The sequence below is a fragment of the Myxococcus guangdongensis genome (assembly GCF_024198255.1).
Classification (GTDB): domain Bacteria; phylum Myxococcota; class Myxococcia; order Myxococcales; family Myxococcaceae; genus Myxococcus; species Myxococcus guangdongensis.
Genome location: NZ_JAJVKW010000001.1, coordinates 285,284 through 340,336 on the forward strand (window position 1 = coordinate 285,284; position 55,053 = coordinate 340,336).

57 protein-coding genes and 1 tRNA gene (2 of these 58 only partly in view) are annotated in these 55,053 nt (G+C 69.3%); 21 read left to right on the forward strand and 37 right to left on the reverse strand.

Going from position 1 to position 55,053, the window contains the following annotated elements:
* Positions 1–104 carry the final stretch of a Vgb family protein gene (locus LXT21_RS01140; RefSeq protein ID WP_254036230.1) on the forward strand. It extends 565 nt beyond the left edge of the window, so only the last 104 of its 669 coding nucleotides appear in the window; its start codon lies beyond the left edge, outside the window; the stop codon is at positions 102–104.
* 9 nt (positions 105–113) lie between these two features.
* On the opposite strand, the gene LXT21_RS01145 is transcribed toward LXT21_RS01140, so the two are convergent.
* The 3 genes from LXT21_RS01145 to LXT21_RS01155 form a co-directional block, all read right to left on the reverse strand.
* Positions 114–989, reverse strand: coding sequence for a hypothetical protein (locus LXT21_RS01145; RefSeq protein WP_254036231.1), 876 nt, complete (start codon positions 987–989; stop codon positions 114–116).
* A 157-nt stretch (positions 990–1,146) separates the two neighbouring features.
* Positions 1,147–1,995 carry an MBL fold metallo-hydrolase gene (locus LXT21_RS01150; protein WP_254036232.1) on the reverse strand — a complete coding sequence of 283 codons (849 nt, stop codon included), beginning with the start codon at positions 1,993–1,995 and terminating at the stop codon, positions 1,147–1,149.
* The gene (locus LXT21_RS01155) at positions 1,992–2,345 is read right to left on the reverse strand and encodes a cupin domain-containing protein (protein ID WP_254036233.1); all 354 of its coding nucleotides are present in this window, start codon (positions 2,343–2,345) and stop codon (positions 1,992–1,994) included. Before LXT21_RS01155 ends, LXT21_RS01150 begins: the two co-directional genes overlap by 4 nt.
* Before the next feature lie 111 nt (positions 2,346–2,456).
* Here LXT21_RS01155 and LXT21_RS01160 point away from each other — a divergent pair, with 111 nt between their 5' ends.
* Complete coding sequence (locus LXT21_RS01160) at positions 2,457–3,428, forward strand: LysR substrate-binding domain-containing protein (RefSeq protein ID WP_254036234.1); 972 nt, start codon at positions 2,457–2,459, stop codon at positions 3,426–3,428.
* Position 3,429: 1 nt separating this feature from the next.
* Here LXT21_RS01160 and LXT21_RS01165 read toward each other — a convergent pair whose 3' ends face one another.
* On the reverse strand, positions 3,430–3,753 hold the full coding sequence (locus LXT21_RS01165; protein WP_254036235.1) for a hypothetical protein: 324 nt from the start codon (positions 3,751–3,753) through the stop codon (positions 3,430–3,432).
* Between the two features lie 368 nt (positions 3,754–4,121).
* Between LXT21_RS01165 and LXT21_RS01170 the strand changes: the two genes are divergently transcribed.
* A complete protein-coding gene (locus tag LXT21_RS01170) occupies positions 4,122–4,916 on the forward strand; it encodes a tetratricopeptide repeat protein (protein WP_254036910.1) in 795 nt (264 codons plus the stop codon).
* Here the strand turns inward: LXT21_RS01170 and LXT21_RS01175 are convergent.
* Together LXT21_RS01175 and LXT21_RS01180 are read right to left on the reverse strand one after the other, a co-directional pair.
* Complete coding sequence (locus LXT21_RS01175) at positions 4,821–5,594, reverse strand: hypothetical protein (RefSeq protein WP_254036236.1); 774 nt, start codon at positions 5,592–5,594, stop codon at positions 4,821–4,823. The two genes, LXT21_RS01170 and LXT21_RS01175, sit on opposite strands and share 96 nt — an antisense overlap.
* Positions 5,543–5,890 carry a hypothetical protein gene (locus LXT21_RS01180; RefSeq protein WP_254036237.1) on the reverse strand — a complete coding sequence of 116 codons (348 nt, stop codon included), beginning with the start codon at positions 5,888–5,890 and terminating at the stop codon, positions 5,543–5,545. Before LXT21_RS01180 ends, LXT21_RS01175 begins: the two co-directional genes overlap by 52 nt.
* 254 nt (positions 5,891–6,144) lie before the next feature.
* Here LXT21_RS01180 and LXT21_RS01185 point away from each other — a divergent pair, with 254 nt between their 5' ends.
* A complete protein-coding gene (locus LXT21_RS01185) occupies positions 6,145–6,492 on the forward strand; it encodes a hypothetical protein (protein ID WP_254036238.1) in 348 nt (115 codons plus the stop codon).
* 29 nt (positions 6,493–6,521) lie between these two features.
* On the forward strand, positions 6,522–6,797 hold the full coding sequence (locus tag LXT21_RS01190; protein WP_254036239.1) for a hypothetical protein: 276 nt from the start codon (positions 6,522–6,524) through the stop codon (positions 6,795–6,797).
* A gap of 327 nt (positions 6,798–7,124) precedes the next feature.
* Here the strand turns inward: LXT21_RS01190 and LXT21_RS01195 are convergent.
* A tRNA-Gly gene (locus LXT21_RS01195) sits at positions 7,125–7,197 on the reverse strand.
* A gap of 342 nt (positions 7,198–7,539) precedes the next feature.
* Between LXT21_RS01195 and LXT21_RS01200 the strand changes: the two genes are divergently transcribed.
* Positions 7,540–9,606 carry a M36 family metallopeptidase gene (locus LXT21_RS01200; protein ID WP_254036240.1) on the forward strand — a complete coding sequence of 689 codons (2,067 nt, stop codon included), beginning with the start codon at positions 7,540–7,542 and terminating at the stop codon, positions 9,604–9,606.
* Between the two features lie 96 nt (positions 9,607–9,702).
* On the opposite strand, the gene LXT21_RS01205 is transcribed toward LXT21_RS01200, so the two are convergent.
* From LXT21_RS01205 to LXT21_RS01215, 3 genes are all read right to left on the reverse strand, one after another.
* Positions 9,703–11,127: a hypothetical protein gene (locus LXT21_RS01205; protein WP_254036241.1), complete on the reverse strand. Its 1,425-nt coding sequence runs from the start codon at positions 11,125–11,127 to the stop codon at positions 9,703–9,705.
* A 9-nt stretch (positions 11,128–11,136) separates the two neighbouring features.
* Positions 11,137–12,798: a hypothetical protein gene (locus LXT21_RS01210; RefSeq protein ID WP_254036242.1), complete on the reverse strand. Its 1,662-nt coding sequence runs from the start codon at positions 12,796–12,798 to the stop codon at positions 11,137–11,139.
* A 158-nt stretch (positions 12,799–12,956) separates the two neighbouring features.
* On the reverse strand, positions 12,957–13,481 hold the full coding sequence (locus LXT21_RS01215) for a hypothetical protein (RefSeq protein WP_254036243.1): 525 nt from the start codon (positions 13,479–13,481) through the stop codon (positions 12,957–12,959).
* 155 nt (positions 13,482–13,636) lie between these two features.
* Here LXT21_RS01215 and LXT21_RS01220 point away from each other — a divergent pair, with 155 nt between their 5' ends.
* Together LXT21_RS01220 and LXT21_RS01225 are read left to right on the forward strand one after the other, a co-directional pair.
* Entirely contained in the window at positions 13,637–14,107 is a 471-nt protein-coding gene (locus LXT21_RS01220) for a hypothetical protein (RefSeq protein ID WP_254036244.1), read from the forward strand.
* A gap of 72 nt (positions 14,108–14,179) precedes the next feature.
* On the forward strand, positions 14,180–15,217 hold the full coding sequence (locus tag LXT21_RS01225) for a PA0069 family radical SAM protein (protein ID WP_254036245.1): 1,038 nt from the start codon (positions 14,180–14,182) through the stop codon (positions 15,215–15,217).
* A gap of 6 nt (positions 15,218–15,223) precedes the next feature.
* Here the strand turns inward: LXT21_RS01225 and LXT21_RS01230 are convergent, their stop codons facing one another.
* The 3 genes from LXT21_RS01230 to serC all read right to left on the reverse strand — a co-directional run bounded on the left by LXT21_RS01230 (position 15,224) and on the right by serC (position 17,350).
* Positions 15,224–15,472 (reverse strand): GlsB/YeaQ/YmgE family stress response membrane protein, encoded by a 249-nt coding sequence (locus LXT21_RS01230; RefSeq protein ID WP_254036246.1) that lies wholly within the window; start codon positions 15,470–15,472, stop codon positions 15,224–15,226.
* 172 nt (positions 15,473–15,644) lie between these two features.
* Positions 15,645–16,220 (reverse strand): chalcone isomerase family protein, encoded by a 576-nt coding sequence (locus LXT21_RS01235; RefSeq protein ID WP_254036247.1) that lies wholly within the window; start codon positions 16,218–16,220, stop codon positions 15,645–15,647.
* Between the two features lie 41 nt (positions 16,221–16,261).
* The gene (gene serC / locus LXT21_RS01240; RefSeq protein WP_254036248.1) at positions 16,262–17,350 is read right to left on the reverse strand and encodes a 3-phosphoserine/phosphohydroxythreonine transaminase; all 1,089 of its coding nucleotides are present in this window, start codon (positions 17,348–17,350) and stop codon (positions 16,262–16,264) included.
* A gap of 171 nt (positions 17,351–17,521) precedes the next feature.
* On the opposite strand from serC, the gene LXT21_RS01245 reads away from it, so the two are divergent.
* Genes LXT21_RS01245 through LXT21_RS01260 form a run of 4 tightly spaced genes read left to right on the forward strand, consistent with a single transcriptional unit; the run spans position 17,522 to position 21,673 of the window.
* Positions 17,522–18,097 carry an RNA polymerase sigma factor gene (locus tag LXT21_RS01245; protein WP_254036249.1) on the forward strand — a complete coding sequence of 192 codons (576 nt, stop codon included), beginning with the start codon at positions 17,522–17,524 and terminating at the stop codon, positions 18,095–18,097.
* A 6-nt stretch (positions 18,098–18,103) separates the two neighbouring features.
* The gene (locus LXT21_RS01250) at positions 18,104–18,919 is read left to right on the forward strand and encodes a hypothetical protein (protein ID WP_254036250.1); all 816 of its coding nucleotides are present in this window, start codon (positions 18,104–18,106) and stop codon (positions 18,917–18,919) included.
* Between the two features lie 10 nt (positions 18,920–18,929).
* Complete coding sequence (locus LXT21_RS01255) at positions 18,930–20,576, forward strand: caspase family protein (RefSeq protein WP_254036251.1); 1,647 nt, start codon at positions 18,930–18,932, stop codon at positions 20,574–20,576.
* Complete coding sequence (locus LXT21_RS01260) at positions 20,576–21,673, forward strand: carboxypeptidase regulatory-like domain-containing protein (protein WP_254036252.1); 1,098 nt, start codon at positions 20,576–20,578, stop codon at positions 21,671–21,673. The genes LXT21_RS01255 and LXT21_RS01260 overlap by 1 nt, the downstream gene beginning before the upstream one ends.
* A gap of 15 nt (positions 21,674–21,688) precedes the next feature.
* On the opposite strand, the gene LXT21_RS01265 is transcribed toward LXT21_RS01260, so the two are convergent.
* From LXT21_RS01265 to LXT21_RS01280, 4 genes are all read right to left on the reverse strand, one after another.
* A complete protein-coding gene (locus LXT21_RS01265; protein ID WP_254036253.1) occupies positions 21,689–22,414 on the reverse strand; it encodes an HvfC/BufC N-terminal domain-containing protein in 726 nt (241 codons plus the stop codon).
* Entirely contained in the window at positions 22,411–23,259 is an 849-nt protein-coding gene (gene bufB / locus LXT21_RS01270) for an MNIO family bufferin maturase (protein ID WP_407666960.1), read from the reverse strand. Before bufB ends, LXT21_RS01265 begins: the two co-directional genes overlap by 4 nt.
* Positions 23,260–23,351: 92 nt before the next feature.
* Positions 23,352–23,618, reverse strand: a complete 267-nt coding sequence (locus LXT21_RS01275; protein WP_254036255.1) for a hypothetical protein — start codon at positions 23,616–23,618, stop codon at positions 23,352–23,354.
* Positions 23,619–23,725: 107 nt separating this feature from the next.
* Positions 23,726–25,186 (reverse strand): M61 metallopeptidase family protein, encoded by a 1,461-nt coding sequence (locus LXT21_RS01280; protein WP_254036911.1) that lies wholly within the window; start codon positions 25,184–25,186, stop codon positions 23,726–23,728.
* A 74-nt stretch (positions 25,187–25,260) separates the two neighbouring features.
* On the opposite strand from LXT21_RS01280, the gene LXT21_RS01285 reads away from it, so the two are divergent.
* From LXT21_RS01285 to LXT21_RS01295, 3 genes are all read left to right on the forward strand, one after another.
* A complete protein-coding gene (locus LXT21_RS01285) occupies positions 25,261–26,550 on the forward strand; it encodes a hypothetical protein (protein ID WP_254036256.1) in 1,290 nt (429 codons plus the stop codon).
* A gap of 159 nt (positions 26,551–26,709) precedes the next feature.
* Positions 26,710–27,528 carry a hypothetical protein gene (locus tag LXT21_RS01290; RefSeq protein WP_407666961.1) on the forward strand — a complete coding sequence of 273 codons (819 nt, stop codon included), beginning with the start codon at positions 26,710–26,712 and terminating at the stop codon, positions 27,526–27,528.
* Positions 27,525–28,448, forward strand: a complete 924-nt coding sequence (locus LXT21_RS01295; protein WP_323393921.1) for a type VI immunity family protein — start codon at positions 27,525–27,527, stop codon at positions 28,446–28,448. Before LXT21_RS01290 ends, LXT21_RS01295 begins: the two co-directional genes overlap by 4 nt.
* A 43-nt stretch (positions 28,449–28,491) precedes the next feature.
* Here the strand turns inward: LXT21_RS01295 and LXT21_RS01300 are convergent, their stop codons facing one another.
* The 5 genes from LXT21_RS01300 to LXT21_RS01320 form a co-directional block, all read right to left on the reverse strand.
* Entirely contained in the window at positions 28,492–28,914 is a 423-nt protein-coding gene (locus LXT21_RS01300; protein ID WP_254036259.1) for a DUF1036 domain-containing protein, read from the reverse strand.
* Between the two features lie 274 nt (positions 28,915–29,188).
* Entirely contained in the window at positions 29,189–30,046 is an 858-nt protein-coding gene (locus LXT21_RS01305; protein ID WP_254036260.1) for a hypothetical protein, read from the reverse strand.
* Positions 30,047–30,240: 194 nt separating this feature from the next.
* A complete protein-coding gene (locus LXT21_RS01310; protein ID WP_254036261.1) occupies positions 30,241–30,393 on the reverse strand; it encodes a hypothetical protein in 153 nt (50 codons plus the stop codon).
* Positions 30,394–30,661: 268 nt separating this feature from the next.
* The gene (locus LXT21_RS01315; RefSeq protein WP_254036262.1) at positions 30,662–31,270 is read right to left on the reverse strand and encodes a TetR/AcrR family transcriptional regulator; all 609 of its coding nucleotides are present in this window, start codon (positions 31,268–31,270) and stop codon (positions 30,662–30,664) included.
* Between the two features lie 7 nt (positions 31,271–31,277).
* Complete coding sequence (locus LXT21_RS01320; RefSeq protein WP_046715025.1) at positions 31,278–31,802, reverse strand: PaaI family thioesterase; 525 nt, start codon at positions 31,800–31,802, stop codon at positions 31,278–31,280.
* Between the two features lie 192 nt (positions 31,803–31,994).
* On the opposite strand from LXT21_RS01320, the gene fabF reads away from it, so the two are divergent.
* The 3 genes from fabF (at position 31,995) to LXT21_RS01335 (ending at position 36,091) form a co-directional block, all read left to right on the forward strand.
* Complete coding sequence (gene fabF, locus LXT21_RS01325; protein ID WP_254036263.1) at positions 31,995–33,239, forward strand: beta-ketoacyl-ACP synthase II; 1,245 nt, start codon at positions 31,995–31,997, stop codon at positions 33,237–33,239.
* A 333-nt stretch (positions 33,240–33,572) separates the two neighbouring features.
* Positions 33,573–35,216: a helix-turn-helix domain-containing protein gene (locus LXT21_RS01330; protein WP_254036264.1), complete on the forward strand. Its 1,644-nt coding sequence runs from the start codon at positions 33,573–33,575 to the stop codon at positions 35,214–35,216.
* 2 nt (positions 35,217–35,218) lie between these two features.
* On the forward strand, positions 35,219–36,091 hold the full coding sequence (locus tag LXT21_RS01335) for a tetratricopeptide repeat protein (RefSeq protein WP_254036265.1): 873 nt from the start codon (positions 35,219–35,221) through the stop codon (positions 36,089–36,091).
* Positions 36,092–36,118: 27 nt separating this feature from the next.
* On the opposite strand, the gene LXT21_RS01340 is transcribed toward LXT21_RS01335, so the two are convergent.
* From LXT21_RS01340 to LXT21_RS01350, 3 genes are all read right to left on the reverse strand, one after another.
* Positions 36,119–36,559, reverse strand: coding sequence for a hypothetical protein (locus tag LXT21_RS01340; RefSeq protein WP_254036266.1), 441 nt, complete (start codon positions 36,557–36,559; stop codon positions 36,119–36,121).
* A 47-nt stretch (positions 36,560–36,606) separates the two neighbouring features.
* Positions 36,607–37,389, reverse strand: a complete 783-nt coding sequence (locus LXT21_RS01345) for a sulfite exporter TauE/SafE family protein (protein ID WP_254036267.1) — start codon at positions 37,387–37,389, stop codon at positions 36,607–36,609.
* Between the two features lie 126 nt (positions 37,390–37,515).
* Positions 37,516–38,409 carry a zinc dependent phospholipase C family protein gene (locus LXT21_RS01350; protein WP_254036268.1) on the reverse strand — a complete coding sequence of 298 codons (894 nt, stop codon included), beginning with the start codon at positions 38,407–38,409 and terminating at the stop codon, positions 37,516–37,518.
* A gap of 132 nt (positions 38,410–38,541) precedes the next feature.
* Between LXT21_RS01350 and LXT21_RS01355 the strand changes: the two genes are divergently transcribed.
* Positions 38,542–40,134 (forward strand): leucyl aminopeptidase, encoded by a 1,593-nt coding sequence (locus LXT21_RS01355; RefSeq protein ID WP_254036269.1) that lies wholly within the window; start codon positions 38,542–38,544, stop codon positions 40,132–40,134.
* A 158-nt stretch (positions 40,135–40,292) separates the two neighbouring features.
* On the opposite strand, the gene LXT21_RS01360 is transcribed toward LXT21_RS01355, so the two are convergent.
* From LXT21_RS01360 to ruvB, 6 genes are all read right to left on the reverse strand, one after another.
* Positions 40,293–40,925 (reverse strand): hypothetical protein, encoded by a 633-nt coding sequence (locus LXT21_RS01360; RefSeq protein WP_254036270.1) that lies wholly within the window; start codon positions 40,923–40,925, stop codon positions 40,293–40,295.
* A gap of 57 nt (positions 40,926–40,982) precedes the next feature.
* Entirely contained in the window at positions 40,983–42,218 is a 1,236-nt protein-coding gene (locus tag LXT21_RS01365) for a DUF4388 domain-containing protein (protein WP_254036271.1), read from the reverse strand.
* Positions 42,219–42,243: 25 nt separating this feature from the next.
* Positions 42,244–43,332, reverse strand: coding sequence for a thioredoxin domain-containing protein (locus LXT21_RS01370; protein ID WP_407666948.1), 1,089 nt, complete (start codon positions 43,330–43,332; stop codon positions 42,244–42,246).
* Between the two features lie 62 nt (positions 43,333–43,394).
* A complete protein-coding gene (lpxC, locus tag LXT21_RS01375; RefSeq protein WP_254036273.1) occupies positions 43,395–44,339 on the reverse strand; it encodes a UDP-3-O-acyl-N-acetylglucosamine deacetylase in 945 nt (314 codons plus the stop codon).
* Between the two features lie 484 nt (positions 44,340–44,823).
* The gene (locus LXT21_RS01380; RefSeq protein WP_254036274.1) at positions 44,824–46,320 is read right to left on the reverse strand and encodes a hypothetical protein; all 1,497 of its coding nucleotides are present in this window, start codon (positions 46,318–46,320) and stop codon (positions 44,824–44,826) included.
* 13 nt (positions 46,321–46,333) lie between these two features.
* Positions 46,334–47,371, reverse strand: coding sequence for a Holliday junction branch migration DNA helicase RuvB (ruvB, locus tag LXT21_RS01385; RefSeq protein ID WP_254036275.1), 1,038 nt, complete (start codon positions 47,369–47,371; stop codon positions 46,334–46,336).
* A gap of 295 nt (positions 47,372–47,666) precedes the next feature.
* Between ruvB and LXT21_RS01390 the strand changes: the two genes are divergently transcribed.
* The gene (locus LXT21_RS01390; RefSeq protein WP_254036276.1) at positions 47,667–48,746 is read left to right on the forward strand and encodes an MBL fold metallo-hydrolase; all 1,080 of its coding nucleotides are present in this window, start codon (positions 47,667–47,669) and stop codon (positions 48,744–48,746) included.
* 6 nt (positions 48,747–48,752) lie between these two features.
* Here LXT21_RS01390 and LXT21_RS01395 read toward each other — a convergent pair whose 3' ends face one another.
* The 5 genes from LXT21_RS01395 to LXT21_RS01415 all read right to left on the reverse strand — a co-directional run bounded on the left by LXT21_RS01395 (position 48,753) and on the right by LXT21_RS01415 (position 53,623).
* A complete protein-coding gene (locus LXT21_RS01395) occupies positions 48,753–50,219 on the reverse strand; it encodes an ELWxxDGT repeat protein (RefSeq protein ID WP_254036277.1) in 1,467 nt (488 codons plus the stop codon).
* Between the two features lie 276 nt (positions 50,220–50,495).
* Positions 50,496–51,104, reverse strand: a complete 609-nt coding sequence (ruvA, locus tag LXT21_RS01400) for a Holliday junction branch migration protein RuvA (RefSeq protein WP_254036278.1) — start codon at positions 51,102–51,104, stop codon at positions 50,496–50,498.
* Positions 51,101–51,676 carry a crossover junction endodeoxyribonuclease RuvC gene (ruvC, locus tag LXT21_RS01405; protein ID WP_254036279.1) on the reverse strand — a complete coding sequence of 192 codons (576 nt, stop codon included), beginning with the start codon at positions 51,674–51,676 and terminating at the stop codon, positions 51,101–51,103. The genes ruvA and ruvC overlap by 4 nt, the downstream gene beginning before the upstream one ends.
* A gap of 23 nt (positions 51,677–51,699) precedes the next feature.
* The gene (locus LXT21_RS01410; protein ID WP_254036280.1) at positions 51,700–52,449 is read right to left on the reverse strand and encodes a YebC/PmpR family DNA-binding transcriptional regulator; all 750 of its coding nucleotides are present in this window, start codon (positions 52,447–52,449) and stop codon (positions 51,700–51,702) included.
* Between the two features lie 49 nt (positions 52,450–52,498).
* Positions 52,499–53,623: a response regulator gene (locus LXT21_RS01415; protein WP_254036281.1), complete on the reverse strand. Its 1,125-nt coding sequence runs from the start codon at positions 53,621–53,623 to the stop codon at positions 52,499–52,501.
* Positions 53,624–53,728: 105 nt separating this feature from the next.
* On the opposite strand from LXT21_RS01415, the gene LXT21_RS01420 reads away from it, so the two are divergent.
* On the forward strand, positions 53,729–54,442 hold the full coding sequence (locus LXT21_RS01420) for a hypothetical protein (protein WP_254036282.1): 714 nt from the start codon (positions 53,729–53,731) through the stop codon (positions 54,440–54,442).
* A 1-nt stretch (position 54,443) separates the two neighbouring features.
* Here the strand turns inward: LXT21_RS01420 and LXT21_RS01425 are convergent, their stop codons facing one another.
* On the reverse strand, positions 54,444–55,053 hold the 3' portion of the coding sequence (locus LXT21_RS01425; RefSeq protein ID WP_254036283.1) for a sigma-54-dependent transcriptional regulator. Its footprint extends 764 nt past the window's final position; the window shows 610 of its 1,374 coding nt (coding positions 765–1,374); its start codon lies off the right edge, out of view; it ends in the stop codon at positions 54,444–54,446.

Consider the following 55,053-nt stretch of genomic DNA (forward strand, 5'->3'; position numbering starts at 1 on the left):
GCATCACCGGGTTGGAGTCCGACGGCGGCGACGTGCTCTATGCCGGCGGCGGCACGAGCGGCAAGGTGCGCGCCGTACGGCGGCCCCGACGTTCGCGCCGCTGAGTCACCGGCTCAGAACTCCAGGTCGTAGGCCGCGGCCACCTGCCGTGCGAAGGCCATGACATCGGCCGGCGCATCCTCGTCCAGCGTGACGCTCTCGAGCCCTCGCTCCACGGGGAAGGAGACGGACAGCGTCTGTGCGTCGTGAGCGAAGCCCAGCGGCTTCGGAAACGCTTGGATGGGCGCAATCCGGCTCGCGGCGATGAGCAGCGTCGTGAGCCGATGGACATCAGCGCCGGACTGCTCACCTTCCAAGGTGGAGCGACGGAGGAAGCGGCCGCTCCGGAAGACGGTGAGCGAGAAGCTCCTCGTGTTGGGGAGACCGGGTGACTTCGACAACTCGAGGACGCGGTCATCCGCGGAGCGCGCGGGCGCGGCTTCCGGATGCGCGAGCCACGGGAGCCCTTCGTGCAGACGCAACTGGACCAGCGGGGAGAAGCGGAGGAAGTCCTCGAACCGACCTTCGACGACGTCCGTGCACGCCCCTGGGGCCCAGCCAGGCAGCCCCTCGAGACGGTAGAAGACCTCGTCGACGTACCACCGTGCCTCACCGCGCCTCACGACGAGGAGGTCCCTGAACGGGGATTGGGGCTCGACGAGCGTGCGGAACTCGCGGCGCTCCGAGGCCGGGTGGCGCAGATAGCCTTCCAGGTTCGAGGGGAACGGCGCCCGCTCGGCACTCCCTGCATGTGCCTCCTGCTCCTCCAGGAACGCGCCCAGCGTGGTGTCGGGCTTCGTCTCGCCGAAGTACGGCAGGAAGAGGAGCTTCAAGGACAGCGGGTCGACGCCCTGGGGCGGCACCAGCTCGCACCGCTCGATGACGGTGCGGGCATCCCCACGATGGACCTCGCGATAGCGTTCGAAACGGAGTGTCTGAGCTGCGGTCACGGGCGCCTTTCCTGGAGGTCCTGAGCGGGTGACGTCCACCCGCCTGGCCTCATGAATACCCACGCCTCGAATCTCGCGCGTCGAGCCAGACGGGTCCAGCACGACGCTCGTCCATCACCGCCTCGCTCCGCCCGATATCGCGCGAGACAGGTCCGCATCAGGCACGGGGTCGCCAGGTCAGCCACTCGCCGGGGCGCGCGAGCTCCACGTCCACCTTTCGTGCTCGGGCGGCGGTGAGGAGCAGCGCTTCCGCGTCGGGGACCTCCCGGTAGTCCTCGGAGGGCGCGACGCCGTAGTGAATGGGCACCAGGAGCTTCGCGCCCAACACCTTCGCCGCGGCCACCGCCTGCTCGGGCGTCAGGACGCCGTGCACGTCACTGACGGGCTTGCGCCAACCGAAGCGCGCGCCGTTGATGGGCAGGAAGGCCGCATCGAAGGGGCCGAACTGACGGCCGATGCTCCACCAGGAGCCATGCCACAGCGTGTCCCCACAGTGGATGATGCGGCGCCCGCCCCCGGAGACAATCCACGACACCTGGGGGTCGCCATAGCCATCCACCGCGGGGACAGCCGTCGCGGTGAACTCGTTGAGCAGCACCGGCTCATGGAGCGGCGCGGGCCGCACCCGGAAGCCCGAGGCAGCGGCCGTCGCCGCCATGTCCGGGCCGCACACCAGCGTCCCCGTGTCCCCCAACGCCTGCCGGACGGCCTGGCGGTCGAAGTGGTCGGGGTGACGATGCGTCACCAGGACGTAGCGATTGCCCGCCCCCACCTCCATCGGGACCAGCGGGTCCTTCAGCGCCGCACCCCACACGGTGGAGTCAATCAGCGGGTCCAGGAAGAGCGTGTCCTTCCCCAGTCGCAACCGCACTCCGGCCCACGCCAGGCGCTGGGCGCGAAGCGACTCGGGCTCCACGGGCTTCGCCGCCCGGCCCAGGCCGGGAGGAAGCAGGACCGCCCCCGCCGAGAGCGAGGCCGCCGCTCGCAAGAAGCCTCGCCGGTTCATCGCGCCTCCGGAGCACGCACGGGGTTGATGCCGAAGAGACGCACCCCTGTCTCCGTCCTCGGCTGATGACAGCTCGCCGGAGGGAAGAACAGGTACGAACCCGGACCCAGGCGCTGCGCTCCCTCGATGAGCTCACCGCTCAGCACGAAGACCTCCTCCCCCGTGTCGTGGACGTCCACGAAGGGCCACTGACTCCCCGGGGCCATGTCCACGACCCAGACCCTCACGTCGGGGGTGCTCGGCAGGTCCCTGCGCAGGCAGCCGGGACCCACGATGACGGGTTCGACGTCGTCGATCCCCACGGGGACGAAGGGGCCCTGCGCTCTCGGAAAGCTGTCTGTTCGCGGCATCCATCCGCTCCTCTGGCTGTGGTGCCCCACGTTAAGGAGCGCGGCCTGCTGAGCGCAGCGAAACGATTTCACCCAGATGCTGAACCCCATTCATGTGAAGCTGACCGGGCCATGCTCGAGCTTCGTCACTTCAAGTTGATCGCCGCGGTCGCCGACACCGGAAGCCTGGCCGCCGCGAGCCGGCAGCTCCACCTCACGTCCTCGGCCCTGAGCCACCAGCTCCGTGATGCGGAGGAGCGCCTGGGCGTGCGGCTCTTCCAGCGCCGCCAACGCCGTCTGCTGCTGACCGGCGCGGGCGAGAAGCTCCTGGTCTCCGCGCGGCGGGTCTTGAGTGAAGTGGCCCAGGCCGAGGCGCTGTGCCGCGCGCATCCCCAGGACGACCTCTTGAGGCTCAGCACCGGCTGCTACACCGCCTATGGCTGGCTGCCGCCCATCCTGGGGCAGTGGCAGTCGGAGCACCCGCGCGTCGAGCTGCGCATCGTCCTGGAGGCCACGCGGCAGCCGCTCGGGGCACTGCTCGAGGGACAGCTGGACCTCGCCCTGACTCCCGATGTCCCGAAGCAGGCACGGCTCGCGCGAACAGCGCTCTTCGAGGACGAACTCATGCTGGTGGTCCCCGAAACCCACGCCTTCGCGCGACGAGGGCATGTCACGGCGCAGGACCTGGTGCGCGAGCACCTGCTCACCTACGCCGCGCCCCGGGAGCAGCTCGATGTCTTCACGCGGGTGCTATGGCCCGCGGGACTCGAGCCACAGCGGGTCTCCCCCGTGCCCCTCACCGAGGCGCTGATAGAGCTGGTGCGCGGCGGCATCGGCGTCACGGCGCTCCCCGAGTGGATGCTGCCGCCCCAACGCCAGGGATTGCGGACCGTCCGACTCACGCCTCGGGGAATCCGGCGACGCTGGAGCGCCGTCACCCGCGCCTCGCGCCAACGCTCGGCTCCACTGGCGCGATTCATCGAGCTGCTCGGTGAGCGATTCTCCGAAGGAACGCCCGGGCCGGTGCGACGAGCCACGGCGCGCCCAGGTGCAGCGCGCCGCGTGCTCAGGAAGGGCGACACACCCGACCACCCCTCGCTTTGAATCAGTTGCGGACGATGATGTAGACGAGCGGCCCGGCCTGCCAACTGCCGTCGCTGTTCTGATAGCGGTACTTGAATGCCCCGAACGACCGCCACTGGTGGGTGTTCGCCACCTCAAAAGCGCTGTCGAAGCCCAGCAGGGCATTGTCACCCTCGCTGCCCGGCTCCTCGTTGCCCACGCTCGAGGGAATCACGAGCACCGACCAGTCGCTCACGGAGGTGTTGCCCTGCGCCATGAAGTTCTGGCCATGCAGGGTGGAGCCGATGAAGCTCACGTCGCGAGAGACCAGCAGGTAGCTCGCCTGGCCCGAGTGGACGAGCGACACGCCCTGGGTACTTGAAACGGGCCGAGACCAACCACGCCGTGCTGCTGAGAGGAGAGGCCGATGCTTCGAAGCGCAGGAGGGCATTGTCGCCCTCGGAGCCAAGCTCCTGGAAACCCATTCCCCTCGGGACGACCAGGACATTCCAATCGCTGACGCGCGTCCCCGTTGGGACAGAGATATTGACTCGCCGTGAAGACCAGTCACTCAAAACGTATCATTCGAATCTGGCTGCGCCAGCCAGAACATGCATTCGGTCCGACGGCTGTGAATCAGCGCCGGGTCATCTTCGGCGTCTGGAGAGCCAAGCCCACAGGTCTCACCATGGCGCATTCCAGCCCACACGGACTGTGCTAGAAGCCGTGGGCGTGATGCCCACGTCCCTGTCCAAGCCCACCCGAGGTTCGCTGCTCCTGATGCTCTGTCTGGGACTCACCCAGCCCGCGCTCGCCAAGGCTCCCGAGGCCAATGCCCAGGGCTTCGCGGCCTATGGAAAGGGGGACTACAAGAAGGCTCACGCGCTCTTCGAGAAAGCGCTGAAGCAGGACCCCTCCAACGTCTACGCACGACTCAACCGGGCCAGGACGACCACCCTGCTCAACCAAGGCAAGGAGGACGCGGACGACTTCGACTACTGCGCCTTCGAGCGCAATTGGATCTACCTGGCGCTGGCCGACCTGTCGAAGGCGGTGGAGCACGACGCCAAGGCCATCCTACCGAAGATTGATGAAGACACCCAGGGACTGAAGGCACTCAAGGCGCGTGACGAATACAAGAAGTGGCGTCAGGCCATCTCGGTGCTGGTGGAGGAGAAGGGCATCCGGGAGAAGGTGCTGAGCACTGCGTCGGACTGGTGGTTCCTCCGACCGGGACAACTGCCGAAGAGCATCACCCTCGCGGCGGACAAGCGCGTCATGGAGACCCTCCAGGACATGACCGAGCAGCCCGCGGGCCAGTGGCGTCCCTTGGGAGGCGGCGTGGAAATCAAGGCGGGGAAGGAGCCGGCGCGCCCGTGGAAGCTGCTGGCCGGCAAGTACGCCTTCGACCAGGGCAATCGCTTCTTCTTCGAGCTACAGCTCGTCCCGGGCGAAGGGCCACAGCCCGCGGAGTACGGCTGGAGCACGGGGCCCCTGAGCATCGGCCCATTGAGCGGGGACTGTCTCTGACGCTCGGCCCTCGCGCCAGGAACGGAGCGGCGTCGCCGGAGCGCCTTCATGCAGATCAGCGTTGAGCAGGTCCGGGATGCTGGACATGAACCCCGGCCCCTTCCCCGCCGGAAGGACACTCACCACGAGCGCCGGATGACGCCCGGGAGTCTGCTCGGGCCGCGGGTGCGCCTGCGTGACAACGGGCAGGAAGTCCGCCGCGTGGAAGACATACGAGAGCCGCTTTGTCTGGGGCACCGGCGTGAAGCCGCCCTGCAGGACGGTGCGCTGCCCCTCCAGCGTGGTGAAGGGAGGCGGGATGAAGACCTCCGTCAGGGAGCGCGAGTCCCCCGTCGCGGAGGTCGTCAGGTGGGTCACCATCGCCGTGTCACCCCGGGCCGCGGCCACCAGCTTGTTCAGGGACGACCAGGCGAGGTTGAACGAAGACTGCGCGAGCTGCGTGTCGCCGCCCGTCGGCTCCCCTCCGTCGAAGTGGGAGTGCAGGTCGATGACGACCATCCCCGCGTTGGCGGAGGTGAGCTGTAGCAGGTCCCTCGGGAGCCATGCGTGCATGGGCGCCACGTCGAACACGAGGGGCGTGGAGACTTCCGGCGTCCGCTGGTCAGTCCGACCGAGCACGTGCTCGCTCAGGTCCAACCGGCGCTCGGTGCTGGAGAAGCGTGGCAGTTGCTCGCCCACGCGGAGAAGATACGTGGCGCCTGGGGGATGTCCGGGACGACGAAGGACCCGTCGGAGTCTCCCCGCCCGGGGTCGGAGGTGAAGACGCCATCGGGGCCTCGGGCCCACGCATCGATGGGCGTCACGGAGAGGTCCACCGGCACCACCTGCCGGCCCTCGGCCGAATGGTGGATGAGATGGCGCTGCCCCCGAATGCCTGGCGGCTCCTCCGCGGACGCCTCCATCGAGGCGAGCAAGAACGAGACGAGCAGGAGCAGACGGGTGGTCAGGAGCGGCAACGAGCGAAGAGGAATCAAGCATTCCTCTGGGTGCGCAGGCCGGCCCCTGTGGGCGTCATGAACGACATCGACAGGATGCCCTGACAGCAAGGCTTTCCACCAGCGTGGTGCTCAATCGCTGACACCACCGCCGAGTTACATTGTCTCTACATCTCTTCATCCGGATTGGCCATGCCACGCCGGCCCGAGCTGACGGGTTTGATGACGTCAGACCCGGCTGGTAGAGGCTCCGGACGCCCGCCGCTTTGGCGGGTCTGACACGGAGAGCCTGGATGAACACCCTTGGACGTCTCGCCGCGATGTGCGGCCTGTTGGCGCTGGTTGGTTGCGGTCCGGAAGCACCTGTCGCGGAGACCTCGGAAGAGAGCGTCGCGAGCATGGCGGATGACCGCAAGCCGCCTCCCCTCTGCCCGCCCGTGATGCCTCCGCCGTGCGAGGGCGGTTCCCTCTTCCCCATCTACTCGGGCACCTGCCTCATCGGCTTCGAGTGTGTCCCGCCCGTGACCGCCAAAGCCAACTGTCCCCAGATCGTCTACCCGGGCCCTGGCTTCTGCGAAAACGGCACCATCACGCCGGTGTACTCGGGCGGCTGCCTCGTCCGCTACACCTGCACGATGTAACCCCCTCCACACCCCGAACGGAGAAACACATGCGCGCACGAATCATGATGGGACTGCTGGCGATGGGATGGATGGCGGGCTGTGGCGGAGTCGACGGCGACGCCACCGTCGAATCCGAGACGGAGGCCCAGGCCATTCCGTGTCGTGACATCACGGGCCGCGACTACGTCATCACCTACTACGCGGAGCCCGCGAAGCTCACCAAGGTCGGCGAGCTCCAGTGCGGGTGCAGCGAACCCGAGCGCGTGCTCACCGGCACCCAGACCACCCACTACGAGAAGGTCTACGGCTGCATCGCGATGTAGCCCTCCGGCGCATCGTCACCACCCGACGACACGGCACGCGAGCCATGGAACACGCATGGCTCGCGTGAGCGAGACGCGCCGCATGCACCCACGCAAACCCAGTCTCTTCAAGGACGTCGAGATACCGGCACTACGGACGGGATTCGAACCCGCGACCCCGAGAAGCTCGGGTCCATGGCCAACCCAAAGCAACGGGTACCCATCCGCGCAGTGACCGCAAACCGAACATGTGGAGAACGTGGCCCAAGTCCATGCCGCAGTCGCGCAGCCTCCGGAAATACAGAAGGCCGGCAGTCCCGAGTTTCCTCCAGGACTACCGGCCTTCAGAGCGGCGGAAGGGATTCGAACCCTCGACCCCGAGCTTGGGAAGCTCGTGCTCTACCAACTGAGCTACCACCGCGAGCGACTGGGCCGGTGTACCGCAGCCCCCCGGGAGCGTCAAGGACGTTGGCGATACCTCCGTCCCCTCCAGCGCCACCTGAACAGCGCCAAATTGCTGGGGAAGTTGCCACCCTGACGCGCGCCGCCGTCCCCTCCCCGCCCCCACGCCAAGCCCACCCGCCGGGCCCGTCCCGCTCCACGGTCCGCGTGCGACGCGTGGCGGCGCCATTACCACATCTACAATTTAAGCGTATTTTTCAGGTATTTCAGTTGATTTGCATTAAACGCGAAATACGTGTCTCCTCATACACCCAGTGCCGCCCCGCACGGGGCGGTTTCACCCGCAGCGCAGGAGCACGACATGTCCGTAGGTGCATACCGAAGGCGGCTGTTCCAGGCGGTGGTCTTCACGGCGACCCTCTCCGGGTCCACGGCGTTCGCAGTGGCGCCGGAGCATGCCCATGGGGGCGAGCGTCACTTCGACGCGCGCACCAGCTACAACGCGCAGGCGCGGTTCGGCTTCTCGACGGCGCAGAAGGCCCACGTCGAGTCCCTGCGCCGCAGCGTGCCGGACCTGATGGTGGAGACGGACGAGTCGACGGGCGCGGTGCGCTCGCTGGTCAACCCGGTGGGCGCGCTGACGGGCCCCAGCAGCGGTGACCCGATGGCCATCGCGCTGGACTTCGTCCAGAAGCACCACGAGGCGCTCGGGCTGAGCATCTCCGACGTGTCGACCTTCGAGGTCACCGACCGCGTCTATTCCGAGGTCAGCGGGGCCACGCACCTGTATCTGCGCCAGACCTTCAAGGGCCTGCCCGTCTACAACGCGCAGCTCCAGGTCAACGTCGCCAAGGACGGCAGCGTGCTGGGCGTGCACAGCGACTTCCTGCCCTCCATCGAGAAGGCGCTCGCCGGCACCGAGCCGCGCATCAACGCGGGTCAGGCCGTCGCGGGTCTCGCCCGGCACCTGGGCGTGGAGCTGGCGGCCCAGCCCCGCGCGCTGAAGGCCGAGGCGGGCGTGCAGCGCCGCACGGGCGTCGAGGTGGACGGCCTGTCGCGCGAGCCCATCACCGCGCAGCTGGCCATCCTCCCCATGCGCCGCGGCGAGGCGCGCCTGGTGTGGCACTTCCAGGTGTTCACGCTGGACTCGCAGCACGACTACGACGTGACGGTGGACGCCAACACGGGCGAGGTGCTCACGCGCTTCGACTGGGTGGCCGCGGACTCCTACCAGGTCTACCCCGTGCCCGTGGAGAGCCCCAACCACGCCACGCCGCTGCCTCCCGCGGACGGTCGCACCACGGTGACCAACCCCGCCAACGCCCTCGCCTCGCCCTACGGCTGGCATGACACCAACGGCGTCGCCGGCGCCGAGTACACCATCCCCCGCGGCAACAACGTCCACGCCTACGAGGACCGCGACGCCAACAACGCGCCGCCCACCACCGGCCAGCCGGACTGCGGCGCGGCCATCAACTGCGTCTTCCCCATCAACCTCTCCGGCGCGCCCTCCACGTACATCCCGGCGGCCGTCACCAACCTGTTCTACTGGAACAACATCATCCACGACGTGCAGTACCAGTACGGCTTCAACGAGGTGGCCGGTAACTTCCAGCAGAACAACTACGGCCGCGGCGGCGCGGGCAACGACTACGTCCAGGCCGAGGCGCAGGACGGCAGCGGCACCAACAACGCCAACTTCTCCACGCCCGCGGACGGCAGCCGCCCGCGCATGCAGATGTACATCTGGACGGCGCCCAACCCGGACAAGGACGGCGACCTCGACAGCGGCATCATCGTGCACGAGTACGGCCACGGCATCTCCAACCGCCTCGTCGGCGGTCCGAGCAACGTGTCCTGCCTCTCCAACCGCCAGCAGCCGGGCGAGGGCATCAGCGACTTCCTCTCGCTCTTCTACACGGCGCGCACGGGTGACACGGCGAACAAGATTCGCGGCGTGGGCACGTACGCGCTGAACCAGGCGACCAACGGCAACGGCATCCGCACCCAGCCGTACACGCTCGACTCCACGCGCAACACGTGGACGTACGCGAGCATCAACGGCATGGCCGTGCCGCACGGCGTGGGCTCCGTGTTCACCCAGGGCATGTGGGAGGCCTACTGGGCGCTCGTCAACCAGTGGGGCTTCGACGCGAACCTGTACAACGCCCAGGGCAACGCGGGTAACCAGCGCATGATGCTGTACTTCACCGAGGGCCTGAAGCGCACGCCCTGCAGCCCGACGTTCACCCAGGTGCGCGACGGCATCATCAGCGCCGCCACCACCCTGCACAACGGCGAGGACGTGTGCCGCCTGTGGACGGCGTTCGCCGCCTTCGGTCTGGGCAGCAACGCGGTCTCCGGTGGCTCGGCCAGCACCACGCCGACCAACGGCTTCCAGGTGCCCTCCACCTGCGCGGCGCTCTGAGTCGACATGATTGGTAGCGGCGCACCCGCGCTGCCACCGTCATGAGTGACACACCGGACCGGGAGGCTTCTGACGAGGCCTCCCGGTTCGTCTTCTTCAGCAAAGGGTGCGCGTCAGCTCGTCGCGGCTGAAGTCCCGGGAGAGGTTGCTCGGCTCCAGGAACTCGGCGAGCTCGGTGATGAGGGGCAGCAGCGTCTGGATGCGGTCCTTGAGCCGCGCGCGCACGTGCTCCTTGAACCCCTGGTTCTCCATCCGCGCCAGCTCGCGCACCTGCTCCGGGACACGGCCGACCAGGTCGTCCAGTGGCCGCAGCCCCTGCTCGACGGCCCTGTCCGCCTCGCTCTGCAGACGCCCGGGCAGCGCCTTGAGCGTGCTGGCCGCGCCCCTGCGGGTGACCTCCTCCAGGTGCTTGCTGAAGAGATACGACTCCGCGAGCTGCTCGATGGTCTCGCTGCCCAGCGACTGGATGAAGATGCCCTTGAACTTGTCGCGGAACTTGCCGTCGAGCTCCTCGGTGAGCTTCCAGTCGGTGTCGAGCGCCGCGGAGACCTTGTCCCGGAAGCCCGAGGCCTCGTTGCGCTGCGCGGAGGTGGCCACGCGGGAGGCCCAGTCGGAGAGGTACCCCTTGGCCTGGTCGAGCAGGACGCGCGCTTTTCCCAGGTCGTTCTTGTCGTAGTAGGTGAGCACCTCCGCCCGCGTCGAGTTGAAGAGCAGCAGGACGCTGCCCTTCTCCGCCTGCACCAGGCTCTGGTAGGTCGCCACCAGCGAGCGGTAGTGGCCCTTCTGCGTTTGATAGACATCCGAGCCGCCCTGCACCGCGTCGAGCAGGTCGCGGTCGATGCCGTCGGGGATGTCGATATCGAACAGCGAGGTGACGAGCTTGGCCAGGTCGATGCCCTTGCCGCCCAGGTGCTTGTCATCGAGCTGGCGGGCCTTGTCGAGCGACTTCGACGTGGCGCGCGCGATGCCCTCGGAGAGGCGCTTGACGGCGCCGGGGGCCAGGTCGTCGACGATCTTCTGCGCCATCTGCGCGACCTGCTGCACCACCTGCCGCTGGTCGTTCTCGAAGCTCACGTCCTTGGACAGGAGGAAGGTCCACTTGTCCCACAGCTCCCCGAGCAGCTTGTTGAGCACGTCCTGATGCACGAGCAGCTCGTCGTGCCGCTGCGGCGTCTGGACCTTGGAGAGCGCGTCGAAGAAGGCCATCTCGTGCTCGAGCGCCTGGTACCAGAACAGCTGGAGGGCGGGCGTGAGCAGGTGGTCCTTGGCCGCGTCACCGAAGGCGCGGCTGATGTCCGCCCGGGCCGTGGCGCAGCGGTCCTGCCACTTGCGCTGGGTGCCCAGGTTGCTGGCGCTGGCGCGCTCGCTGACATCCAACAGGGACGACAGGGCGTCCTCCGCCGCGCGCCCCGCCCGCTTGATGCCTTCCTCCAAGGCGCGCTTCACCGTGTCCGGGGCCCCCTCGGCGGCACGGGTCATCTGGTCCTGCAGCTCGGAGACTCGGCTCGAATACCCACCCATGGGTGCTCCTCACAGACTCTGCTGGCTGGTGATGCGCCAGGGGCCACCGGCGCGACGCTGCAGCTCCCAGCGCCGGTGCACCTCGACCGAGTTGAACGTGCGCGTCTCACCCTCGAAGAGGCCGACGTGGTCGAGCTCCAGTTCGACCTGCTCGATGCGCGGCAGCCCCGGGGCCTCGTCACCGCGGATGACGGTGCGCGCGTCACCGCACCAGTGCACCCGCGCGTCCAGGACCTTGTCGAGCAGCAGGCGCCGGGAGCGCACCCACTCGCTGTCGCGGCCGTTCCAGGTGTAGACCGGGTAGTAGATGGGGCGCTGCTCATCGGGCACGGCGCGCCAATCGGCGAAGAGGCCGTTCCAGGTCTCCTGGTCTCCGCGCTTCACGGCGGCGACCATCGCCTCCAGCACCTCGCGAGGGCTCGCGTCGTCGGACAGCGGGCCGACGGTCTCCTGGCTCAGCGACGCCTCCCCCGCGAAGAAGGGCCCACCCTCGCGAGCGTCGGTGACGTCGACGCAGACCGCGCCGCCGATGAGCGCCGCGACGGGCTCCACCTCCAGGCCCGCGGCGGTGCGCCCCGAGCCGGCGAGCAGCCGAGGGTCCGGGAGGATGCGACCGAGCAGGGCGATGTCCACGCGCACCGACGGAGAGACGTGCCGCTGGTAGCGCTGCATGGCGGAGAAGATTCGGGCCATGGCCGGCGTGTCGACAGGACAGAAGACCCACGCCCCCGACTGGTTCCAGGCCAGGTAGGCCTTGCCCATGTCGACAATCCACTCACGCTGGGTCACCTGCGGCAGCGCGACCAGCTTGCCCGTCACCACCGAGCGGTCCCCTCGGAAGGGGTCGACGACAGGAAACGCGCCGAGGGTCTCCGCGGCGCGTGACTCCAGCAGGGCCTTCCAGGCCGCGGTGGCCTGGAGGCCGATGGCCTTGACCTGCTCCTCGCCCCGGTTGCGGAAGTCGAGGGCGCCCTCGGCAAGCGCAACGAGGTCGCCGTCGAGACAGTCACGCACCCGCTCCCAGTCGTCGCGCATCGCCGTCGCCAGGGGACCGGGGAAGTGCTCGACCAGGTGGTCCACGCGCGCCTTGTGCGCGAGGTGATTGGCGAGCTCCATCCGCGTCCCGCGCGAGGTGCGCCAGATGCCGAAGCTCCCGTCGAGCAGGCGCTCCCATTCGAAGACACGCTTGTCGACCCAGCCCGACCAGGACTCGTCGAAGCCGTCACGGCCCAGCTGCTCGGGCCCGCCCGGCCCGAGGATTCGCTTCGTCGTCTCGCCGATGCTCCAGAGGCGCTCGTGGCGCAGCGTGCCGCTGATGTCGAGCGTCTCCCAGCCGTCCCCTGGCGCGCGCCTGCGCAGGACTCGCAAGCGGACCGGGTCCCCTTCCTTGCGCCCCTGACGCGCCCAGGTCTGGTTCTCGGCGTGCTGGCCAATCAGCGTGGGAATGGTGCGCTGCCGGGTGGCCAGGTCCGGCGGATTGACGACGGGCTCACCCTCGATTGCGACGATGCGGTCCCCCACGCGGAGGCCCGAGCCACGAAAGCCACTGTCCCAGGCAATCCACCCCACCCCGAGATGCGGCGTCACGCCATCCAGGCGCGTGTCGGTCTTCAAGCCGCTGCGCAGGTCCTCATGAAGGTACTCCCGCTCGGCGCCACGCTGGCTCAACACGAAGACATCCCCCTCTCCTGCTGGCCGCCGGAGTGCCGGCCTCGACGACAGGATCTACCTCGCGAGCCCCTTTTCGAGAAGGTCCCCCGCGGTGACGTACAACGTCAGGCGGGGGTTTGCTTCGAGAGCCCCCGTGGCGCGAGCGGGGGTGATGGACGTCAGTTCTTGACGACGGTGGTGATGGTCAGCGGCGTCGCATTGCCGACGAAGACGCCCGCGGTGGTCGTGCACGGCATGGGCACCTGCGAGAAGTCCGCGGCGTAGTAGCCGTAGGTGGAGCCGTTGCCCTTCTCGTAGAACTCGCTCCCGTCCGGGAGGACCACCTTCCAGACGTAGTTGATGCTCGTGTACTGCGTGGACGAGCGCGACCGGATGACCCCCGTCACCGTGGTGCCCCAGTGCCAGGGAGCCACGGCGGGGACCTCGACGGTCTGCGGCGCCGGAGCCCAGTCGAACGGGTTCGACGGACCCGCGCTGCCGCCCCAGCCGTAGATGAGGAACACGCTGGTGCCCCAGGGCAGATCATCGTTGCGGTACGTCAGGGTGATCTCCGCCTGGGAGGTGCTGAAGTAACCACACGTGTTGAGCACCGTGCGCGCCTGCACCCACTGCGAGCCCGCGAGCGCCGAGGTGGAGGTGAGCAACAGGGAGAGTACGAGCGCGTGGCGCGAGAACCGGGACATGCGGAGACTCCAGGAGAGGGTTGACAGCGTCGCCCCTCTACCAGAGCCCGGGATTCTGAGGGAGCCCGGATACAAACGTCGCGGGCGAGACAGGCCGTGATGTGTTCGAATGTCTGTCCGACACGAGCCGTGTTGCTCGTCGAGCCCGTCCGCGCATGCCTCGCGAGCCGCCCATCGTCCTGCCCGTCCTGTTGCCGCTGCTGCGGCACGCGAACCCGTGGGCGCTGTTGCTGGTGAAGCAAGAGGGCCATCCGCTCTCCACCGCCGCCCTGCTCTCCGAGCGCTATGCCTTGAAGAGCAACGAGAAGCCGTTCGTGAAGGAGCTGCTCGAGCGCAAGCGGAACCTGTGGGTCTTCCGCTGCGACCAGCGCCGGTTCGCGGGGGACTTCGTCGTCGTGGACATGGCGGAGCCGCGCCCCGCCCGGCGACAAGTGGTGGTGCTGGACCTGAAGATGGGCGCGCCGCTCGTGCTCGGCGGAGGCGGCGCGGGCGTGCAGCTCGTGCATGCCGGGGACGCGGTGGAGGGCGTCGCGGCCCGCCAGGACGTCATCGCTCCGGGCACGCCGTATGTGCTGGCGACGGGAGATAAAGACGTGATGCTCGCCTACCTGGGCGCGTGCAGCTGAAAAGACAGACATGATGAGCGCCCGGGCATCCTGGCACTTGACTGAACGGAATTTCAGCCCCACTCTGGGACGGTGAAAGCCCGCCCCGTCGACAATCCGCCCAACCCGTGGGCGAGCACCGAGGTGGAGTACCTGGACGAGATTCCTCCCGCGAAGCTGGAGGTCTGGGAGGACCACAGCCGCCAGGTCCTCTCCCACAACGACAGCCCCGACGTGGGCTTCGACTGGAGCGTCAATCCCTACCGGGGCTGTCTTCACGCCTGCGCCTACTGCTACGCGCGCCCCACCCACCAGTACCTCGACTTCGGCGCCGGCACCGACTTCGAGACGAAGCTCGTGATGAAGCCGCGCGCGGCGGAGCTGCTCCGCGACGCCTTCGAGCGCCCCTCCTGGAAGGGCGACACCGTCGTCTTCAGCGGCGTCACCGACTGCTACCAGCCGCTCGAGGCCTCCATGCGACTGACGCGCGCGTGCCTGGAGGTCTGCGCCGAGTACAAGAACCCCGTCGGCATCGTCACCAAGGGCGTGCTCATCGAGAGAGACATCGACGTGCTCCAGCGCCTGTCCCGCGACGCCCGGCTGTGGGTCAGCATCAGCCTGCCCTTCCACCACGCGGACATCGCCCGCGCCATGGAGCCCTACGCGGCCTCGCCCCAACGGCGGCTGCTCGCCATCCGCCGCCTCGCCGAGGCGGGCATCGACGTGGCCATCTCCTTCGCGCCCATCATCCCGGGCCTCAACGACGAGGACATCCACCGCGTCCTCACCGCCGCGAAGGAGGCCGGCGCCAGCCGCGCCCACTACACCCTGGTGCGCCTGCCCGGCCCCGTGAAGGAGGTCTTCGAGGAGCGGCTGCGCGCCAAGCTCCCCCTGCGCGCCGAGCGCGTGCTCCATCGCATCCGCGAGACCCGCGGCGGGGAGCTCAGCGACTCACGCTTCAAGCACCGCATGCGAGGCGAGGGGCTCTACGCCCAGACCATCCACGGCCTCTTCCAGACGACGGCGCGCAGGGTGGGCCTGCGCACCTCGTCCATCACCGAGCCGGCACCGGACACCTTCCGGCGCCCGCCACGAAAGCCACCGCCCTCGCCCCAGCTCAGCCTCTTCTGAGCGCGCCTATTTGCGGATCGCCTGGACGATGCTGATGAGGATGACGGCCCCCACCGTGGCCACGGCCAACGAGTAGAGGTTGAACCCCGTCACGCCGCGCCCACCCAGCAGGCTGAACAGGAAGCCGCCAATCATCGAGCCGACGATACCCGTCGCAATGTTGGCGAAGATTCCCATCCTCGCGTTCGTTCCCTTGATCATGCTCGCGATCCACCCCGCGAGCCCTCCCAGCACCAGCCACGAGCAGATTCCCATGTCATCCTCCTGACCGGCGGGTTGCTATCAGACCCGGCGTCGCCGTGCACCCAGGCCCACACAGGGCACTACGGCCCACGTGCCCACGTATTTCAAGGCCCCACGCCCGCGGACGAAAACGCCCCACGCCTCCCGAGGGAGACATGGGGCGCGTGTACGACACGGACGCGGCTCAGTCCTTGCCGAGCATCCCGTCCTTCAGGCCGCCATCCACCGGCGACTTGCCCAGCCACACGGAGAACAGCGCGTCGGCGAAGTCCTTGCCCTCGACCGAGATGGGCTCCGCCACCTTGGTGCTCTGCACGCGGGTGCCGACGCCCGGGACGTAGGTGAGGATGATCTCCTCGCCCTTCTTCACGTCCGGAATCGCGTTGGCGAAGGTGTCCAGCCGCGCCTGGAGCGCCGGCAGCTTGTCACCCGCGTTCTTCTTGAAGCCCTCCACGATGGCGTCGGTGATGCTCTTCTTGTCCAGGTCCCGCAGCATGTACATGCGAACGCGCTTGGGCTCGTCCGCGGCGATGAGCGCGGCGGCATCCTGGCTCGGCGTCTCCACGTAGAGGCCCACCGCGTAGACCTTGAAGACCATCTTCTTGCGCAGGCCCACGCCGTTGAGCTTCAGCTCCTTGCCCTCCACCTTGGCGGTTCCGGGGAACTTCACCCCCGCGACTTCCTGGGCCTCTCCCGGAGCGGCGGAAGCAGGCAGGGCGAACAGCAGGCAGAGCGCGACAGCAGACAGGGTGGCTTTCATGAATCCCTCCAAGTGGGTTGTTTCACGTGCTCCGACGCACACTAGCCACGCGTCTTCACGAAATGCTCCATGAAGGTGACGAGGGTGCGCACATTCTCCACAGTCACCGCGTTGTACGTGGAAACCCGGATTCCTCCCGCCGTCCTGTGGCCCTTGAGCCCCACCATTCCTTGCCGCTTCGCGTCAGCGACGAAGGCCGCGTCGAGCTCTGGCGTGGGCAGGTGGAACACGACGTTCATCACTGAACGCGACGCGCGCTCCACGGGGGCCCGGTAGAAGCCCGCGTGCGTGTCCAGCGCGCCGTAGAGCAGGTCCGCCTTCTGGCGGTTCCACGCCTCCAGCTGGCCCAGCCCGCCCACGTCCTTCATCCACGCGAGCACGTTGCGCACCAGGTAGATGGCCAGCGTGGGGGGCGTGTTGTAGAGCGAGTTGTTCTCCGCGTGGACGGCGTACCGGAAGATCTTCGGGATGTCCTTGCGGCCCTTGGCGATGAAGTCCTTGGCCGCCACCACCAGCGTGACCCCCGACGGTCCCAGGTTCTTCTGCGCGCCCGCGTAGACGAGCCCGAAGCGCGACAGGTCCATCTTCTTCCACAGGAAGTCGGAGCTCATGTCCGCCACCAGCGGCACCTGCCCCGTCTCGGGCACCGTGTGCCACTGCGTGCCGTAGATGGTGTTGTTGGTGGTGACGTGGACGTACGCGGCCTTCGCGTCGAGCGACAGCTCGTCCTGGCGCGGCACGCGGGTGTAGTGCTTGTCGGGCTGCGCCGTCGTCGCGGCGACGCGGGGCGTGCCGTAGTACTTCGCCTCGTCGAGCGCCTTCTCGCTCCACACGCCCGTCATGAGGTAGTCCGCGCTCGCGCCGGGGGTGAGGAAGTTCATCGGCACCTGGGCGAACTGCTGCGACGCGCCGCCGGTGAGGAAGAGGACCTGGTGCGAGGACGGCAGGCCCGTCAGCTCCGTCAAGAGGGCGATGGCCTCGTCGTGGACGGCCTCGTACTCCTTGCCCCGGTGGCTGTGCTCCATGACGGACATGCCGGAGCCCTGGAAGTCGAGCAGCTCGTCCCGGGCGCGCTCCAGGGCGGGAAGGGGCAGGCCGGCGGGACCGGGGTTGAAGTTGATGACGCGCATGGCGGGCAGGGCTCCTCTTCGAAATGAAACGGCGGGCCCCATTCTTCCTCCCGACGCCCCCCCGGGAGCCAGTAGGAAGCGGCCCGCCCTCGTCCGCCTCCCCCAGGAGCGGCCACCAGGGCCTGGAAATGCAGCGTGGCCGCCGGGCCGTCCCGGGGGTCTGGAGGTCAGGTGGGTTCCACGGAGGGACTGGCGGAGTGGGTACGGCGCGCGGCGAGTGGGGAGACCTCCGCCTTCAGTGAACTGTATCGGCGCACCCGCCCCCTCGTGGCGAGGTTGGTGACGGGGTTCGCCCCGCTGGACTCGGACGAGGTGGACGACGTCATCCAGGAGTCCTTCGTCCGGGCGTTCCGGGCGCTGCCCCGGCTGAAGGAGCCGGGGGCCTTCGAGGCGTGGCTGTTGTCCATCGCTCGCAACCGGGCGCGCACCCGGCTGGAGCGCAAGGCCCACCTGAGGAGGCTGGAGGACGACATCGCAGACCCGGAGCCGGAGGCGGTGCCGCCCATGCCGGAGTCCCTCCAGCTCGAGCGCGACATCGAGGTGGTCCGTCAGCTCATCGCCGAGCTGCCCGAGGGCGAGGAGAAGCGGACAGTGCACCTTTTCTATATCGAAGGGGAGCTGTCCGCGCGTGAGATTGCGGAGCAGCTGGGCGTGGGCAAAAGCGCCGTGACGATGAGACTCGAGCGCTTCCGGGGCCGTATCAAGAGAGAGTTGCTGCGGCGAGTGCTCGCCGGTCGGTGGGAGTGAGAGGTCATGAGACACCTGGATGACGAGGCGCTCGGCGCCCTTGCCCGTCGTGAGCCGGACGCGGTGACGTACTTCCGCGAGCACCTGGCCACCGCGTGTGAGGCGTGTGAGGGCTACCTCGCCACCCACTCCGGCCCCGACCTGCTGGACGGACGGGTGGACGCGGCGCTGCTGGCCCTCTCGCCCCCGCGCCCCGAGGCGCCGCTGGACGAGGTGGGCCTGGCGCGGGTGAAGAAGCAGCTCCGCGCACCGCCCCGGTGGGACGCGCGGCGCTGGGGCGTGGTGGCGGGCGCGGTGGCCGCGGCGCTCGTCGCGGTGGTGGTGGTGCCCCGGGTGCGGCAGTCGGGCTCGGGGGTAGAGGTGGGGACGGACTCCCTGGCGCCCGGCGTGAAGGGCCAGGTGGGGAGGATTGCCCTGGAGCTGGCGGTGGTGGCGCGCGGCGCGGACGGGAGCCTGCGCCGCCTGGACCCGGACACGCAGGTCCCCCCGGGCGACGTGCTGCTCTTGCGCTACCACGCGACGGAGGCCGGCACGGGGCTGCTCTTCCAGCAGCGGGCCGAGCAGGAGCCGGAGCTCCTGGGCACCTTCGTGCTGGAGGCGGGGACCCATGACCTGCGTGGCCCACAGGGGCTGTCCGGGGTCAGCCTGGAGGGCGAGTCGGGGCCGTTGACGCTGTGGTTGGCCGCCACGCCCTCCGGCCTGGAGCCCTCGCCCGACGAGGTGAAGCGGGTCCTGGTGGGCGGAGGTGAGCGATGGGAACACGGCACGCTCGCCGTGACCCGGTTCGACGTGCGCGTGGGAAGCGGCGAGAATCCGCGCTGACCGAGTGATTGTGAGGCCCCTCCTCTTCATCCTGCTGGCGGCGCTGACCGCGTGCGCGACGCCTTCGTCCCTGGGGACGGAGAAGGGCGGGCTCGTGCCGCTGCGGCTCGACGAGGAGGCGCTCTCCAGCGCCTACACGCCCCGGCGGATGGCGCTGCTGGTGGGCATCTCCGAGTTCGATGATCCCCATTGGCGGGGGCTGCGCTACCCGTCCAAGGACGCCAAGGACCTGGCCGCGGCGATGCTGGACCCGACGAAGGGCCGCTTCGACCAGGTGCGCGTGCTCACGCGTCCGGAGGAGACGACGCGCTCGGCCATCCTCGCCGCGCTCAGGCAACTGCGGCAGGAGGCGCACCGTCCGGATGACGTGGTGGTGGTCTACTTCTCCGCGCACGGCACCCTGGCGCGCGACGCCACCGGGGAGCTGCGCCGCTTCCTGGTGACGCGGGATGCGTCCTATCGCGCCATCGCGCAGACGGCGCTGTCCATGGACGCGCTGAAGGCGGAGTTCGACGCGCTCTCCAGCCGGCGGCGCCTGCTGGTGCTGGCCTCGTGTCACAGCGGCAACGGCAAGTCGCTGTTGCCCAAGGAGCTGGAGAAGGAGCTGTCGGGCATCAAGTCCGGCTTCTACGCACGGCCGCTGGAGGAGTCCTCGCGAGCGTCCATGGTGTTCGCCGCCTGCGACTGGGGCGAGACGGCGCGCGAGGACGAGGGCCTGCAGAACGACATCTACACGCACTTCCTCGTCGAGGGGTTGGGCGGCGGCGCGGACCGCAACGCGGACGGGGCCGTCACGGCGACGGAGGCGCACGACTACGCGCGCCGACGCACGTTCGCCTTCACGGAAGGACGGCAGCGGCCGTCGGCGGAAATCCTGGAGGTGGGCGCGGACCCCGTGGTGCTGTCGGGCAGCATCGCCCGCACGGGCCGGCCGGAGCTGTTCTCGTACAACCCCCGGCTGGATGGCTTCACGCTCAAGGTGGACGGAGAGCCGCGCACGGAGCTGCCGGGTGGCGCGGCGGTGGTGCCGGGCAAGCGCACGGTGGAGCTGACCAAGGGTGACGCGGTGCTGGTGCGCCGCGAGGTGGACGTGGCGGACGGGGAGCGGCTGCCCTTGGAGCAGCTGTTGTCGGAGGCCTTCCCCCGGCGGGCGCTGTCGCTCCTGGGTGGCATGTTCACCTTCGCGGACGCGCGGAGCCGCGAGGAGCTGTTGCCCATGGCGCCAGAGGTGGCGGTGTCGCTGCGGCTGGAGGACCGTCCACTGCGCGACTTCGGGCTGTTGTTCGATGTCAGCTTCAGCACGGGACGGCGCACGTTGCAGCTGCTCCCGGAGGACGCGGTCCCCTTCCGCTACACGACGTTCTCCGCGGGGGTGGCGCTGCCCTACCTGTGGCGCTGGGAGCGGCTGACGCTCTTCGCCGGCCCGCGTGTGGCCACCTTGTACCTGGGGCGGTCTTTCGATGTGGAGACGTACGCCGGCGGGCAGAGCTACTTCACGGTCAGCCCCGGCGTGGTGGGAGGCGTGGTGCTGAGGGTGGGAGAACGCCTGGAGTTGGTGAGCCAGGCGCAACTCATGCTGACGTACGTGGTGTTGGACGGGAAGGGACAGGCCGTGGGCTTCACCGGCGGCTGGGCCGGTGTGGGGTACCGCTTTTGATGCGCTCGAAACTGCACATCGCGTTGGGAGTCCTCCTGGCCCTGGGCGCGGGAGCGTGCGGCAACCTGGAGAACGCGCCCCTGCGGCTGGGCACCATCGAAGGGGAGCTGTCGGAGTTCGACCCGGCGCACGCCCTGGTGTCGGTGGTGGGCGCGCCGGAGCTGCGCTCGGCGGTGGATGACCAGGGGCGCTTCAAGCTGGAGCGCGTCCCTTCCGGAGACGTGGAGCTGTTCATCGTCGCCACGCAGGAGAAGGCGACGCGGGTGAAGGTGAAGGTCTCCGGTGGCAAGGCGCTCGACGTCGAGCGCGTCGAGCCGAAGGCCGCGAGCTTCCTGGAGATGCGCGCCAAGTCCACCCACGGCGAGCGGGTGGCGGGCGTGGAGGTGACGGTGCTGGGCACGCACCTGGACCAGCTGCCACTGGATGGCAAGGGGCGCCTGAGGGTGGGTCCCCTGCCGGATGGGTGCTACGAGCTGTCCATCGTCGGCATGGGCTTCCCGGAGGTGCGCTCCTCGGCGTGTGTCGGCGCGGCGGAGAAGAAGGAGCTGCGCATCCAGCTGCAGCCCCGGGCGGACCTGGTGAACCGGTGCGCCGCGACGGGCTGCGAGGACGGCCTGGTGTGCGGCCCGGGTGGCCGGTGCGTGGAGTGCGTGGCGGATGAGCAGTGCGGCGCGGACATGATGTGCAAGGGCTTCCGCTGCAACGCGAATGGCCCCCAGTGCGGCGCGTGCGTGAATGGCCGGAGCTGTGGAGACGGCTCCGCGTGCATGCTGCTCATCGGCGGCGGACCGACGTGCGTGAAGTCGTGCTCGGAGGCGGTGGATGAGGACGACCTCGCCGCGAGCCGCTGCGAGGCGGGCTTCACCTGCCAGGCGGGGAACTGCCGGCCGGACTCGCAGCGCTTCCTGAGCTGCAGCGCGCTGCTGCAGTTTGGCGCCGAGTGCGCGGACGACGAGCGCTGCCAGGGGCTGGGCATGGCGACGGGCCTGTGCGTGGAGCGCCAGTGCACCGTGTCGTGCGTCGAGGACCTGGACTGCCCGGGGGCCTCGCGCTGCGAGGACTCCATCGCCGGGCGCGTGTGCTCGGTCCGCGACTGAGCGCGGGCGCCCGCGTCACCCGCCCGGCGTGAGCACGAGCCCGTCGCGCGCGAGCCGAGACACCGCGGCGAGGACGTCGGCCTCGGGCATCCCGGTGGCCGCCGTCACGGCGGACGCGGACAGGCCCTCCACCGCCATCTTCAGCACGAGCAGCGTGGGCGGCGTGGCCTCCTGGTAGTACGTCACCAGGTCCACCGGGTGGCGCCACAGGAGCGCCAGCTCCTCGCCCGTCTCGGGCGCCCCACCCTCGCCCCGACTCCGCACGTGCGCGCAGAGGCGGAAGCGGTGCTCCAGCACGGCCAGCGTGGGGTTCGGCGTCAGCGTCTCCACGCGTGCCGGTGACGGCGCCTGGGACGAGAACACCGCGAAGTCCGTCCACTCGAAGCGCGCGAGCTCGGCCGCGTGGGGCGGCAGGCCGTGGGACACGAGCGAGTCCGCGATGAACGCGGGGAAGCCTTCGCCCAGGCGGTTCACCTCGTGGTGCCGCGCGGGACGCGTCAGCGTGTAGCCCTCCACCAGCGAGGCCCACGCGTCCGGCCCCACCGCGCGGCGCAGGAGGGGATAGAGCTTCTCCACCGCGCCTCGCACGTGGCCTCGCACGAAGTCGCCATAGAGGGACACCCGCCGCGCGGGCGCATCCCAGCCCGGGTTGCTCGCGTAGAGCTGCTCCAGCGACTCCGCGCCCGGCTTCGCGAGGTACGCGCCCATGCCGTCGAAGAAGTGCTTCAGCGCGGGCTTCATCGTCGCTCCGTGTTGCCGCCGAGCACGGCGCGCGCCTGGTCCGCCTCGTCCAGCACGGCCGTCATCGACGGGATGTCCTGGTCCCACTCGATGAGTGTCGACACGGGGCCGGTGCGCTCGAGCACGTAGCGGTACAGCAACCACACGTCGTCGCAGACGCGGTCTCCGTGCGTGTCGATGATGACGTCGGGGTAGCGCGTGTGGCCGGCGAGGTGCACCTGCACCACGCGCTCGAGCGGCAGCGCGTCCACGAAGGCGCGCGCGTCGTAGCCGTGATTGAGCGCGTTGACGTAGACGTTGTTCACGTCCAACAGGAGGCCACAGTCCGCCTCCTCCACCACGTGCCGCAGGAAGTCCGCTTCGCTCAGCGTGCCCCCGGGCATGTTCGCGTAGTAGCTCGGGTTCTCCAGCAGGAAGGGGCGGCCCACGCGGGCCATCACCTCGCGCACGCGCGGCACGACGTGCTCCACCACGGCCTCACTGAAGGGCAGTGGCAGGAGGTCATGCAGGTACACGCCGCCCAGCCGCGAGTAGCACAGGTGGTCGGAGAAGAACGGCGCGTCCACGCGCTTCACCAACTCGGCGAGGGCCGTGACGTAGTCCACGTCCAGCGCGTCCGGTCCGCCGATGTCCAGGCCCACGCCATGCGGCAACACGGGCCAGCGCTCCACGCACGCATCCAGCGCGCGCTGGGGACGACCGCCGAGCGACAGGAAGTTCTCCGGGATGATCTCCACCCAGTCGAGCGTGCGCTCCGTGCGCGGCAGCTCCTCGTAGAAGCTCCTGCGAAGGCCGATGCCCGCGCCCAGGGGCTTCAGTCCGTGTCTTCGCGCATACGTCGCCACCACGGCGGGATACCTCCGGAGTCGATGCGAAACCGGGCGGTGGGAGCTGTTGTTCCCACCGCCCGGAGGGGCCTGGATGCGGCCCGTGACGACTACTTCTTGCCGCAGCCGCCCGCGCCGCAGGCGTGCTCGGTGCCCTTCTCCGGCGTCGCGGCGGGGGTGGCGCCGTCGGTCTTCTGCGCGCCGCAGCCCGCCTCGGCGCCCTTGTCGCCCTCGGCCTTCTGCGCGCCGCAGCTGCCCTCGGCGCCCTTCTCCGCGGCGGCCGGCTGGGCCTCGGCGGACTTGGTGGAGGCACAGCCGGTGGCGAGGGAGGCCAGGGACAGGGTGCCGACAATCGCCGCAAGAGCCTTCGCGTTCATGGGGGTTCTTTCCTTTCGGTACTGCGTTGAGGGGATGACTGCTCGCGCGCGCGAGCCATCTGGAGCGCGAGGAGCGCCAGCGTCGTTCTGGACATGGCGGACCTCATCTACGGATGCCGCTGAATCGCGGATGCATCCGATACGCAATTCCCTGCGGGTGGGTTACACCCTGGATTTTCCAGCGCCTCGCGCAACGCGCTGTCACGGGCCGGCACCAGGTGGATGCCGTCAGCGCCCGTCGTCACGCCCAGCGTTTGTAGCAAACCTTCCTGCTCCACAAAAGCTGGCCGCTCGAGGTGGCGGGCGAGCAACGCATCGAACAGCGGCCGCCCCGCGACCTCGTCCACCGCCACGCCAAAAGCACCGAAGGTGGACGTGCTCCCCCGCGCCGCCAGCAACTCCAACACATCCTCCAGGTGACGGCGGTTTCCAGTGACACGGCGGATTTCCACATCGAGGTGCAGTGCGAAGAGCGCGCCCGTCCAATAGGTGCCTGGGGAGAAGTCGCTGTCGGCGACGACCTCCTTCATGGTGCGGGCTTTGGCCACGTCGCGACCGCGCGCGAAGCCGTCCACCAGTTCGCCCCAGGCGCGCTGGGCGCTCTGCCTTCCCGAGCGGACCTGCGCCATCTCCGTGAGGTAGGTGGCGAGCCCCTCCGACAACCACGGCACGCGCGGGAGAATCGCCGGGTGCGCGAGGTGGAGCATCTCGTGGAGGGCCACCCAGTCCCGCTCGAACGACGACTCGGTCGCGTCCTGCCCCACGAGCAGCGAGATGCTGGGAGGCGAGCTCCACAGCACCATGCCGAAGAGCCCGGGGCCCTTTCTCCCGGGGACGGGGATGACGCGCACGGTGACTCGGGGATACGGGAAGGCGCGGCGCACGGTGAGCACCTCCTCCGCCGTCCGCCTCAGCCAGAGACACACCCGCGCATCGTCGAGGTGGGTGAAGCGGCCGAGCACCGCCACGTCCAGCACCGCGCCCTGGAGGCCCACCTGACAACGCCGTCCGCCGAAGGCGTGGAACCCCGAGTCGACGAGGTCCTCTGCGCGCAGGTGGTACAGGCCGGTGTCATCCGGTTGCCAGGGCAACAGGGCGTCGATGCCCTCGACGACGAGCTCCACGCGGAGGTCTGGAGGCGCCAGGTTGGGGCGGATGAGGTACGTGCGTCCGGTGAGATGCCACGCGTCGTCCTCGGCGCTCCCCGCGAAGAGGTCCGCGCCGTGTCCGCGACGACGGGGTTCGAGCGCGTACCGGTAGCGCAGGAAGCGGATGTCGCGCGGCAGTTGCACCAGGCCTTCGCGGACCGGGAGGTCGAGACGCTCGCCGTCCTCGCGGTAGGCGCTGATGGAGTCCACGCCGCCGGGGCGGGTGAAGCGGAAGGTGCGCGGCGTGCCTCGGACGAGGACGACCTCCACATCGAGCGCGGGCGTGGGTTCGCGGACGTAGGTGATGTTGTAGCGCAGCGAGGCCGGGTCGTTCGCCGGACGAGGGCGGCCACCGCCGAGGCAGGACAACGCCACGAGGCAGAGCAGCGGGAGCATCGAACGGATGCGCGCGTGGGACATCACGGGCGCAACCCTAGCCTGGAGCGCAGCGTGCGCGGGAGCGGCCACCGGCGCTTCCATGCGAGAGTGGGGGCATGACCCTCCGCGGCATCTCTCCCGCCCCGGTCTCCGCCGGTGACTGGAGTGAGCTGGACCACTCGCTCGTGACGGCCTGGAGTCTGGAGACGCTCGCGGTTCAAGCGGACCTCCTCCAGCAACGCGGAGATCCCCGCGGCGAATTGATGGCGCTGGATTTGAACCCGAAGCCCGAGGACCGTGGCTGGCGGCATCGGCGACAGGAGGTGCTCACCACGTGGCTGGGCGCGCCGCTCGCGGCCCGCGCGGGTCACCTGGTCCAACATGGCTTCATCCACGCGCTCCGCGAGGACCGCTTCCATCCTCCGGGCCTGCTCGACGGCCCGCTGGGCACCTTCGTCAGGCAATACACGGTGCGCGGCGATGAACAAGCATGGGTACGACTCGCGAGCCGTCCACGGCCCTGGCTGGTTCAGCTCACCTTCATTCCCAGCGGTCCCGGAGTGCGCGTCTGCGACGCGGTGCGAGACGCGCTCATCGCAGCGACGCCTCATCTCCAGGAGCTGCACCTTCTGGGGTCACGCCCTTCGTTCGACACCTTCCTCCATCCCACCGTGCGCCGCGTGTACGTGGGCCAGGGACCGCTCACGGTTCCAGCCGGAGTCGAGGTGCTCGGCACGACTGACGCGGAAGGTCGTCGCGGTCCCTGGGTGGAGGACGCGGAGTTGGAGTTCGCGCTCGAGGCGGTGCAGGAGCAGCCCGACTGTGGCCAGCTCGAGGCGTCGTATGGCGCGGACTTCGTCACGGTGGGCTCGCTGCCCGCGCTGCTCGCGCGACTGCGCTCCGCGGGGCTCGTCACGATGGACGGTCCGTGCGTCCGGCTGACGACCGCGGGGCGCGTGCTGCGAAACCTGGAGCCCCTCCGCGCGCCGAGGATGCCATCGGTGCCGAGTGACCTCGGCCGTTGGGTTCTCTGGGCGGAGGCGCGCCCGTCCGTGGGAGAAGCGCACTCCGTGCCCATCAAGAGCTTGCGCGGCCACATCCAATGGCTCGATGCGTGTCTCGCGCACGCGCCCCTTCAGAAGGACATCCAGGACACGCTGGCGGGCTATCGCCGCTTCCTCGTCGACACGTTGGTCCCCGCGGGCGAGCACGAGGTCCTCGCGTTCGACTCACCCGCCGCGCTCGCGGAGGCCGTGGAGACGCTGTTGGATTTGGAGGACCTGGACCGGGAGTTCTTCCCCGAGGACAACCCCGTGGCACACGATGGGCTCGGAGCGTTGGCGTCCGCGCTCGGCTCTCCGCTGGACTCGAGCCCCGCCCTCTTTCATCTCGTGTGGGGCTCGTAGGCGGCAGCGCGGCTCCCCATGACTGCGCCATATCGGCCCCGTGGGGCTACGAGTAGATTCAGCGCCGTGCATTCCGACATCATGCGCCTGATGCCACATCTCCCCCTGTTCCGACGCCTCACACGAAGAAATCGGCCGGACGTTCAGGCATTTGCACCAATGTCTTTTCGTCAAGTGGCTCGGTGGAAGGCCACACCATGGTGGCTTTCCCTGGTCCTGCTGACTGCGTGCGCGAGCAGCCCGAGTCGACCCGGGCATGGAGACCTGCGTCTTGACACAGAAAGCGCAGCGAAGCTTCGCCATGCGGCGGCGGTGTCAAGGAGCGCGACTGGCTCTGCGTCGACCCAGGAAGTGGCCTCGCAGCTCATCAAGCTCACACCTGCAGTGCTCGTCATACTGAAGCATGACAATTCAGTGAATGAGCTTGAAGAGCGTCTCATGGATTGCGCCATACAGGCTGAGCGCCAGATCAATACTCGCTTCTTTGGCGGTCGCCCGCCAACGCGGAACGAATGCCTCGAAACAGTAGAGGTAGACGCCTGTGGAAAGTCCGTGACCCGTGCCATGCGCCTAGGGCAACAGAAGCATGCTCTTGCCCTCAAATGTGCTCGCGAGGTGCTCGACGCATTGTGGCCCGCCCCATTCAGCATCGAACAACGCTATCGCTACTATCCCCAAGCCCGGATTCTCGAAACCATCGGACCAGACGAGGAGGCACGCCTTCTTGGCCAGGGTTGCGGACATGAGCTCTGGCGCACCATCAAGCCGGATATCGTTCTGCACGGAAGCCACGACTTGCTGAAGTCCGCACTCACCTTGGACTTCAAATTCCCCTGCCCAAACACGAATCAGGCTCAATGGACTCGCTACGGCGCCTCCAGTGCTTATGCGGGAAAGGGGCAGGACGAGATCTATACAGCGGCCCTGGGAGGAAAAGCCGTCATCATCTCCCCGAGAGAGGGCGTGGTGCTTCGATGAGCGATAGAATTCCTGCCATCCGACTCCACACAAAGAGTGGGAGTCTCGCGGTCCGCGATGGGTTGGTCCTCTCCTTCTTCATCCACCGCAATCATGAAGACACAGCCCACGCGATATGGCGTGCCTTGCAAATCTACCTTCGAGCCATCCCTCCCCAGTCCCTGGGCTGGTATGCCTCTGACGAAGGAGACATGGTTCCACTGGACGATGCGGGATGGGAGCACAACCGCAAGCAAGTCCTTGAACGCTCGTGGGGTACGGCCTGGATTGTCGAGCTGTTCGAAAACGAGGGAGAGGCCGGGGGCTATCAATTCGAATATTATGGGAGACGCCTTGATGAGCCCTCCTGGCCGACTCCCCAGAATCCAGCCACGAGTGTGGCCCTTACCTTCCCCACCGAGTATCTCCTGACGCATGGTCCGGAGCATTTTCGCACCCTGGCCCTCGACATTGCTCGTGAGCTTCCCTTCAGCTTTGGTTACGCCAGCCCAGCGCTCCTCTCCCATCCAGGGGGCTGGTTCGCCGTCCGGAAGCAGGTCCAAGAGATGCTCCAACGCTACCTGGGACTGGACCTCCCACGGCTGGGAGAGACCAGTCGGAACATCGGAAGTCAGGCACGAGGCGCTTACTGGCTCACCTTCCTAGGACAGCCGCTGCTCAGTCAGCTTGGAGGACAAGAAACCGTGGAGCGCCAGCTCGAATTGCCGAGTGTGTCAGTCCAAGCCGTAGACGAGCAGCGGCTACTGGTCACGTTGGGAGAGTGGCCCGAGGCGCTCGATACCGAAAAGCAACCCATTCCACTCTCCTATTGGGAGATGACACGCGTCCTCAAACCCTTCCTGCATTATGAGGAAGAGGTCAACGGACTGCCGTGGGACCCTATCATTCTGCGTCTCCGGAGCCATCGACTCGGGCAATGAGGCAAGGCGCCGAATCCAGTGATGGCGCGTGGACTCGGCTCGCTCATCTCACGAGGTTGACTGTCAGATTCCCGGAACCAAAGGTCTTCGGCCGCATGACCAGTCTCCGGTCCCCGAACAGACAGTTCTCCGTGCAGTGATTGAAGCCAATCTGTGGCACGCACGCAGACAGACCGGATGATGCTGTCCAGATGCCCCCATCGTCGGCTTCGGCGTAGTAGTAGACCGTCGAGGCCTGCGTCCGGAGAACGAACACTTCCTGGTTCAGACCGATGCCCCACCAACCCCGTGCAATATGGCCCCCTGAAGCACCACCGCAGGCGACCGCATCGGGGAAGGCGATGAAGATCCAGATGGTCGAGCCGTAGCTGTTGCGGAAGCGCAGCTCCCGTTCCGTCGCCAGCAGTGCCCACTCCTGCAGAGGACGAGGCTCGCTCCGATGAATGAGCCCAGGAGAATCGTTCACGCTGTTGAACTCCGTGAGCTCCGTCAGCTGCTCCTCTCGAGCCGTGATTCCAGTCGGTGGTCGAGTGCCGAAGGCTCCGGTCGGAGCCATCCCGGGAACACCCCTCCACTGCGTCGCCCAGGCGTCGGGGGGCCGCGCGGAGAGGAGGCCACCGGCCCCCACTCCCAGCAGCGTGCCTGCACGAAGAAAACCTCGCCTGTTCATCGAAAGCTTGCCTGACTGACGCACGATATTCCTCCCGCGCAACGAGAAATGAAGACTGTCTTTTCGGACGTCAGGGGCTGCCGCACAAGCCGTAACTGCAATTCCACCGGAACGCGAGCGTGGCGTGATACCCGCCGCCCGCGTTGTTGAACGTGTCCCATCGATGATTGCGGATGTAGTACTCGAAGTTGCCACAGGCCACGAGCGGCGGACACGTCGCGTAGCTGCCGCTGTACGCGGAGAACGACCGCCAGTATCCCGGATTGATGCTCCACGAGCCCTTCACGGAAAGCTCGTATGAGAACCAGATCCCCGCGACCGTGCCCCAGGCCTCGACCTTGGCGAATGACGACTTCGAATTCGCGGTCGCCCATCCATTCCCGGCGACGTTCAGCCAGCACTGGACGAAGTCCCCACTCGGATAGCAGAAGCTATTGAGCAGGGCCCCATCCCCTGCGGAAGAACGAGGGTCCGGAGCCACCGCGGCCCACGCGGGAGCCCGCGTGTCACCGGAGCCTTCACGGATCCCCTCGGCCCTGAGCAAGGCCTCGGGCGGCACGGCACCTCCCGTCAGCCGGCGATAGAGGGCGGCGGAGGAATGGGCGGCGAGGGCGTCGTCCTCCAAGACACTCCCCTCCCCCAATCGCCCGCTCTCCGAGATGAGGATGCCGTCAGGCTTCAGTTCGTAGAAGTCGACGAAATGCTCGGGTGCCACCTCGACTCGGGCAATCAAATGATTGAGCGCATCCAGCCGCGGACCCAGTTTTCGCGCGGCGTCCACTGCGGCCACGGGGTCGTCCTCGTGGAGCTCGCGAATGCGCTGGATGGCCAGTCGAGCCTCTTCCTGCGACGAGGGATTCAGGTCCAGCGGCGCCTGTTCTTCCCCCAGAGCGCCGCTGCATCCCGCCGCGCAGAGAACAGCCGCCATCCACAAGACTTCCCTCCGAATCGGACATCCGAGCTTCATCGTGCACCTCCGACTCACATGGAATGTGCTCCCCCATCCGCACCGTCAGATAGCGCAACGATTCACAAACAAACATCCCTAGTTCTAGGGAGAGGCCGGGGCGAATCGGAGCGAGCAGGGCCTGGACAGCCGAGGCCCTGCCCCTCCCTCGGCCATCAGGGCCGCTGCTGCGCCAGCATCCAGGCGAAGACCTTCGGGTCCTTGTACACAGTGCCCCAGATGTAGTGATTACCGCTCTCGAAGAGCGTGAACAGCATCGGCCTCGTGGGCGGCTGTCCGTTCGCGTCGGTCGCGGTCTGTCCATCCACCCACTCCCACTTCCCGAGCGCGGGCCTGTCCCAGGTGTGTGAACCAGTTGCCCATCGCCATGTAACCGACCGCGGAGTCATCAATGGCATGCGACGCCCAGAGGTGGAGGTTTCCATCAACCATGGCCTGTGCCAGGGACGCGCTCGAACCCCATCCCCCCGTGCAGATGGGAATCGCGGCCGCGAGCTTCTGGGGGAGAAGTCAAACACAACATGAGCCAAGGTGGCCTACTTGATCACCCTGTTGCAGTCGCATCTCACCTTCGAATCAAGAATCGCCACCGGGCGTCTTCTCCTGAGGCGCCGCACCCGTGAGCAGGAAGGCGCGCGCGGCCTCCAGGATTTCATCCGAGAGCGGCATCGTCTTCGTCGCCCGCGCGAGCGTCATCGCCCCGAACAGGAGCGCCACCGTGGCCAGCGCTCGCTGCCGCCCGGTGACACCCTCCGACCCTGGGACTCGGCCCCCCAGCTCCGCCGCGAGCATCTCCACGCCCCGCCCCAACGCCTCCTGCGCCTCGGGCGTGCCCCGCGTCACGTCCGACAACACGGAGGGCAGGATGCAGCCCTCCTCCATGTCGTCACGGTTGTGGCGGTTCAGGTACCGCCGCACGAAGTGGCTCAAAAACTCCGCGCCACGCAGCTCCTCCAGTCCCCCCAACCAGCGCGAGTGCTGATGCTGGAAGAACGCCCGCACCGACTCCGCGAGCAGCGAGTCCTTCGAGGCGAAGTGTGCATAGAAGCCGCCCACCGTCAGCCCGGCCGCGCGCATGACGCGCTCCACGCTCGCGCCCGCGAACCCCTCCTTCCGGAAGAGCGACTCCGCCGCCGCGAGGATCCGCTCGCGCGTGGCCTGCTTGTGCTCGGGTGCGTAGCGCATCGCCGCCCTACTCCCGGCCACCCGGGCCCGCGGGCCTGAACACCATGCACGTCGTCGTGCCGTGCGCGTACAGCTTCCCGCTCGCGTCCGTCAGCTTCGCCTGCGCCGTCGCCACCCGCCCCCCCACGTGAATCACCTCGCCCGTGCACGTCAGCTTCCCCGTGTCCTGGGAGATGGCTCGCACCATGTTCACGTGCAGCTCCAACGTCGTGTACCCCGCCCCCACCGGCAACGTGCTGTGCACCGCGCACCCCAGCGCCGAGTCCAACAACGTCGCCGCCAGCCCCCCGTGCACCGTCCCAATCGGGTTGTAGTGGTACTCCCCGGGCTCCACCTCGAACACCGCCCGCCCCTCGGACACCTCCACGGGCGCGAAGCCCATCAGCGATGCAATCGGCGCCCCCGGCACCTCGCCCCGGACGATGGCGCGCAGGTACTCCAACCCCGACATCGTCTTCGCCGCCGTCACCCCCTCCCGGTAGTCCCGCCACGTCACCGTCCGGGTCCGCGCGTCGCTCTTCGCCTCGCTCATGGTTGCTCCCTCGATGGAATGATGACCGTCATCGTCCCAGAACCGGACATCCACTCGTTCCTCGACAATGAGGCTTGCACGATGAAATGATACCCATAATACAAAGGGACATCGAGCGCACGCCACGAAGAGGAGGGCCCACGGACGGCCGGACCGTGTGTTCTCCTGGCGTGCCATGCAAGGGAGCGGCGGATGCAGAAGCGGCGCGTGGTGGTGACGGGACTGGGGCTCATCAGCCCCTGTGGGACGGGCGTGGAGAAGAGCTGGGAGGCGCTGGTGCGCGGCCAGAGCGGCGTGGGCCCCATCACCCTCTTCGACGCGAGCGCGCTCGACTGCCGCATCGCCGGCGAGGTGAAGGACTTCAAGGTCGAGGACCACATCGAGCGGCGCGAGGCCCGACGCATGGACCGCTTCGCCCACTTCGCCGTCGTCGCCTCCGACATGGCCCTGGAGGACTCGGGCCTGCAAGTCACCCCCGAGAACGCCGAGCGCATCGCCACCATCATCGGCTCGGGCATCGGAGGCATCACCAGCCTGGAGGACACCTTCCGCCGCACGCTGGAGAAGGGGCCGGACCGCATCAGCCCCTTCTTCGTCCTGCAGATGATCATCAACATGGCCCCCGGCTACGTCAGCCTGCGCCATGGCCTCAAGGGCCCCTCCTGGGCGCCCAACTCCGCGTGCTCCACCAGCGCCCACGCCATCGGCGAGGCGATGCGCGGCATCCAGCGCGGGGACTTCGACGTGGCGGTGGCCGGAGGCGCGGAGGCGCCCATCTCACTGCTCGGCGTCGGAGGCTTCGCGGCCATGCAGGCCCTGTCCCTGCGCAACGACGCGCCCCACGCCGCCAGCCGCCCCTTCGACGCGGACCGCGATGGCTTCGTGCTCGCCGAGGGCTCCGGCATGCTCGTCCTCGAGGAGTTGGAGCACGCCCGCGCGCGCGGCGCCCGCATCCACGCGGAGCTCACCGGCTACGGCGCCAGCTCCGACGCGTACCACGTCACCGCGCCCGCCCCGGAGCACGAGGGCGCCCAGCGCAGCATGCGCTCGGCCCTCCATGACGCGGGCTTGCGCCCCACCGACATCGGCTACATCAACGCGCACGGCACCTCCACGGATGTGGGTGACCTCATGGAGACCCAGGGCATCCACCACGTCTTCGGTGACGCCGCGCGCTCCGTCGCCGTCTCCTCCACCAAGTCGATGACCGGCCACATGAACGGCGCGGCGGGCGCCGCGGAGGCCGTCATCAGCATCCTCGCCCTCACCCGGGGCGTGCTGCCGCCCACCATCAACCTGGAGCGGTTGGACCCGCGCATCAGCCTGGACTGCGTGCCCAACACCGCGAGGCCCGCTCACGTCGACGCCGTGATGAGCAACTCCTTCGGCTTCGGCGGCACCAACGTGTCGCTCATCTTCCGAAGGCTGATCGCCTGAGCCTTGTCCCGCATCATCCCTGTAAACCGCGAAAACTCGTTTACCAACGCACGCGAACGGCATGCCGCATCGCGGCGGTAAACACTTGACAAGGTGCGTCGACCAGCGCTCGAAACGCACACTGGAGCGAGAACAAAGCACAACGATTACATGTGGTTGCACAGGCTCGATGGCGGTCCGACAGATGGAGGACGGCTGTTCCGTCGCCGGCCGCACAGGGGAAGCGCGGTCGAAAAACGCTGATTGCAAATCGGTAAATCGATTTGCAAAGTGGTTGAAAGGGTCCGTGAGGCGCGAGGGCCAGGCGCGCCCTGCGGTGGACTCGACTCAGCCATGAACGACAACGCACTGAACGCCAACGTGGGCCTGAAGCTTCGGGGTCTGCGGCTCGCCCGCAACATCAAGCAGGCCGACGCGGCGAAGGATTTGGGGGTCTCCCCCGCCTACTTGAACCTCATCGAGAAGGGGAAGCGCGTGATGCCCTTCCCGCTGCTCTGGAAGGCGCTGCGCTACTTCGACCAGGACCCCGAGCAGTTCATGTCCACGCTGGGCGAGGGCCGGGTGGACGAGGCGCTCGCGAAGCTGCTCGACGAGCCGCTGCTCAAGAGCCTGGACATCGACCCGGAGTCGCTCCAGTCGCTGTCGGCCGAGCCCAAGCTCGCCGGCACCGTGGCCGCGCTCTTCAACCTCTACAAGAACACGCGCACGCAGCTGGAGAACGTGCTCGCGCAGCTCAACGTGGAGGAGCGCACGCGCACGCAAGGCAGCAGCGCCGGCAACGGCACCGTGCCCGGCGTGCGCTTCGACTATTCGCCCTTCGACGAGGTGAGTGACTTCCTCGAGACGCACCGCAACTACTTCCCCGAAATCGAGGAGCAGGCGGAGGCGCTGCGGCGCGACGTGAGCCTGGAGCGCCAGCTCACCAGCGGGCAGCTGATGCAGCTGTTGGAGAAGCGCTTCGGCTACCGCGTGCTCATCGACCCTTCGCCCAGCGGCTCGTCCGTGGTGCGGCGGTTGGACCCGGAGGAGCAGACCCTCACGCTGTCGCCGGACCTCACCGAGCAGCCGCTGAAGTTCCAAATCGCGGCGTCCATCGGCCTGCTCATGTTGGACAGGGAGAAGCTGGTGGAGCGCATCCTCGGCGCGGGGCGCACCCGGCACGGCGAGACGACGCGGCTCATCAAGGTGAACCTGGCCAACTACTTCGCCGGCGCGCTGATGCTGCCGTACGGGGACTTCTTCAAGGAAGTGCAGCGCACGCGCTACGACGTGGAGCTGCTGTCGAGCATCTTCGGCTCCACCTACGAGACGGTGGCCCACCGGCTGTGCAACCTGTCGGACCCCAAGCGCCCGGGCATCCCGTTCCACTTCCTGCGCTCGGACATCGCCGGCAACATCTCCAAGCGCTACAGCGGCACCGGCATCCGCTTCGCCAGCGGCGGCGGCAGCTGCGGCAAGTGGGCCGTGCACCTGGCCTTCCTCAACCCGTCGCAGCTCACCCGGCAGTATTCGATGATGCCGGACGGCACCACGTACTTCTGCTTCGCCAAGGTGCAGCTGCAGCCGATTGAGGGCTCCATCGTCAAGGGCACCGCCTACTCCATCGGCCTGGGCACCCACGCGGAGAACGCCAAGTACCTGGCCTACGGCCTGCCCACCAACGACTTGCGCAAGGATGCCATCCCCTCCGGCATCTCCTGCCGCTTCTGCGAGCGCACCGACTGCAACCAGCGCGCGGCGGCCAGCTACCGCTTCGCCTTCGCGTTCGACGAGTACACGAAGAAGGACTGCTTCTTCTCCCCGCTCTTGGGCTACGAGCAGGCCGACAAGGTGGAGAAGGAGCGCCACGCCGGGGGTGCCCACGGCGCCACTGGAAATGGCGGCGGCGCGCCTCCGGGCGTCAATGGCGCTGACCGGAGCGAGAAGCACGATTCGTTGGACAAGGCGGCCCGGCGCCGCAAGGGTGGCGACGCGTGAGCATGCACCCGCCCGAAGACACCGAACGCGCCCATCTGCTGGAGGCGCTCCAGAAGCAGAAGAACCAGCTGGCCACCCTGCGCATCACCGGCACGCCCACCACCGTGGGCCAGTCGCTGGTGAGCCTGGCGGAGCTGCACGGCCTGCTCGAGGACCACGCCGCCAGCCGCCAGTGCTACGAGGAGGCGCTCGGGATGTTCCAGGAGGCCGGCTACAAGCCGGGCCTGGCCCAGGCGTACTTCGGCATGGGCGTGGCGAAGGCGAACTTCGAGGACCACCGCGGCGCGCTGGAGCTCATCGCCAAGGCGGCGATGCTCTTCAACGAGACGAAGGATCGCGAGGGCGAGGCGATGTGCCGCGCCTGCGTCGGCGAGTCCCTGCGCGCGCTGGGCCAGCCCGAGGCCGCCGAGGAGAAGTACCAGGAGGCGCTCATCCTCTACCGCCAGACGCGCAACACCGGGCGCACGGCGCGGCTGCTGCTCGACATCGGCGACATCCGCATGGAGAAGGCCGAGTACGAGCCGGCCCGGAAGCGCTTCCTCGAGGCGATTCCCCTGCTGGAGCAGGGCGATGACAGCGAGGCGCTCGCGCTGGGTCACCTGCTGCTCGGCGAGTCCGAGGGGCTCTTGGGCCACCACGAGGGCGCGCGCTCGCACCTGCTGCGCGCGGTGGAGCTGTACCAGGAGCTGCACGACCACGTGCACGAGGCGCGAGCCCGGTGGGATTTGGGCCTGTCCTGCTACTACACGCAGGACCTCCCCGCGGCCCGTGAGCAGTTGGAGGCCGTGCTGCCGCTCTACGAGGAGCAGGGGCGCATGGACGAGGTCACCAAGGTGCGCAACATCCTCGCCCACTTCGCCGCCCGGGGCGCCTGAAGCGCCCTCCGCCTCACGGGTGCCGCATCAGGCCTGGATGCCGGCACCCACCGCCAGGGCCAACAGGCCCAGCACCCCCGCGGCCATGACGGCGTAGCGCCACTCGCCGCGCAGGCCCAACAGCGTGCCCGCCACGCCCAGCCGCGCCACCGGCGTCACCAGGAGCAGCGACGCCGCCGCCTTGCGCAATTGGTCGATGGCGACGTGCGTGCTCTCCGAGCCCGGCAGCGCCTCCAGTCCCAGTGACAGCATGAACATGCCGCCGCTGAGCACCGCGCCCACGCGCAACACGCGGGCAATCCACCGATCTCCCGCCAGCGCCCTGTCGCGCACGCGCGTGGTGCTCGGCGCGGGGGCCTCCAGGGTGCTCGCGGTGACGGGCTCCGACTCCAGCTCCGGCGCCCCCTCCGCGGCCGGAGCGGGCGTCGCCACCACCGCGTTGTGCGCGAGCCTCGCGGGGTCCGCCATCACCGCTGTGACTGTTGGAGGTTCTTCTCCGTCCGGGTCCTCACCCCTCACTCCCAGATGCTCGGCCACAGTCCCGCCCCTCCCTTCCACAACATCTGCCCCGCCACCGTCAGCAGCACCAGCGCGAACAGCCGCTTGAGCACCGCCGTGGGGACCTTCGGCATCAACCGACTGCCGACGTAGGCGCCCGCCAACACCCCCACCACCAACGGCGACACCAGCCCCAGCTTGAGGTGTCCGCGCAGCGCGTACGCGGCCACGCTGGCCGCGCCCGTCACGCCAATCATCAGGTTGCTGGTGGCGCTGGCCACCTTGAAGGGCACGTGCATGCCGTAGCTCATCAACGGCACCTTCAGCGGCCCGCCGCCGACGCCCAGCAGCGCGGACAACCCGCCGGCCACGAACGAGCCGGAGATGCCCAGCGGGTAGTTCGTCGGCTGGTAGTCATCCAGCGTCGCCGGCTCGCGCCGGGGCGAGCGCAGCAGGAGTATCTGCAGCGCGACGTAGAGCGTGAACAGGCCGAACACCACCGCCACCATGGCCGGCGCGATGAGCGCGGCGACGAGGCCACCCGCGATGGCGCCCAGCACCGTGGCCAGCTCCAGCGTCAGGCCCAGCCGGATGTCACTCAGGTGATTGTCCACGTAGCCGGCGGCGGCGGCGCACGAGTTGGCCACCACGCACATGAGGCTCGCCGGCACCGCCTCCTCCAGCGGCAGCCCGAAGCCCAGCACCAGCGCGGGCACCAGCACGATGCCGCCTCCGATGCCGAGCATCGCGCCCAACGTCCCCGCGAGCCCGCCCACCACCATGAGGAGAAGTACCGTCATTCCTCTACGAGGATAGGAGCGGTGCCCCGTCGCGCACAGCGGCATTCCCCGACGGCAGGCAGGCTCGGCAGGACGGTTGCTCTGCCCGCGAAACGTCCTCTCACCGCAGGGCCGGGGGCCGGTGCGTCAAGCCGCGCGAACCCCCAGCGTCCCCTCGGGGAACGCCTCCAGGAAGCGCGCCCGCGTGCGAGGCGTGAAGGTGCCCCTGGCCATGTAGCCGTGCAACCTCCGAAGGACTCCACGCGCCGACTCCAGCGCACCTTCGACCTCCTGCGCGAAGTCGAAGGTGTCGTTGCGATACAGCTCCTGGAAGGACAGTCGGGCGAAGGCGGGCAGCGCGCGCGTGCGGCCCACGGGGCTGGAGAGGAAGAGTCCGGAGACGTACAGCCCGCGCACCCAGCCATCCACGTCCGACTTGGAGGGCGCCTGTCCCACGCGCTCCTGCGAGGACAGGCGCACCAGCTCGTAGATGCCCCGGCCGATGCCGCGCCATGGGAAGCCCGGGCTCTTCACCACCTGACACTTCTCGCGCAACCGGGGCGTGCCGAGCAGGTCCACGCCGTGCAGCTCGCGCAGGTAGAAGAGCGTCTGCGCCCACTCGATGTCGCGGTGCGCCGCCAGCGCCCGCTCCCCCCGTCGGCGGTGTCTCACCACCAACTGGTCGACGATGGGATGCAGCCGGCGGTCCATGCACAGGTGCGTGAAGTAGCCGGACAGCAGGGCCAGTCCCGGCTCGGTGCCCACCAGCGCGCCCGTGGCGACCAGCTCCGCCATCTTCAGGCCGAAGCCCACCGGCGCGCGCTCGTGGTACAGCCGCGAGAAGAGCGGCATCTCGCGCTCGGGCAGGAAGGCCGCGAGCCCTCCACGGACGCCCTCGCACAGGGGCAGGTCCGGCAGCGCCGCGCCGAAGCGCGCGTAAGGCAGGTCCTCCGAGAGCGCACGCACCCACTCCGGAGGCAGCTCTCCGGGGTTGGCGGCCAACCGTTCGATGGCGGTCAGATGCATCAGCAAGGTGGGCATTGCCTGACTGCTACCCAGCCCCTCGCGGCAATGCAACGCTCGAATGAAATCCAACGCTTTGCGTGCAACAGGGCGGGCGTTACAGTCCGCCGCCTTTCGTCTTCCCTCATCCGTTCAGGAGTCCATCGGCCCATGAATTTCTCCTTCGTCTCCGGCGACGCCTCCCTTGCGAATGGCGAGCTGCTCGTCATCCCGCTCTTCGAGGGTGAGCTGGGTGAGGGCGCCCCGGCGGGTCTCGCCGCGGCGGACAGCGCGCTGGAGGGCCGCCTGCGCGGCGCCGCCACCCAGGAGGGCTTCAAGGCGAAGGCGGACCAGTCCCTGGTGATGCACACCCTCGGCCGCATCCCGGCGGGCCGGGTGCTGCTGTTGGGCCTGGGCAGCCGCGCGCGCTTCCAGCCGGAGGTGCTGCGGCTGGCCGCCGGGCGCGCGGCGAAGACGGCGCAGCGGCTGAAGGTGGCCTCGCTCGTCATGGCGCTCCCCGTCACGGACGCTCAGGCGGACGCGGCGCGCGCGGTGGTGGAGGGGCTGGAGCTGGGCGCGTACAAGTTCGACAAGTACAAGTCCTCCGCGCGCGAGGAGAAGGGCGCGAAGAAGCCCGTCAAGGTGTCGCTGGTGCTGCCCGAGGGCGTGGAGAAGTCGCGCGAGCTCGAGGACGCGCTCGCGCTGGGCAAGCGCGTGGCCGAGGCGGCCAACTGGGCGCGGGACCTGGTGAACGAGCCGCCCAACGCGGTGACGCCCACGGTGCTGGCCGAGGCGGCGCGCAAGTCCGCCAAGGAGCACGGGCTCAAAATCACCATCGGCGGCCAGCGCGAAATCGAGAAGCTGCGGATGGGCATGTTCCTGGGCGTCACGGCCGGGAGCACCGAGGAGCCCCGGCTCATCCACGTGGAGTACACGCCGAAGAACGCGCGCGACGCGAAGCGGCCTCCGCTGGCGCTGGTGGGCAAGGCGATCACCTTCGACTCGGGCGGCCTGTCGCTCAAGCCCACCGAGGGCATGGTGGACATGAAGACGGACATGGCGGGCTCGGCCGCGGTGCTGGGCGCCATGCAGGTCATCGCGCAGCTCAAGCCGCCCTTCCCCGTGCACGCCTTCATCGGCGCGTGCGAGAACATGCCGGCCGGCAACGCGTACAAGCCCGGTGACATCCTCACGTCGCGGCTGGGCAAGACGGTGGAGATCACCAACACGGACGCCGAGGGCCGGCTGGTGCTGGGCGACATGCTGACGTGGGCGTGCGAGCACAAGCCGTCCGCCGTCATCGACCTGGCCACGCTCACGGGCGCGTGCATCGTCGCGCTGGGCAACTACATCGTCGGCGCCTTCGGTGACGACGACGACACCGTCAACCAGGTGCTCCAGTCCGCGCGCACCGCGGGCGAGGAGATGTGGCGCCTGCCGGTGAGCGAGCTGCAGAAGGACGCGCTGCGCTCCGAGGTCGCCGACATGAAGAACTCCGGCGAGCGCTGGGGCGGCTCCATCAACGCCGCGCTGTTCCTCAAGGAGTTCGTCGGCGACACGCCGTGGGTGCACCTGGACATCGCCGGGCCGTCCAACAGCCCCAAGGAGCGCGGCTACCTCTCCAAGGGCGGCACCGGCGTGGGCGTGCGCACCCTGGTCGAGTGGGTGCGGCTGCGCGCGCAGACGCAGGGCGACGAGGTGGCCGAGGCCCCCGCGAAGCCCGCTCGCACGACGCGCGCCGCGAAGAAGCCCGCGCGCGGCTGACACACCCGTCCGCGGTCTGCCGCGGGCCCCACGTCCCCGTGGAGCTCGCGGCGGCCACACGCGGACCGTTCAGGCGCGCGGCGCTCCGTGAGGCGCGGGTGGGCCAGGGCGCGCCTGTGTCCGGCGCGTGGGGAGCCTCCCGCCGCGCCAGGTGAAGCTCAGGGACGCGCGGCCTGGGGCACCGTCCCCGGGAGCGGCTTCTTGCGCTCGGGCAGCGGCCGGATGCCCTGGATGAGGGCCTCCACGTTCTGGATGTCACTCGCGGGCGCCAGCGCGGGCCAGGTGGCGAGCATCATCAGCACGCGGCCCGCCTGGCCCTCTCGCACCGCGACGCGGCCGTGCACGCCGTCCCCCACCTGGAAGTCGAAGCCCACCGCCTTGTCCGACAGCGCGAGCGGCACCGGGTCCGTGGTGGTGAAGCCCGGCTGCTGACGCAGGCCCTCCGCGAGCCGCTCGGCGAACTGGGTGGGGGACACCACCTCCGGCGCCACCTGGAGCACCACCTGCGCACCCGACGGTGGGTGACGCAGGACGACGGGAATCGCCAGGCCCTCCGGCGTGCGCTCGTTCGTCACGTCCAGCTGCCAGTCGTCGCTGGGGCGGATGATTTCGAACCCCAACTCCTCGTCGACGTAGGGCCCGGACACGGACGCCGTCTGCGCCGCCACCGGGGGCCCGGAGCCGCCCGTGCCCGGCTCCGTCGCCGCGTCGGCCTTCACGGCCTGGCGCGAGCCACTGCACGCCGTGCCCACCAACAGGAAACCCCACGCCAGCTTCCGCAGAACACCCATGACACGCATCCCCCGACCACCAACGCCGTGGTCGCGAACGTGGGCATGTGGCGCCTGCTAGGCCAGCCCTCCCTGCAGGGTGCGGTAGGTGTTGGACAGCCGCTCGGCCACGTCCGGGGGCAACACGTTGCGCGCGGTGAACAGCGCGTACGACACGATGGCGTCCAGCGCCTCCAGCGTCAGCGCCCGCGCCACGGCCTCGCCCCCCGAGGCCAGGTTGCCTCGCAGCCGCGTCACGTCCACCCGCCCGTCCGGCCCCAGCACCACGCCGGAGAAAGCATCCTCCAGCCCCGAGGGCGGCGCGTCGAGGAAGCCACGCATCAGGTCCACGTCCTGCCCCGCGTCGCGCAGCGCGCGGTGGATGAGCGACAACAGCAGGTTGTAGCGCTCCTCCGCGGACAACAGCTCCCAGGCCATGCCCTCCACCGCGGGCACCGGCGGCACGGGAGGCGCCGCGGGCTTCACCTGGAGGTGACCTCCCCGCACGCACTCCTCCAGCCACGTGAAGAACGTGTGCCCGCCGCTCTCGCGCACCAGCCGCAGCTCGCCCACCGTCGTGCCCGAGCCCATCCGCTGGAAGAAGCGCTCCTCGCCCGCGCGCGCGCCAGAAGGCCCCACCTCCACGCGCGTGTCGTCGGGGTAGCGACGCCGCAGCCGCGACAGCTCCTCCGAGCGCTTGATTCCGGTGAGCACCAAATCCCGGGTGCGCTCCGGCAGCTTCACCACGTCCGCCATGGGCGCGGGGCCCTCGACGAACAGGAAGCTGCCGTCCGTCAGCTCGAAGAGGCTCAGCACCACCTCACGCACCACGTACGTCATGGCGCTGTAGAGGTTCGCCTCGGAGACCATGCCCTCGGACGTGAGCACCTGACCGATGCGCCGCGACGGCGTCACGCGCGAGAGCGCCTGCGTGAGCTGCGCCTGCGTCACCAGCCCCAACCGCACCAGCACCGCGCCCAGCCGCTCCCAGCGCTCCGTGGACGTCGCGAACACCACCTGCCCGTCCCGGAAGGACACCGTCCTGCGAACGGCGCCGTGCTGCACGGCCAACAGGCCGCTGCGGATGCCCGTCAGGACATGGGCAAACACTTCCTCCACGGACAACGTCCCGAGCGTCCCGGCCAGGAAGCCGGCGAAGCCCGAGGGCTCATGGAGGAGCACCATCCCCTCCGGCCCGTGGAACCAGGCCGAGAGGGGACGGGAGGAGGACAGGCCCTGGGAAAGCGACTTCTCCAGGTCCAGGGAAGTCGCCTCGCCACCGAGCCGGGGCGTGGCCTTGGGTTTCTGGGCCACCGCCCGTGCCCTCCGTGCGTCGGGATTACTTCTGCGCCGTCGGCTTCAGCTCGGCGTCGATGATGCTCTTGAACTCCTCGAAGGGCTGCGCGCCGGAGAGCATGACGCCGTTGATGAAGAACGCCGGCGTGCCGCTGACGCCGACCTTCTGCGCGTCCGCCATGTCCGTCTTCACGATGGCGGCCTTCTCACCGGAGTCCAGGCACTTGTCGAACTTGGCCTGGTCCAGCTGCAGCTCGCCCGCGTACTTCTTGAGGTTCTCCACCTGCAGGGCGCTCTGGCTGGCGAACAGCTTGTCGTGCATCTCCCAGAACTTGTTCTGGTCCGCCGCGCACAGCGACGCCTCGGCGGCCTTCTGGGCCTCCTTGTGGAAGTCGAGCGGGAACTGGCGGAACACCAGCTTCACCTTGCCGTCGTACTCCTTGAAGACCTGGTCCACGGCGGCGTTGGCGCGGCTGCAGAACGGGCACTGGAAGTCGCTGAACTCGACGATGGTGATGGGCGCGCTGTCCGGACCCTTCGACGGGCCGGTGGCGGCGACCTGCTTGCGCTCGGCCGGCGGGCGCGGCGGCTCGGGCAGGGTGATCTCCACGTTGGCGTTCTTGCGCAGCTCCGCGAACAGCGCCTGGGCGCGCTCCTGCTTGGGCTGCTGGGTGAGGAAGTCGACGATCTGCGGCTTCATCTGCTCGAACGTCGAGCCGGGGGGCAGCTGGCCCTTGGCGCCGTCGAAGACCTCCTTGATCTTCTCCTCGGTGGGCGCCTGGACCTTGTCGTCGATCTCCGCCTTGAGGAACTGGTCCTGGGTGATGCCGCGCTTCTTCGCCTCGGCGTCGACCAGCTTCTCCGTCACCATGCCCTCGAGGCCGCGCTTGCGCAGCTGGAACTTCTGCTTCTCGAGGTTGGACAGGGGCTCCGAGACGCGCTCGTTGAGCTCCTTGTAGGTGATCTTCTGGCCGTCGCCGAAGGTGGCGACCACGGTGTCCGGGGTGGGCTCACCCGGAGTGGCCGCGGCGGCGGCGGGAGCCTGCGCGGTGGCCGGCGCCTTCTCCTTGTTGCAACCGGCGGTGAACGAAGCCGCCAGCAGCGCGGCGAGGATGACGGGGGTTGGACGCATGGGCATAAGCCCGCGACTTAGTCGAGGCAGCCCCGACCTGCAAGGAAATGCAAGACGCCCTTTCAGGCGACGAGCGGCTCCAGCTCCAACGCGCCAGCAAGCCCGGGCAGGCCCAGCTCCAGGCCCTCCATGTCACGGCGACGCGCCGGGACAATCTCATAGCAGCTCGGGTCCGAGAGGACCTTGCGAACCAGCTTGTGATTGAGCGCGTGGCCCGTCTTGTAGGCCGTCAGGTGGCCAATGACAGGCCTGCCGAACAGAGACACGTCACCGATGGCGTCCAGGATCTTGTGACGCACGAACTCGTCGGTGAAGCGCAGCCCCTCGGGGTTGAGGATGGAGACCTCGTCCACGACGATGGCGTTGTCCAGCGAGCCGCCGCGCGCCAGGCCCAGGCTCTTGAGCTTCTCCACGTCGCGCAGGAAGCAGAACGTGCGCGCGCGGGAAATCTCCCGCGAGAAGTCCCGGTCGCTGAAGTCCAGGTCGAACGCCTGGCCCTGGATGACGGGGTGCTCGAAGTCGATGGTGCAGCTGATGCGGAAGTGGCGCGACGGGGTGAGCGAGGCCTGCTTGTCGCCGTCCACCACGGACACCGGCTTCTTGATGACGAGCAGCTCCTTGGGCGCGTCCAGCTCGCGGACGCCGGCCTCCTGGATGAGGGCCGCGAAGGGGGCCGCGCTGCCGTCCATGATGGGGACCTCCGGGCCGTCCAGCTCCACCCGGGCGTTGTCGATGCCCATGCCCGCCATGGCCGACATCAGGTGCTCCACCGTGGCCACCTTGACGCCGTCGCGCCCCAGCGTCGTCGCCAGCACCGTGTCCACCACGTACTCCGCCAGGGCGGGGATGCTCACCGGCCGGGGCAGGTCCGTACGCACGAAGACGATGCCGTGCCCCGCGGGGGCCGGACGCAGCGTGAGCGTCACCTTCGCGCCCGAGTGGAGCCCGATGCCCTGGAGGCTGGCGGTCTTCGAGAGGGTGCGCTGGTTGTAGGAAGACGGGGGCATGTCGGTGTCGCCTCGTGGCTGCTCGTGCTGCGGGACTTCCGAACGGTCATCTGGCCAGATGGCGCCGGAATCGTTCAACAGTGGTCTGACGCGACGCGCAGATTCAGCAAGTGGCATGCCACGACTGCGTGACATCCCGGGGGCCTCCGTGGGGTCCTTGAGTGGCTCGAACCCGTTGGAATGGCTGGTCTTTTTCTGACATCGCGGTGGGTGCCCATCGTGGCCAGACACCCTCCCCCCGTTGGAGGCCCGGTGAATTCGCCCGAAACCGTGACATTGGTGTCCGGGATTCCATCACCGCCTCCGCCGCCGCCCATCACCGTGACGCGCTTCGTAACGAAGCGTGTCTTCCATGCAACACGGGGGCGTCCATAGCGCAAGGAACTGGCTGGAAGCAAACACGCCCCGTATGAGCACCCGTCGTGGGGGCTTGCGTCATACGGTGCGCGTGGGCGTGGGTCCCCGCAACCCCGCGACAGGAGGCTCAGCGGGGCGCGGCGCTCACGAACCTGTCCCTCAGGGCCTCGGCCTCCTGGCGATCGAAGCCCCTGCCCTGCAGGAGGGTGCGGCGGCTGACGGCGTGGAAGGTGGACTCGAGCGTCTGGCTGAAGCGGCGCAGGTCCTCGGCGAGGCGGGAGCGGATGCCGGGGCCCTCGGGCGGCCAGGGCAGCTCCACCAGGAGCGCGGTGAAGCGGTCGAAGGCGTCGTAGTCCGCGTAGCGCAGGAGCTGGTAGCCGCCGTCGTGGAAGTACGCCAGGAAGCTCTTGAGCGCGTCCAGGGCCCGCTCGGCGGCGGGGACGTCGTCGGCGCGCAGGTGGCCCTCGGCGGCGCGGCACAGCTGGGCGTAGACCCACAGGTCCTTGCGCAGCCGCAGCGCGGCGTCCTGGGGACTCACCAGTTGGTCAAAGACGCCGTCCGTCAGGCCGCCATTGGGCGCGAGCGACTCCACCAGGGCGACGAGCTGCGAGCGCAGAAGCGTGGCGAAGGCGGCGGCGGCGCGCTGGGGCGCGTCCGGCTCGCGGTCCACGTGGGCGAGCACCTCCCGGCCGATGCGCTCGGCCTCCTTGGCCAGGTCGCGCGCGCCCCGCAGGGCGGCCGCCTGGAGCGCCTTGGAGCCCGCCCTGGGCGACAGCTCCGCGTGCATCCACGTGGCCAGGGCGTGCGTCTCACTGCGCACCAGGGCCAGCAGCACCCGGACGCGGCGCGGCACGGGCGGCGTGGCCTCCGCGTCCACGTAGGACAGGTAGTGCAACAGTCGGAACAGGCCCAGGAAGGCGGTGGCGAAGGCGGTGCGCGGCTCCTCTGACATCTGTGACAGGGTGTCCAGGATGCGCACGGAGCGCAGCCGGTCGTACTCGACGCGGAACTCCAGCGGGCGGAAGGGCCGGAAGTAGCGGTTGAGGACGATTTCCTTCAGCGCGAGCTTGCCCAGGTCCTGGAACAGGTTGAGCCGCGCGGTGGGCAGCTGGAGCAGGTGGTCCAGGAGGTTCCGGAGCGCGTCCAGGTCCTCGCGCAGCACGAAGAGGCTCTCCGGGGCGGTCTGCTGGTCCAGCTCCTCCTCGATGAGCGCGCGGCGCACCCGGTCGTCGGCCAGCTGGGTCTCCACGTACTTGCGGAAGACCATCTTCTGGTCGCTGTCGGGGTCCTGCAGGTGGCGGGCGACGCGGATGGCGCGGTCCATGGCGTCGCGCACGTCCACCAGCTCCTCGTGGAAGTCGCGGGTGACGAGCGGCCGGTCCTTGGCGTCCACCACGGCGGTGAGGTTGAGGTAGCGCTCCACCGCGCGCAGCAGCATCTCGAACTCGAAGAGCAGCTCCTCGCGGCCATCCACCGGCACGCCGCGAAGCCAGCGCTCGCGCTCGGCGAGGAAACCCGCGCGCGACGCCTGCGAGGCCCGCATCAGGTCCGCGTAGAAGTCACGCGCGACGCGGAGGGTGGTGGGTCCGGAGGCGGGAGACGCGGGAGAGGTGGCCTGGCTCATGGCTCGCGGGGGTTCAGAAGAGGCTGCCCTGGGGAGTGGGCGGTGGCTGCTTCTTGAAATACTGGTAGGTGCGGTGCGTGGCCATCCGGCCCCGGGGCGTGCGTTGGAGGAAGCCCTCCTGCATGAGGAAGGGCTCGTACACGTCCTCAATCGTATCGCGTTGTTCGCCCACGCTGGCGGCGATGGTCTCCACCCCCACGGGGCCCCCACCGAACTTGTCCAGGATGGTGAGCAGAATCTTGCGGTCCATGGAGTCCAGACCACTGGCGTCCACGCCCAGCCGGTCCAGGGACTTTTTGGCCAGCTCCAGGGAGATGCGCCCGTTGCCCTCCACCTCCGCGAAGTCGCGCAGCCGGCGCAGGAGCCGGTTGACGATGCGGGGCGTGCCGCGCGAGCGCGTGGCCACCTCGCGCCCGGCGTCCTTGTCCAGGGGGATGCCGAGGATGCGCGCGGAGCGGTGGAGGATGAGCTCCAGCGCCTGGGCGTCGTAGTACTCCAGGCGCTCCTGAATCTGGAACCTGTCACGAAGCGGCGAGGTGAGCAGGCCCGTGCGCGTGGTGGCGCCGATGAGCGTGAAGGGCGGCAAATCAATCTTCATCGCCCGGGCGGCCGGCCCCGTGTCGATGGTGATGTCCAGCCGGAAGTCCTCCATCGCCGGGTAGAGGTACTCCTCCACGGCGGAGTTGAGGCGGTGGATTTCGTCGATGAAGAGGATGTCGCGCGCGTCCAGGCTGGTGAGCAGACCGGCCAGGTCGCCCTTGCGCTCGAGCGCGGGGCCGCTGGTGACGTGGATGCGGATGCCCGCGCCCAGCTCGTTGGCGATGATGTGCGCCAGCGACGTCTTGCCCAGGCCCGGGGGTCCAGAGAACAGGCAGTGGTCCAGCGCGTCGCCCCGGCTCTTGGCCGCCTGCACGTAGACCTTGAGCTTCTCGACGACGGAGCCCTGCCCCACGTACTCGTCGAACGAGCGCGGACGCAGGGAGGCCTCGAGCCGGACGTCCTCCGGGAGGACCTCTTCGGAGAGAGTGTCGGACTTCCTCGCCATGACCATGTGACCCTATACAGGAAGGCCGCGCGTGTCGCCCACATCCTCGGCGGAAGCCTCTGGGGACACCCCGGAGACCAGCCGACCGACGAGCGGGAGCCCGCCTCGGACGCCCGTCGACACGCGGGCCCGATTCGCTCGGAGTGAGACCGCCCGGAAGGAACGCCTGTGGACTGGAGGACGCTCGTGAGAAACACGTCCCAGGCGACTTGGCGGGACGGCCCGGGGGCGCGAGAACATGCCCTCACACATCGCCTTCCGGTCGCCAAGGTCATCGACCTCTCGCAGTCACGGTGAGCCCATGAGCCAGAGCCCCGCGTTCCGTCCCCTGCCCTTCCTCGCCGAGGCCCACGCCGAGACGCTGCCCGGCCCGCGCCTCCAGAAGCTGCGCCGCGCGGCGCTCCAGGCCCGCGAGCGCTTCGTCCAGGAGGGCCCGGTGGCGGCGGTGGCGACGTGTGAGCTCGTCACCTTCCCCTACCCGTCGCTGTTCGCCTTCAGCGGCGCGGCGAGCTCCCCCGCGCCCTACGTGATGATGACCCACCGCATGCAGGTGGTGCAGTTCGTGGACGCGAACGGCGAGCGGCGCACGCTCCTGTTCAACCCCTCCGACTACGAGCGGGGACAGGCGGCGCCCTTCTACCGCTCGCTGAGGGAGCGCTACGGCGCCTTCCTCTCCGACAAGGTCATGTCCACCCAGCACGGCACGGTGCAGAGCCACCTGGCCTCGCTGGGGCTGACGCCCGGGGACGTGGACTTCCTCGCCTTCGACCACCTGCACATCCAGGACCTGCGTGGGTGGCTGGGCGGTGACGGCCTGTCCGCGTACTTCCCGCGCGCGAAGCTGCTGGTGCAGCGCGCGGAGTGGGAGATGGTCAAGGACCTGCACCCCATGCAGTCGGTGTGGTTCGTCCCTGGCGGCGCGGACATCCCCGAGGAGCGCGTGGTGCTGCTGGACGGGGACACGTGGCTGGGCAAGGGCGCGGCCATCCTGAGCACGCCGGGGCACACGCGCGGCAACATGTCCCTGGCGGTGGCCACCTCGCGCGAGGTGTTCGTCACCAGCGAGAACGGCGTGGCCACGGAGAGCTACACGCCGCTGCTCTCCGCCATCCCCGGGGTGCGCCGCTTCGCCGAGCACATGGGCTGGGAGGTGGTGATCAACGGCAACAGCCGCGAGGACTCCCTGCTGCAGTACTCGTCCATGGTGGTGGAGAAGCTCTTCGCCGGGCCCTCCGCGGTGGAGGGCGCCTTCGTGAACTTCCACCCGTCGTCGCTGTTGACGTCCCACCTGCTGGCGCCAGGGCTGTCGCCCACCATCGTCCTGCCCGCGCCCAACTTCGGCGACGTGCGGCCCACGCCCGCGAGCCGCCGCGCCGCCTGAGGGCCTTCAGCAGCCCTTCGGGCCCTGGGGGTTCGCGCACGGCCCCGCGCCGTGGAGCGGCACCACCCAGAGCGCCTCGCCCACGGCGGCCTCGTTGGCGAGGAAGAACACGTCGCGGCCCGAGCGCACGAACGAGCGGGGGTTGGACGACGACGTGCCCGGGGCGATGTCCGTCAGCCGGCGCGTGTTCCACAGCCAGCCGTCGCTCTTCCACGCCTCGCGTCCATGCGCGGCGGTGGTCGCCGAGAAGAGCAGCCAGCCATCCTGCGCCACCAGCTGGCGAGGCTCGCTGCTCTCCGGCCCCCACTGGAGGTCCCAGACCATCCACGTACCCAGCGCCGTGCCGTCACTGCGCCACAGCTCGCGCCCGCGCCAGCCGTCCTCCGCCGCGAAGTACAGCACGCCGTCCATCGCGACCAGGTCCGAGGGCAGCGAGCCCTTCGGCCCCGGCCAGATGTCCTTCACCAGGCGCGTGCCCGCCGTCGTGCCGTCGCTGCGCCACAGCTCGCCGCCGTGCCGCGTGTCGCCCAGCTCGCCGGAGTTGCCGTCCGAGCCCGCGTGGAAGAGCACCACGCTGCCCAGCGCGGTGAACTCCGAGGGGGCCCCGCCGCTGAAGTCGCGCACCTTCGTCGCGGTGGCCGGACGCCCCGACACCGCCCACAGCTCCACGAGGCCCTCGCCCGTGTCGCGCACGAAGAAGAGCCGACGGTCCGCCGCCGTCAGCGCGTCGAACACGCCCAAGGCGGAGCGGTACACCTCGCGCGCCTCGCCGCCCGCCTCGACCACCCACAGCGCCGCGGCCTCGGCGTCGTAGGAGACCAGCGCGAGCCGCTCGCCCCAGGCGGTGAGCTGGAGCACGTCACTGCCGGGGACGAACGCGTGCACCCGCCGCGTGCCGGACGCGGTGCCGTCCGTGCGCCACAGCTCCTGGCCATTTCCCGGCGCCTCCGCGAGGAAGTAGACGTGCGTGCCCACGCGGGTGAGCGCGCGCGGCGCCGAGCCCCGCTCGCCCGGCCACACGTCCAGCACCCGCACCGTGCCCGCCTCCGTGCCGTCCGTGCGCCACAGCTCCGGCCCCTGCAGGCCGTCATCCGCCGCGAAGAGCACCCAGCGCCCCAGCGCCGTCAGGTAGCGCGGCACCGAGCCCTGCGCCCCCGCCCGGATGTCCTTCACCAGGCCCGCGCAGCCGCCGCCCCCCGGGCTGCTCCACAGCTCGCGCCCCTGCCCCGCCGAGTCCGCGCTGAAGAACAGCCGGTCCGCGCCGCGCACCAGCCACTCCGGCTTCGTGCCCGAGGGCATCACCCGCTCCGACGTGCAGGCCCGGCCCGCCGTCGCCATCCCGTCGGCCCGCGCGGCCTCCACCGCCGCCTCGCCCTCCGCGTCGACGCCTTCGACCGCCGGACCACACCCCACCGCGAGGAGCCCTCCCCAAAGAACGGACACGAGCACCGGGATGCCACGCCATGCCTTCATGTGAGCAACTCCTTGTCCTGCGTGAGGCCTTGGCCCCACCGCTGTGGCTGGAAAGTGTCACCAGTGGCGGAACTCGCTACTCACCGTGGGAACCGGGAGGCTCAGGGTGTCCGCCATGCTGCGACGTAGGCCAACAGGTGCCACGCGGAGGACACCGGGCCCGTCGGACCTCGGACCGTTTCGATTTCTCAGAGGAGAAACGGTTGTGCGGGCTGTCCGGGGAGGTCTGGAATTGGCCTCCCGACTACACCCAGGGACGAGGCTGTCCGGAAGACGTCAGCCGCCTGCCCGGAGGGACTTGAGGGCCTCGCGGAACAAATCTTGGAAGGAAGCGTCGGCGCCCAGCCGGCTGGTGGCGAGCTCCGCGGCCTTCTCCGCCTGCGGGGGCTTGTAGCCCAGGTTGAGGAGGGCGGAGACCAGGTCGGACTGGGTGGCGCTGGCCGGGGCGGGCGCGGTGCCTCGGGAGACCGCCTCCAGGTGGACGTTCTTCATCTTGTCCTTGAGCTCCAGCACCAGCCGCTCGGCGGTCTTCTTCCCGACGCCATGGATCTTGGCCAGCCGGGCCACCTCGCCGCGCGACAGGGCCGCCACCAGCTCCGGCACCTCCATGCCGGACAGCACGCCCAGCGCCATGCGGGGGCCCACGCGGGAGACGCCGTTGAGCAGCAGGAAGACGTCCTCCTCGGCCTTGGTGAGGAAGCCGAACAGCTCGAAGGCGTCCTCGCGCACCACGGTGCGGATGCGCACCTCCACCGGCTGCCCTTCCGGGGGGAGCTTGCCCAGCGTCAGGGTGGAGAGGTTCACCCGGTAGCCCACGCCCTGCACGTCGATGACGGCGTCCTCGGCGTCCTTCTCCAGCACCACGCCCCGCAACCGAGCAATCATCCCGCCTCCGGGCGCCGATAGGACGGCGCCAGCCTGTCCGCGAGCAGCGCCGCGGCGCCCTTGCGCTTCTTGGTGGTCGGGCCCGCCGTGGGGATGGCGGCGCGACCGTGATTGAGGTGGCACAGCGCCACGGCCAGGGCGTCGCTCGCGTCGGCGCGCCCCAGGTCCACCGCCTGCAGCCCCAGCAGCGTCTTCACCATGCGCGTCACGGCGTCCTTGCCGTCCGCGCCGCCCGCGCCCACCGACTTCTTCACCTTCGCCGGCGGGTACTCGAAGACGGGCAGCGACACCTGCGCCGCCGCCAGCAGCGCCACGCCGCGCGCGTGTCCCAGCACCAGCGCGCTGCGCGCGTTGCGGAAGGTGAACACGCCCTCCACGGCCACCGCCTCCGGACGGAAGTGCGCCAGCTGGGCGCCGAGCGCCGCGTGCAGCTCCTTCAGACGGAAGGCCAGGGGAGCATCCTCGTCGACCTTGATGACGCCGTGGCCCACGTGCACCAGGCGGCCCCGCTTCTCTTCCACCACCCCGTAGCCCATGAAGCGACTGCCGGGGTCCACACCGAGGACGCGCACCGTTGACTCCGTTCCACCCGCCGCTACTGAGACAAGGACTCCATCAGGGACTCCTCGATTTCGAAGTTCGCGTGCACGTTCTGCACGTCGTCGTTCTCGTCGAGCGCATCCATCAGCTTCAGCATCTTCTTCGCGTTGTCGCCGTCGAGCTGGAGCGTATTCTGCGGCAGGAACACCCACTTCTGCTCGCCCAGCGCCAGGCCGCCGGACTCCAGGGCCGTGGCCACCGTGTGCAGGTCCGCCGGCGCGCAGCGCACCTCGAAGCCGTCCGCGCCCTGGGGCACCACGTCCTCGGCGCCCGCCTCCAGCGCCTTCTCCAGCACGGTGTCCTCGGAGGGGCCCGGCTTGACGGTGACGACGCCCTTCTTCTGGAACATCCAGGCCACCGCGCCCTCGGCGCCCAGGTTGCCGCCATGACGGCCGAACGCCGAGCGCACGTCCGCGGAGGTGCGGTTGCGGTTGTCGGTGACGCACTCGACGAGCACGGCCGCGCCGCCGGGGCCGTAGCCCTCGTACATCACCTCTTCGTAGCTCTCCCCTTCCAGCTCACCGGTGCCCTTCTTGACGGCGCGCTCGATGGTGTCCTTGGGGATGTTGGCCTCGCGGGCCAGGCCCAGCGCCACGCGCAGGCGGGCGTTGCCAGCGGGGTCTCCACCTCCGAGCCTCGCGGAGACGGTGATCTCCTTGATGACCTTCGAGTAGAGCTTGCCCTTGGTCGCGCCCATCGCGGCCTTCTGGCGCTTGATCTTCGACCACCGATTGTGACCGGACATGGAAGGTGTCGCCTCGTGGCGGCCTTGTCTCCCAGCCCGGGGCGCGGAGTCAAACCTCTCGTCGGTCCGCGTCCGGCTCCGGCAGCGTGGCCCCGGGCTCCACCGAGGGCAGGGGCTCGAAGAAGCCGGGCACGTCGCCCGAGCCCATCCCGCGCTCGCGCTCCTCCAACAGGCAGGCGGGGACGAGCACGCCCAGCGCGAACAGCCGCGTGGCCGCCTCGTACGTCACCACCTCCGGGAAGTCGCACTCGAGCAGCACGGCGCGCACCGTGCGTCGCCCATCGAACAGCCGCACCAGCACGCCCACGTCCTCGGGCAGCGTGGCCAGCTCCCGCACGAGCCTGGCGAAGTCCACCGTGAGCCGCGACGCCAGCGGCAGCCCGCGCGTCCTGAGCGCCTCGAAGCGCGAGAGCGCTGGCAGCACCGACTCGCACAGATAGGCCCGGTCCATGGTGAACGAGCCCTTGTGCAGCTCCGGCCCCAGCGCCACCGCGTAGTCGCCGTGGGCGAAGCCCAACATCCTCCGGAACGCGAGGCTGCCGCGCACGCCGTGGAACATCGCGTCCACCACCAACCCCTGCCGGAACGAGAACCAGCCCTCTCCCCCCGCCAGCACCACCCGCCCGGAGCGCACGCCCGACAGCAGCGCCCGCGTCACCTTCGTCAGGGGCAGCCGCGAGGTATGCGACTCGAAGGTGGACTCGCCCGTGGCCCGCTCCGACTTGAGCCGCGCCAGCGCCACCACGTCCTCCACGTCCACCGGCCGCGCCAGGTAGTCGTCCGCGCCCACTCCCGCGGCCAGGTCTCGATGGAACTCCTCCTCGTGCCGGGCCAGCAGCAACACCGGCACGCGCGCCGTGCGCACGTCCGCGCGGAGCTGTCCGCACAGGCAGAAGCCATCACCATCCGGCAGCTCCACCTCGGCGATGACCATCCGCGGCAACGGCCCGTCGGAGGCCAACGCCTCCAGCGCGCCTCGCACGTCACCCACCAGCAGCGCCTCGAAGCCCGCATCCATCAGGGCCGCCGCCAGCGCCGCCTGCGCGAGCGCGTCCGAGTCCACCAGCAGCACCCGCGCCCGGCTCCGCCCCCCACGACGGCGCGAGCCGACCTCCGAGGGCACGGGGTCCTCGGACTCGCTCGACAGGGGGAGAGGCGGAAGCGCGGCAGCCATGGATACCGAATTATTCCAGCGAAGTTCGATAACTTCGCAACCTGGACACAAGTCCTCGGAATCGTTGAGTTTCCGTCACACCCCTGGCGCGGTAGGGTGCGCGGCATGACGCGCTCGAGCCTTCGCTCCGCCCTGGTGTCCGCACTGCTCCTGGCCTCCACCGCCCTTGCCCAGCAGGGCGCCCCTGGGCAACCGGGGGAGGCGGGTTCGGTCAGCGTGGAGCCGACGGCGATGGAGTCCTCGGAGGACCGGCTGGGCGCGGTGATTGCGCCGGTGACGCTGCCGGCCGGGGTGACGGCGCTGTACGGCTACGCGGGCGCGCCGGAGCTGGGCGTGGGCTTCCGTCAGGGGCTGTCGCTGCTCGAGCTGGAGGCGCGGGCGCGCTTCAACTGGTTTCAGCTGTCCGCGGCGCTGGAGCTGGTGGGCCGGGTGAAGGTGATGGACAACGGCACGGTGTCCATGGCGCCGACGCTGGGGCTGGGCGTGGTGCTCAACTCCGGCTCCACGTACATGGACGACCAGAACTTCTCGGGCGTGCTGCTGCGCCTGTCGCCCGGGCTGGTGGTCGGCTGGCGGGTGGCGGAGACGGTGACGATTCTGGGCCTGGTCGACGTGCCGGTGGACGTGGGCCTCTCCAAGTCCGAGTCGCGGCGCGCGCAGGTGCTCGGCGGCGGCGGCGTGGAGGTCTACCTGGGCAACGACTTGTCCGTGCTGCTCGCGGGGCAGCTGGGCCTGGAGACCTTCCGCGAGCGCGTGGGCCTGTCCGACACGCGCCTGGGCTGGGGCGTGAAGGCGGGCCTGGGCGCGCGCCTCTTCTGACTCACGTCAGGCCGTAGCGCTCCAGCTTCTTGAGCAGCCCCTGCCGCGACAGGCCGAGCGCCTCCGCGGTGTGCGTGCGGTTGTTGTGACAGCGCTCGAGCGCGCTCTCGATTTCACGCCGCTCCAGCGCCTCCACCTTGGCGGCCAGGGTGGTGCCACTCGACGCGCTCGCGCGAGGCCGCTCGCTGCCGGTGAAGGACAGGTCCTCGGGCTGGAGCTCGCGGCGCTCTCCGGCCAGCACGGACGCGCGCTGCATCTCGTGGCGAAGCTCGCGCAGGTTGCCGGGCCAGCCGTGTGCGGCGAGCGCCTCCGCGGCGGCCTCCGACAACAGCCGCGCCCTCCCATCCGGACACAGGTGCGCGCACTGGTTGAGGAAGTGCTTGGCGAGCAGCGGCAGGTCGGAGGCGCGCTCGCGCAGCGGCGGCAGGCGGACCTCCACGCCCTTGACGCGCCAGTAGAGGTCTTCGCGGAAGGCGCCCTCCTGGAGCATGCGGCCCAAATCGCGGTGCGTGGCGGTGACGAGACGCACGTCGACGTGGACGGGGCGGTCCGCGCCCACCGGGAGGAGGTCGCCGGTCTCCAGCGCGCGCAGCACCTTGACCTGGAGCGAG

Bases quoted from the DNA above. Each gene is read 5' to 3' on its own strand.
- LXT21_RS01150 (WP_254036232.1), bottom strand. From the start codon at position 1,995: ATGAACCGGCGAGGCTTCTTGCGAGCGGCGGCCTCGCTCTCGGCGGGG.
- LXT21_RS01155 (WP_254036233.1), bottom strand. From the start codon at position 2,345: ATGCCGCGAACAGACAGCTTTCCGAGAGCGCAGGGCCCCTTCGTCCCC.
- LXT21_RS01160 (WP_254036234.1), top strand. From the start codon at position 2,457: ATGCTCGAGCTTCGTCACTTCAAGTTGATCGCCGCGGTCGCCGACACC.
- LXT21_RS01170 (WP_254036910.1), top strand. From the start codon at position 4,122: ATGCCCACGTCCCTGTCCAAGCCCACCCGAGGTTCGCTGCTCCTGATG.
- LXT21_RS01185 (WP_254036238.1), top strand. From the start codon at position 6,145: ATGAACACCCTTGGACGTCTCGCCGCGATGTGCGGCCTGTTGGCGCTG.
- LXT21_RS01190 (WP_254036239.1), top strand. From the start codon at position 6,522: ATGCGCGCACGAATCATGATGGGACTGCTGGCGATGGGATGGATGGCG.
- LXT21_RS01200 (WP_254036240.1), top strand. From the start codon at position 7,540: ATGTCCGTAGGTGCATACCGAAGGCGGCTGTTCCAGGCGGTGGTCTTC.
- LXT21_RS01205 (WP_254036241.1), bottom strand. From the start codon at position 11,127: ATGGGTGGGTATTCGAGCCGAGTCTCCGAGCTGCAGGACCAGATGACC.
- LXT21_RS01215 (WP_254036243.1), bottom strand. From the start codon at position 13,481: ATGTCCCGGTTCTCGCGCCACGCGCTCGTACTCTCCCTGTTGCTCACC.
- LXT21_RS01220 (WP_254036244.1), top strand. From the start codon at position 13,637: ATGCCTCGCGAGCCGCCCATCGTCCTGCCCGTCCTGTTGCCGCTGCTG.
- LXT21_RS01230 (WP_254036246.1), bottom strand. From the start codon at position 15,472: ATGGGAATCTGCTCGTGGCTGGTGCTGGGAGGGCTCGCGGGGTGGATC.
- LXT21_RS01235 (WP_254036247.1), bottom strand. From the start codon at position 16,220: ATGAAAGCCACCCTGTCTGCTGTCGCGCTCTGCCTGCTGTTCGCCCTG.
- serC (WP_254036248.1), bottom strand. From the start codon at position 17,350: ATGCGCGTCATCAACTTCAACCCCGGTCCCGCCGGCCTGCCCCTTCCC.
- LXT21_RS01250 (WP_254036250.1), top strand. From the start codon at position 18,104: ATGAGACACCTGGATGACGAGGCGCTCGGCGCCCTTGCCCGTCGTGAG.
- LXT21_RS01260 (WP_254036252.1), top strand. From the start codon at position 20,576: ATGCGCTCGAAACTGCACATCGCGTTGGGAGTCCTCCTGGCCCTGGGC.
- LXT21_RS01265 (WP_254036253.1), bottom strand. From the start codon at position 22,414: ATGAAGCCCGCGCTGAAGCACTTCTTCGACGGCATGGGCGCGTACCTC.
- LXT21_RS01275 (WP_254036255.1), bottom strand. From the start codon at position 23,618: ATGAACGCGAAGGCTCTTGCGGCGATTGTCGGCACCCTGTCCCTGGCC.
- LXT21_RS01280 (WP_254036911.1), bottom strand. From the start codon at position 25,186: ATGTCCCACGCGCGCATCCGTTCGATGCTCCCGCTGCTCTGCCTCGTG.
- LXT21_RS01285 (WP_254036256.1), top strand. From the start codon at position 25,261: ATGACCCTCCGCGGCATCTCTCCCGCCCCGGTCTCCGCCGGTGACTGG.
- LXT21_RS01290 (WP_407666961.1), top strand. From the start codon at position 26,710: ATGTCTTTTCGTCAAGTGGCTCGGTGGAAGGCCACACCATGGTGGCTT.
- LXT21_RS01295 (WP_323393921.1), top strand. From the start codon at position 27,525: ATGAGCGATAGAATTCCTGCCATCCGACTCCACACAAAGAGTGGGAGT.
- LXT21_RS01305 (WP_254036260.1), bottom strand. From the start codon at position 30,046: ATGGCGGCTGTTCTCTGCGCGGCGGGATGCAGCGGCGCTCTGGGGGAA.
- LXT21_RS01315 (WP_254036262.1), bottom strand. From the start codon at position 31,270: ATGCGCTACGCACCCGAGCACAAGCAGGCCACGCGCGAGCGGATCCTC.
- LXT21_RS01320 (WP_046715025.1), bottom strand. From the start codon at position 31,802: ATGAGCGAGGCGAAGAGCGACGCGCGGACCCGGACGGTGACGTGGCGG.
- fabF (WP_254036263.1), top strand. From the start codon at position 31,995: ATGCAGAAGCGGCGCGTGGTGGTGACGGGACTGGGGCTCATCAGCCCC.
- LXT21_RS01330 (WP_254036264.1), top strand. From the start codon at position 33,573: ATGAACGACAACGCACTGAACGCCAACGTGGGCCTGAAGCTTCGGGGT.
- LXT21_RS01335 (WP_254036265.1), top strand. From the start codon at position 35,219: ATGCACCCGCCCGAAGACACCGAACGCGCCCATCTGCTGGAGGCGCTC.
- LXT21_RS01340 (WP_254036266.1), bottom strand. From the start codon at position 36,559: ATGGCGGACCCCGCGAGGCTCGCGCACAACGCGGTGGTGGCGACGCCC.
- LXT21_RS01345 (WP_254036267.1), bottom strand. From the start codon at position 37,389: ATGACGGTACTTCTCCTCATGGTGGTGGGCGGGCTCGCGGGGACGTTG.
- LXT21_RS01350 (WP_254036268.1), bottom strand. From the start codon at position 38,409: ATGCCCACCTTGCTGATGCATCTGACCGCCATCGAACGGTTGGCCGCC.
- LXT21_RS01355 (WP_254036269.1), top strand. From the start codon at position 38,542: ATGAATTTCTCCTTCGTCTCCGGCGACGCCTCCCTTGCGAATGGCGAG.
- LXT21_RS01360 (WP_254036270.1), bottom strand. From the start codon at position 40,925: ATGGGTGTTCTGCGGAAGCTGGCGTGGGGTTTCCTGTTGGTGGGCACG.
- LXT21_RS01370 (WP_407666948.1), bottom strand. From the start codon at position 43,332: ATGCGTCCAACCCCCGTCATCCTCGCCGCGCTGCTGGCGGCTTCGTTC.
- lpxC (WP_254036273.1), bottom strand. From the start codon at position 44,339: ATGCCCCCGTCTTCCTACAACCAGCGCACCCTCTCGAAGACCGCCAGC.
- LXT21_RS01380 (WP_254036274.1), bottom strand. From the start codon at position 46,320: ATGAGCCAGGCCACCTCTCCCGCGTCTCCCGCCTCCGGACCCACCACC.
- ruvB (WP_254036275.1), bottom strand. From the start codon at position 47,371: ATGGTCATGGCGAGGAAGTCCGACACTCTCTCCGAAGAGGTCCTCCCG.
- LXT21_RS01390 (WP_254036276.1), top strand. From the start codon at position 47,667: ATGAGCCAGAGCCCCGCGTTCCGTCCCCTGCCCTTCCTCGCCGAGGCC.
- LXT21_RS01395 (WP_254036277.1), bottom strand. From the start codon at position 50,219: ATGAAGGCATGGCGTGGCATCCCGGTGCTCGTGTCCGTTCTTTGGGGA.
- ruvA (WP_254036278.1), bottom strand. From the start codon at position 51,104: ATGATTGCTCGGTTGCGGGGCGTGGTGCTGGAGAAGGACGCCGAGGAC.
- LXT21_RS01410 (WP_254036280.1), bottom strand. From the start codon at position 52,449: ATGTCCGGTCACAATCGGTGGTCGAAGATCAAGCGCCAGAAGGCCGCG.
- LXT21_RS01415 (WP_254036281.1), bottom strand. From the start codon at position 53,623: ATGGCTGCCGCGCTTCCGCCTCTCCCCCTGTCGAGCGAGTCCGAGGAC.
- LXT21_RS01420 (WP_254036282.1), top strand. From the start codon at position 53,729: ATGACGCGCTCGAGCCTTCGCTCCGCCCTGGTGTCCGCACTGCTCCTG.